Annotated in this window: 49 protein-coding genes and 1 tRNA gene (2 of these 50 only partly in view); 24 read left to right on the top strand and 26 right to left on the bottom strand. The window is 65.6% G+C overall.

The window, feature by feature from the left end; genetic code table 11:
* Nucleotides 1–988 carry the 3' portion of a transglycosylase SLT domain-containing protein gene (locus NMG10_RS00470; protein WP_232856041.1) on the top strand. 941 nt of this gene lie to the left of the window's left edge, so 988 of the gene's 1929 nt are visible here — the last part of the coding sequence; the start codon falls outside the window, past its left edge; its stop codon occupies nt 986–988.
* 59 nt (nt 989–1047) lie between these two features.
* Here the strand turns inward: NMG10_RS00470 and NMG10_RS00465 are convergent, their stop codons facing one another.
* Together NMG10_RS00465 and NMG10_RS00460 are read right to left on the bottom strand one after the other, a co-directional pair.
* The gene (locus NMG10_RS00465; protein WP_232856040.1) at nt 1048–1851 is read right to left on the bottom strand and encodes an MOSC domain-containing protein; all 804 of its coding nucleotides are present in this window, start codon (nt 1849–1851) and stop codon (nt 1048–1050) included.
* 40 nt (nt 1852–1891) lie between these two features.
* Nucleotides 1892–2821 (bottom strand): chemotaxis protein CheV, encoded by a 930-nt coding sequence (locus NMG10_RS00460; protein WP_050704823.1) that lies wholly within the window; start codon nt 2819–2821, stop codon nt 1892–1894.
* A 338-nt stretch (nt 2822–3159) separates the two neighbouring features.
* Here NMG10_RS00460 and NMG10_RS00455 point away from each other — a divergent pair, with 338 nt between their 5' ends.
* The 3 genes from NMG10_RS00455 (at nt 3160) to NMG10_RS00445 (ending at nt 5584) form a co-directional block, all read left to right on the top strand.
* A complete protein-coding gene (locus NMG10_RS00455; protein ID WP_110738562.1) occupies nt 3160–3660 on the top strand; it encodes a histidine kinase in 501 nt (166 codons plus the stop codon).
* Between the two features lie 378 nt (nt 3661–4038).
* On the top strand, nt 4039–4935 hold the full coding sequence (locus NMG10_RS00450; protein ID WP_110738535.1) for a sensor histidine kinase: 897 nt from the start codon (nt 4039–4041) through the stop codon (nt 4933–4935).
* A complete protein-coding gene (locus tag NMG10_RS00445) occupies nt 4925–5584 on the top strand; it encodes a response regulator transcription factor (protein WP_203647467.1) in 660 nt (219 codons plus the stop codon). The genes NMG10_RS00450 and NMG10_RS00445 overlap by 11 nt, the downstream gene beginning before the upstream one ends.
* Here NMG10_RS00445 and yegS read toward each other — a convergent pair.
* Nucleotides 5568–6455, bottom strand: coding sequence for a lipid kinase YegS (yegS, locus tag NMG10_RS00440; protein WP_254463440.1), 888 nt, complete (start codon nt 6453–6455; stop codon nt 5568–5570). The genes NMG10_RS00445 and yegS overlap by 17 nt on opposite strands.
* Nucleotides 6456–6721: 266 nt before the next feature.
* Here yegS and NMG10_RS00435 point away from each other — a divergent pair, with 266 nt between their 5' ends.
* Together NMG10_RS00435 and NMG10_RS00430 are read left to right on the top strand one after the other, a co-directional pair.
* Nucleotides 6722–8179, top strand: coding sequence for a mannose-1-phosphate guanylyltransferase/mannose-6-phosphate isomerase (locus tag NMG10_RS00435; protein ID WP_232856039.1), 1458 nt, complete (start codon nt 6722–6724; stop codon nt 8177–8179).
* A gap of 63 nt (nt 8180–8242) precedes the next feature.
* Nucleotides 8243–9478 carry a glycosyltransferase family 4 protein gene (locus NMG10_RS00430; RefSeq protein ID WP_110738539.1) on the top strand — a complete coding sequence of 412 codons (1236 nt, stop codon included), beginning with the start codon at nt 8243–8245 and terminating at the stop codon, nt 9476–9478.
* Here the strand turns inward: NMG10_RS00430 and glp are convergent.
* Nucleotides 9467–10687, bottom strand: coding sequence for a gephyrin-like molybdotransferase Glp (gene glp / locus NMG10_RS00425; protein ID WP_232856038.1), 1221 nt, complete (start codon nt 10685–10687; stop codon nt 9467–9469). The two genes, NMG10_RS00430 and glp, sit on opposite strands and share 12 nt — an antisense overlap.
* On the bottom strand, nt 10671–11210 hold the full coding sequence (gene moaB, locus NMG10_RS00420; protein WP_046856412.1) for a molybdenum cofactor biosynthesis protein B: 540 nt from the start codon (nt 11208–11210) through the stop codon (nt 10671–10673). The genes glp and moaB overlap by 17 nt, the downstream gene beginning before the upstream one ends.
* Before the next feature lie 170 nt (nt 11211–11380).
* Between moaB and NMG10_RS00415 the strand changes: the two genes are divergently transcribed.
* Complete coding sequence (locus NMG10_RS00415) at nt 11381–11602, top strand: YgdI/YgdR family lipoprotein (RefSeq protein WP_023632528.1); 222 nt, start codon at nt 11381–11383, stop codon at nt 11600–11602.
* 81 nt (nt 11603–11683) lie between these two features.
* Nucleotides 11684–11760 (top strand) — tRNA-Pro (locus NMG10_RS00410).
* Nucleotides 11761–11996: 236 nt separating this feature from the next.
* On the opposite strand, the gene mqo is transcribed toward NMG10_RS00410, so the two are convergent.
* The 3 genes from mqo to NMG10_RS00395 all read right to left on the bottom strand — a co-directional run bounded on the left by mqo (nt 11997) and on the right by NMG10_RS00395 (nt 17537).
* The gene (gene mqo / locus NMG10_RS00405) at nt 11997–13562 is read right to left on the bottom strand and encodes a malate dehydrogenase (quinone) (protein WP_203647470.1); all 1566 of its coding nucleotides are present in this window, start codon (nt 13560–13562) and stop codon (nt 11997–11999) included.
* Between the two features lie 396 nt (nt 13563–13958).
* Nucleotides 13959–15575 (bottom strand): methyl-accepting chemotaxis protein, encoded by a 1617-nt coding sequence (locus NMG10_RS00400; RefSeq protein ID WP_232856070.1) that lies wholly within the window; start codon nt 15573–15575, stop codon nt 13959–13961.
* A 198-nt stretch (nt 15576–15773) separates the two neighbouring features.
* Nucleotides 15774–17537 (bottom strand): ABC transporter transmembrane domain-containing protein, encoded by a 1764-nt coding sequence (locus NMG10_RS00395; RefSeq protein ID WP_254463438.1) that lies wholly within the window; start codon nt 17535–17537, stop codon nt 15774–15776.
* 248 nt (nt 17538–17785) lie between these two features.
* Between NMG10_RS00395 and NMG10_RS00390 the strand changes: the two genes are divergently transcribed.
* Nucleotides 17786–17956: a PA1571 family protein gene (locus NMG10_RS00390; protein WP_203647472.1), complete on the top strand. Its 171-nt coding sequence runs from the start codon at nt 17786–17788 to the stop codon at nt 17954–17956.
* A gap of 53 nt (nt 17957–18009) precedes the next feature.
* Here NMG10_RS00390 and pdxB read toward each other — a convergent pair whose 3' ends face one another.
* The 3 genes from pdxB to rlmM form a co-directional block, all read right to left on the bottom strand.
* Nucleotides 18010–19152 carry a 4-phosphoerythronate dehydrogenase PdxB gene (pdxB, locus tag NMG10_RS00385; RefSeq protein WP_203647473.1) on the bottom strand — a complete coding sequence of 381 codons (1143 nt, stop codon included), beginning with the start codon at nt 19150–19152 and terminating at the stop codon, nt 18010–18012.
* Between the two features lie 47 nt (nt 19153–19199).
* Entirely contained in the window at nt 19200–19442 is a 243-nt protein-coding gene (tusA, locus tag NMG10_RS00380) for a sulfurtransferase TusA (RefSeq protein WP_050704845.1), read from the bottom strand.
* 210 nt (nt 19443–19652) lie between these two features.
* Nucleotides 19653–20717 carry a 23S rRNA (cytidine(2498)-2'-O)-methyltransferase RlmM gene (gene rlmM / locus NMG10_RS00375; protein WP_232856035.1) on the bottom strand — a complete coding sequence of 355 codons (1065 nt, stop codon included), beginning with the start codon at nt 20715–20717 and terminating at the stop codon, nt 19653–19655.
* Nucleotides 20718–20936: 219 nt separating this feature from the next.
* Here rlmM and acnA point away from each other — a divergent pair, with 219 nt between their 5' ends.
* From acnA to NMG10_RS00360, 3 genes are all read left to right on the top strand, one after another.
* Nucleotides 20937–23690, top strand: a complete 2754-nt coding sequence (acnA, locus tag NMG10_RS00370; protein ID WP_232856034.1) for an aconitate hydratase AcnA — start codon at nt 20937–20939, stop codon at nt 23688–23690.
* Nucleotides 23691–23886: 196 nt separating this feature from the next.
* Nucleotides 23887–24663, top strand: coding sequence for a CPBP family intramembrane glutamic endopeptidase (locus NMG10_RS00365; RefSeq protein WP_254463436.1), 777 nt, complete (start codon nt 23887–23889; stop codon nt 24661–24663).
* A gap of 200 nt (nt 24664–24863) precedes the next feature.
* Nucleotides 24864–26429 carry a PAS domain-containing methyl-accepting chemotaxis protein gene (locus tag NMG10_RS00360; RefSeq protein WP_110738546.1) on the top strand — a complete coding sequence of 522 codons (1566 nt, stop codon included), beginning with the start codon at nt 24864–24866 and terminating at the stop codon, nt 26427–26429.
* Nucleotides 26430–26653: 224 nt separating this feature from the next.
* Here the strand turns inward: NMG10_RS00360 and NMG10_RS00355 are convergent, their stop codons facing one another.
* The 4 genes from NMG10_RS00355 to NMG10_RS00340 form a co-directional block, all read right to left on the bottom strand.
* Complete coding sequence (locus tag NMG10_RS00355; RefSeq protein ID WP_254463536.1) at nt 26654–27538, bottom strand: pseudouridine synthase; 885 nt, start codon at nt 27536–27538, stop codon at nt 26654–26656.
* A 50-nt stretch (nt 27539–27588) separates the two neighbouring features.
* Nucleotides 27589–27897: a transcriptional regulator gene (locus NMG10_RS00350; protein ID WP_203647475.1), complete on the bottom strand. Its 309-nt coding sequence runs from the start codon at nt 27895–27897 to the stop codon at nt 27589–27591.
* A 68-nt stretch (nt 27898–27965) separates the two neighbouring features.
* Nucleotides 27966–28202 carry a glutaredoxin family protein gene (locus NMG10_RS00345; protein ID WP_050704806.1) on the bottom strand — a complete coding sequence of 79 codons (237 nt, stop codon included), beginning with the start codon at nt 28200–28202 and terminating at the stop codon, nt 27966–27968.
* Between the two features lie 72 nt (nt 28203–28274).
* On the bottom strand, nt 28275–29483 hold the full coding sequence (locus tag NMG10_RS00340) for an ammonium transporter (protein ID WP_232856033.1): 1209 nt from the start codon (nt 29481–29483) through the stop codon (nt 28275–28277).
* Nucleotides 29484–29787: 304 nt separating this feature from the next.
* On the opposite strand from NMG10_RS00340, the gene NMG10_RS00335 reads away from it, so the two are divergent.
* The 6 genes from NMG10_RS00335 to NMG10_RS00310 all read left to right on the top strand — a co-directional run bounded on the left by NMG10_RS00335 (nt 29788) and on the right by NMG10_RS00310 (nt 37266).
* Nucleotides 29788–30099 (top strand): YqjD family protein, encoded by a 312-nt coding sequence (locus NMG10_RS00335; protein ID WP_186713711.1) that lies wholly within the window; start codon nt 29788–29790, stop codon nt 30097–30099.
* A 9-nt stretch (nt 30100–30108) separates the two neighbouring features.
* Complete coding sequence (locus tag NMG10_RS00330) at nt 30109–30483, top strand: phage holin family protein (RefSeq protein ID WP_203647476.1); 375 nt, start codon at nt 30109–30111, stop codon at nt 30481–30483.
* Nucleotides 30480–30809, top strand: a complete 330-nt coding sequence (locus NMG10_RS00325; protein ID WP_203647477.1) for a hypothetical protein — start codon at nt 30480–30482, stop codon at nt 30807–30809. The genes NMG10_RS00330 and NMG10_RS00325 overlap by 4 nt, the downstream gene beginning before the upstream one ends.
* A 78-nt stretch (nt 30810–30887) precedes the next feature.
* A complete protein-coding gene (locus tag NMG10_RS00320) occupies nt 30888–32219 on the top strand; it encodes a deoxyguanosinetriphosphate triphosphohydrolase (RefSeq protein WP_203647478.1) in 1332 nt (443 codons plus the stop codon).
* A gap of 792 nt (nt 32220–33011) precedes the next feature.
* Entirely contained in the window at nt 33012–33632 is a 621-nt protein-coding gene (locus tag NMG10_RS00315; protein ID WP_050704801.1) for a response regulator transcription factor, read from the top strand.
* A gap of 46 nt (nt 33633–33678) precedes the next feature.
* The gene (locus NMG10_RS00310; protein ID WP_254463535.1) at nt 33679–37266 is read left to right on the top strand and encodes a transporter substrate-binding domain-containing protein; all 3588 of its coding nucleotides are present in this window, start codon (nt 33679–33681) and stop codon (nt 37264–37266) included.
* A gap of 30 nt (nt 37267–37296) precedes the next feature.
* Here NMG10_RS00310 and NMG10_RS00305 read toward each other — a convergent pair whose 3' ends face one another.
* The gene (locus NMG10_RS00305; RefSeq protein WP_050704800.1) at nt 37297–37641 is read right to left on the bottom strand and encodes a YggL family protein; all 345 of its coding nucleotides are present in this window, start codon (nt 37639–37641) and stop codon (nt 37297–37299) included.
* A gap of 186 nt (nt 37642–37827) precedes the next feature.
* Between NMG10_RS00305 and dacB the strand changes: the two genes are divergently transcribed.
* On the top strand, nt 37828–39291 hold the full coding sequence (dacB, locus tag NMG10_RS00300; RefSeq protein WP_186713715.1) for a D-alanyl-D-alanine carboxypeptidase/D-alanyl-D-alanine-endopeptidase: 1464 nt from the start codon (nt 37828–37830) through the stop codon (nt 39289–39291).
* A gap of 891 nt (nt 39292–40182) precedes the next feature.
* On the opposite strand, the gene NMG10_RS00295 is transcribed toward dacB, so the two are convergent.
* Complete coding sequence (locus NMG10_RS00295; RefSeq protein ID WP_232856031.1) at nt 40183–42579, bottom strand: diguanylate cyclase; 2397 nt, start codon at nt 42577–42579, stop codon at nt 40183–40185.
* A 95-nt stretch (nt 42580–42674) separates the two neighbouring features.
* Nucleotides 42675–44873 carry a bifunctional 23S rRNA (guanine(2069)-N(7))-methyltransferase RlmK/23S rRNA (guanine(2445)-N(2))-methyltransferase RlmL gene (rlmKL, locus tag NMG10_RS00290; protein ID WP_203647480.1) on the bottom strand — a complete coding sequence of 733 codons (2199 nt, stop codon included), beginning with the start codon at nt 44871–44873 and terminating at the stop codon, nt 42675–42677.
* Between the two features lie 565 nt (nt 44874–45438).
* Between rlmKL and NMG10_RS00285 the strand changes: the two genes are divergently transcribed.
* Nucleotides 45439–45648, top strand: coding sequence for a ribosome modulation factor (locus tag NMG10_RS00285; protein WP_232856030.1), 210 nt, complete (start codon nt 45439–45441; stop codon nt 45646–45648).
* Nucleotides 45649–45862: 214 nt separating this feature from the next.
* On the opposite strand, the gene NMG10_RS00280 is transcribed toward NMG10_RS00285, so the two are convergent.
* A complete protein-coding gene (locus tag NMG10_RS00280; protein WP_203647482.1) occupies nt 45863–46888 on the bottom strand; it encodes a quinone-dependent dihydroorotate dehydrogenase in 1026 nt (341 codons plus the stop codon).
* Between the two features lie 126 nt (nt 46889–47014).
* Here NMG10_RS00280 and NMG10_RS00275 point away from each other — a divergent pair, with 126 nt between their 5' ends.
* The 4 genes from NMG10_RS00275 to NMG10_RS00260 all read left to right on the top strand — a co-directional run bounded on the left by NMG10_RS00275 (nt 47015) and on the right by NMG10_RS00260 (nt 51999).
* Nucleotides 47015–48229 carry a CmpA/NrtA family ABC transporter substrate-binding protein gene (locus NMG10_RS00275; RefSeq protein WP_232856029.1) on the top strand — a complete coding sequence of 405 codons (1215 nt, stop codon included), beginning with the start codon at nt 47015–47017 and terminating at the stop codon, nt 48227–48229.
* Between the two features lie 10 nt (nt 48230–48239).
* A complete protein-coding gene (locus NMG10_RS00270; RefSeq protein ID WP_203647484.1) occupies nt 48240–48815 on the top strand; it encodes an ANTAR domain-containing response regulator in 576 nt (191 codons plus the stop codon).
* A 304-nt stretch (nt 48816–49119) separates the two neighbouring features.
* Nucleotides 49120–50331 (top strand): NarK/NasA family nitrate transporter, encoded by a 1212-nt coding sequence (locus tag NMG10_RS00265; RefSeq protein ID WP_254463434.1) that lies wholly within the window; start codon nt 49120–49122, stop codon nt 50329–50331.
* A gap of 9 nt (nt 50332–50340) precedes the next feature.
* Nucleotides 50341–51999: a bifunctional protein-serine/threonine kinase/phosphatase gene (locus NMG10_RS00260; protein ID WP_254463432.1), complete on the top strand. Its 1659-nt coding sequence runs from the start codon at nt 50341–50343 to the stop codon at nt 51997–51999.
* Between the two features lie 223 nt (nt 52000–52222).
* Here NMG10_RS00260 and NMG10_RS00255 read toward each other — a convergent pair whose 3' ends face one another.
* From NMG10_RS00255 to NMG10_RS00225, 7 genes are all read right to left on the bottom strand, one after another.
* Nucleotides 52223–53263, bottom strand: coding sequence for an OmpA family protein (locus NMG10_RS00255; protein WP_203647486.1), 1041 nt, complete (start codon nt 53261–53263; stop codon nt 52223–52225).
* A gap of 110 nt (nt 53264–53373) precedes the next feature.
* Nucleotides 53374–53940 carry an RNA polymerase sigma factor SigX gene (gene sigX / locus NMG10_RS00250; RefSeq protein WP_050704759.1) on the bottom strand — a complete coding sequence of 189 codons (567 nt, stop codon included), beginning with the start codon at nt 53938–53940 and terminating at the stop codon, nt 53374–53376.
* 113 nt (nt 53941–54053) lie between these two features.
* Entirely contained in the window at nt 54054–54878 is an 825-nt protein-coding gene (locus tag NMG10_RS00245; RefSeq protein ID WP_110739094.1) for a mechanosensitive ion channel domain-containing protein, read from the bottom strand.
* A gap of 2 nt (nt 54879–54880) precedes the next feature.
* Nucleotides 54881–55144 (bottom strand): hypothetical protein, encoded by a 264-nt coding sequence (locus tag NMG10_RS00240; RefSeq protein ID WP_028692938.1) that lies wholly within the window; start codon nt 55142–55144, stop codon nt 54881–54883.
* A gap of 168 nt (nt 55145–55312) precedes the next feature.
* The gene (locus tag NMG10_RS00235) at nt 55313–56308 is read right to left on the bottom strand and encodes a zinc transporter ZntB (RefSeq protein WP_254463431.1); all 996 of its coding nucleotides are present in this window, start codon (nt 56306–56308) and stop codon (nt 55313–55315) included.
* Between the two features lie 25 nt (nt 56309–56333).
* A complete protein-coding gene (rraA, locus tag NMG10_RS00230; protein ID WP_254463429.1) occupies nt 56334–56825 on the bottom strand; it encodes a ribonuclease E activity regulator RraA in 492 nt (163 codons plus the stop codon).
* Between the two features lie 192 nt (nt 56826–57017).
* Nucleotides 57018–57055, bottom strand: partial view of an alpha/beta hydrolase gene (locus NMG10_RS00225; protein WP_254463428.1) — the end only. The gene runs 955 nt beyond the window's last position; the window shows 38 of its 993 coding nt (coding positions 956–993); the start codon falls outside the window, past its right edge; it ends in the stop codon at nt 57018–57020.

The raw sequence follows: 57055 nt of genomic DNA, 5'->3' as shown, positions 1-57055 counted from the left end.
GCGCCTGCTGCTGCGCCTGGGCCGCTGGGAGGACGCCTACGAGCTGACCAAACGCCTGCCCCAGGACCTGGCCAGCAGCAACCGCTGGAAGTACTGGCAGGCGCGCAGCCTGGAGCTGGCCCAGCCGAACAACCCGCAGGTCCCGCTGCTGTACAAGACCGTCGCCCGCGAGCGCGACTTCTATGGTTTCCTCGCCGCCGACCGGGCGCAGACGCCCTACCAGTTGAACAACAAGCCGCTGGCGCTCAGCCAGGCGGTGATCAACAAGGTCCGCAATACCCCGGGCGTGCGTCGCGCCCTGGAGTTCCATGCCCGCGGCCAGATCGTCGAGGGACGCCGCGAGTGGTACCACGTCAGCCGTCACTTCAACCGTGACGAGATGGTCGCCCAGGCCCGCCTGGCCTATGACATGCGCTGGTACTTCCCGGCCATCCGCACCATCAGCCAGGCCCAGTACTGGGACGACCTGGACATCCGCTTCCCCATGGCCCACCGCGACACCCTGGTGCGCGAAGCCAAGGTCCGCGGCCTGCATTCGAGCTGGGTATTCGCCATTACCCGCCAGGAAAGCGCCTTCATGGAGGACGCCCGCTCCAGCGTCGGCGCCAGCGGCCTGATGCAGCTGATGCCGGGCACGGCCAAGGAGACCGCACGCAAGTTCAGTATCCCGCTGGCCTCGCCGGCCCAGGTATTCAACCCGGACAAGAACATCCAGCTCGGCGCCGCCTACCTGAGCCAGGTGCACGGCCAGTTCAACGGCAACCGCGTGCTGGCCTCGGCCGCCTACAACGCCGGCCCCGGGCGCGTGCGCCAGTGGCTCAAGGGCGCCAAGCACCTGAGCTTCGATGTGTGGGTCGAGTCGATTCCGTTCGACGAGACGCGCCAGTACGTGCAGAACGTGCTGTCGTATTCGGTCATCTACGGGCAGAAGCTCAATTCACCGCAGCCGCTGGTGGATTGGCATGAGCGGTATTTCGACGATATGTGATCGGGACGCCATCAGCCCGCGCCCACGCAACGTGGGAGCGGGCATGCCCCGCGATGGCTCTATTCGAGGACCTCGACGTCCATCCCCACCTTAAGCTCCCCCTCGCCATCCACCGCCAGGTTCTGGCCAAACAGCACATCCCCTTCCTTCTCACGGAACGTCTTGAGCGTGGTCAACGGCTCACGGTCCGGGCTGCGCTCGCCCGTGGCGGGATCGAGGGTGGTGAGGATGCAGCGCACGCTCGGCTTGAGCACGCGAAAGGTCATGTCGCCGATACGGATACGCTTCCAGCGGTCCTCGGCAAAGGCTTCGGCCCCCTCGACCACCAGGTTCGGGCGAAAACGCAGCATCTCCATGGGGCGCCCGACCCGACGGCTCAGCTCATCCAGCGAGGCCTGACCGATCAGTAGCAATGGAAAACCATCGGGAAAGGCTGCCCGGTCACTGTTCAGGCCGTAGCCGCTGGGCAGGTAGCGGGCCCGCTGCTCGGGGCAGTACACCAGCCTTACTGGCTTGCCCAGCAGCTCGCTGAGCCAGGCCGCGGCGGCATCGCCGGCATCGGGCACGCGCAAGGTATCGCGCCAGATGGTGACGCCGCGCAGGGCGTCGTCGGCAGGCGGCACGGGCACCTCCAAGGGTGCCCGCCCCGGCGCCTGGAGCAGCAGTTGGCCCTGCTCGCCATAATCGGCGCCAACCTGCCCCAGCCGGGGCCAGGCCCGCTGGGTCAGGAAGCGGCCATTCTCCTCCTCCACCACCAACCAGCGGCGGTCACCGTCCAGGCCCAGATTGCCGACCGCGGACGCTTGCAGGCCCTGGGCCCGCCCCGATTTCACCGGGTATCGATACAACGCACTCAGAAACATCCCTGCTCACCTGGTTTCCATGGAAAAACCAAGCTTACACCTAGGCGTGATCCATGTTCAGACGCTGACGCACCACATCCACCAGGCGGTCGGGCTGGAACTTGGACAGGAAGTTGTCGCAGCCGACCTTCTTGACCATCGATTCGTTGAAGCTGCCCGACAGCGAGGTGTGCAGCACCACGTAGAGGCCGCGCAGGCGCGGGTCGTTGCGAATCTCGGTGGTCAGCCGGTAACCATCCATCTCGGGCATTTCGGCATCGGTGAAGATCATCAGCAGCTTCTCGCAGACATTCTCCCCGGCGTCGGCCCAGCCCTTGAGCAGGCGCAGGGCCTTGAGGCCGTCACTGGCCACGTGCAGCTTCACCCCCAGTTGCGACAGGGTGTCGCGCAACTGCGCCAGGGCCACGCTGGAGTCGTCCACCAGCAGCACTTCGCGGCCACGCGCACGGGCCAGCACCGGATCTTCCAGCTTGTCGCGGGACACCTTGGCGCTGTACGGCACGATCTCGGCCAGCACCTTCTCCACGTCGATGACCTCAACCAGCTTCTCGTCGACCTTGGTGATCGCCGTGAGGTAGTGCTGGCGACCGGCGCTGGCCGGTGGCGGCATGATGGCTTCCCAGTTCATGTTGACGATACGATCAACGCCGCCCACCAGGAATGCCTGCACCGAGCGGTTGTACTCGGTGACGATGATGGTGCTGTCCGGCCCAGGCTGCAGCGGGCGCATGCCGATCGCCTGGGACAGGTCGATCACCGGCAGCGTCTGGCCACGCAGGTTGACCACGCCGCAGACGAAGGAGTGGCGCTGTGGCATGAGGGTCAGCTTGGGCAGTTGCAGCACCTCCTGGACCTTGAACACGTTGATGGCGAACAACTGTCGGCCGGCCAGGCGGAACATGAGGATTTCCAGGCGGTTCTCACCCACCAGTTGCGTGCGTTGGTCTACCGTGTCGAGAATGCCAGCCATTGGAAAGCCCCCAGGCTTGAGTCGGGAAAAGTGGATGCATCCCCCTGTATCGGCGGATGCGCGCGCAGCTTGACCCCTGATGGAAAAAGCCGCGCCGGGTGATTGATATCACTTTACCATCATGCTTTACTGCTGCCACATCCCGCCGCGTCCGTCGCTCGCAACGAACGACCCACCTGAATCCTCATCAGGGAATCCCCTAGTAGCAATCGGGTGCAACCTGATGTTCGCAATATCCATTAGCCATTAATGTGACGCCATTCTCACTGCATGAACGGAGTCAGGCTTTTGCGAGCGATCATCTTGGTACGGCCAATCCCTGACCACGGGGCGCCATGATGGATAGCACACCACTGCACAACGCCGCCGTGGCGGCCTTTCTGCAGGACGCACAGGTCCTGCTGGCCCGATCCCAGGAATGCCTGCAGCACCTGGAACTGATCGCCAACGACCCGGACGCCTGCCACAGTCTCACCACGGCACTTGATACCCTGGCCCGCCGTGCCGACGCGCTCGGCCTGCTCGAGGTCGCCCACTATGCGTTCGCCTTGCAAAAGCTGCTCGCGCCCACCTGTGCCCAGCAGCACCTGCACGGCAGCAGCCTGCCCGCACTGGACGCCTGCCTGACCCTGCTCGACTGGCAACTGGAGCTGCTGGACCCGCAGACCGGCCAGCTAGGCATGGACACCGACGAACAACGGCTGCTGCTGGGCGAACTGGCCACCTCCCTGGGCCAGCCGTCCACGCAGCTGTGCGCGGACTGCCAGCAGACAGGGGTGTACTGCGCCCACCCTCATACGGCAAGCACCGGCATCGACTCGCCCGACCGGCAACATTAAATGCAGCCAACTGAGTCACAACTAAGGTCGGCTCAGGATGAAACTTGCAAAGTTGGACAAGTTTTTCCAAATGTTTTTGCGAAGCGGGATTATTAGTTGCCCTGCGCGCACTGGAAACATCATTTAATAATGGCACTCTGCTAGCCAAGCCCTCGACCGCCAGGCCCGCCACAGCCCGGAAAATACGAGGTTTCAAGCAGTTATCCCCCCGCGACCAAATTCAATCAAAGTGATAATATGCGCCCACTCGAACATGCGCGCCCAGGTTATCGGGCGATTGGATCCGCATTCCGCACTTGATTGCAAGCGGGGCGGTAAAACCCCTGGTCAGACGTGTGCAATGCCCCTAACCGCTATAATTCAGTGGCTTCCCTATCTATGCTCCCACGCTTGAAGTTTCTCCAGCGTTGCCGTTCCAGCGTTGCCCTGCTGCGCTGGACGACAGCACTGCTGTGCGTTGCATCGCTGGCGGCGAACCTGGTGGTATACCTGAGCACCCAGCCCCTGTCGGCCAGCCTGCTGCTGCTGCAACTGCTTGCTATGCTCGGCGTCGGCTGGCACCTGCGCCACTGGGCGCGTTCGATCAGCCTGCGCCCGGCGGAACTGGCCACGCGCATGCTCAAGGTGCAGGAGAGCGAGCGCCAGCGCCTGAGCCGCGAGCTGCACGACGATATCGGCCAGCTGCTGACCGCCGCCAAGCTGCAGGTCGACTGGCTGCAACGCCGGGTACCGGCCGAGCTGCAGGAGCACTGCAGCACCCTGCGCAGCACCCTGGACCTGACCCTGAGCAACGTGCGCGACGTTTCCACCATTCTCAACCCGCGCCAGCTGGCCAGCCTGGGCCTGGAGGCGAGCCTGCGCGCGCATCTGCTGCGCACCCTGGAAAACACCGAGGTGCACTGGAGCCTGGAATGCAAGCAGCGCCTGGGCGGCATCAGCGAAGAGGTGGCCATGGCCGCCTTCCGCATCACCCAGGAGGCGGTCACCAACATGTTGCGCCATGCCGGTGCCCGCAACCTGGTGGTTCGCCTGCAACGCACCTCGGCCGGCCTTGCCCTGTCAATCCACGACGACGGCGGCGGCTTCGTGCCGGCCCAGTCCCCCGCGGATTACGGCCAGCGCGGCATGGCCGGCATGCAGGAGCGGGTGACCGCCCTGCGAGGCAGCCTGACCATCACCAGCCAGCCCGGCCAAGGCACCCAGATCGAAGCCCTCTTTCCATGGCCACCCCGCAGCCAAGAACGCGCCAGGACCCCTGCCCCCGATGACCTGTAGATTACTGCTGGTGGACGACCACTCCCTGATTCGCGCAGGCGTCAGGGCACTGGTATCGGACATCCCCGGTTACACCGTGATCGGCGAGGCCGACGACGGCAGCCAGCTTCTGGACCACGTCCTGCGCCTGGCGCCGGACATCGTCCTGCTGGACATTTCCATGCGTTCGACCAGCGGTCTCGACGCGCTCACGCAATTGCGCGCAAACGGTTGCACCTGCAAGGTCCTGATCCTGTCGATGCACACCGACCCGGAAATGATCATGCGCGCCCTGGAAAGCGGCGCCCACGGCTACCTGCTCAAGGACACCACGGCCACCGAGCTGGAACAGGCGCTCACCGCGCTGCGCAACGACGAACGCTACCTCAGCCCGGCCATCGCCCACACCGTCATCAACCAGGCCCTGCTACGCGCGCAGAACGGCCGCCAGCCGAGCAGCGAAGGTCATAACCTGACGGGGCGTCAGCTGGAGATCCTGCGCCTGATCGTGCGCGGCAAGTCGACCCGGGAGATCGCCGCCGGCCTGGGCCTGTCGATCAAGACCGTGGAGACCCACCGCTCGCAGATCATGAAGCGCCTGCAGATCTACGACGTGGCAGGGCTGGTGCTGTTCGCCGTGCGCGAGAAGATCATCAGCCTGGACGACTGAGCAGCGGCGAGTCCGTCGGCAGGTGCACGCGCAACGCTCGTGGCATGGCCTCGAAGCGCAGGCTGGCGGCCTGCAGCGGCTCGCCGTCGAGGTTCATGTCCAGCCCCTGGGCGCCCTTGATTTCCACCCATGGCAACCGCGCACGGACGAACAGCCCGTCGCCGGCCAACAGGTCGCGCAGGGCGCCGGCCATCTCCTGTGGCGCAGGCAGGATGCCGATGTCCAACAGGCCGTCGTCCACCGTCGCCTCCGGGCACAGCACGTGCCCGCCGCCGGCCTGGCGGCCGTTGCCGATGCCCAGCGCCAGCAACTCGCCCTGCCACTGGAAACCGGGGCCCTGCAGTTCCACCGAGGCGGCCTGCAGTTCGCTGAAGCGTGACAGGCCGGTGAACAGGTAGGCCGCCGCGCCGAGCACTTTCTTCAGGTCTTCCGAGGTGTTGGCCGTGACCTGACTGCCGAAGCCGCCGGTGGCCATGTTCAGGAACAACTGGTCACCCACCCGCCCCAGGTCGATCGGCCGCGTCGGCACCTCCAGCAGGTCAAGAGCCGCCTGCGGCTCGAGGGGCACGCCGGCCGCCCTGGCGAAGTCGTTGGCGGTGCCCAGCGGCAACAGGGCCAGGCTGACCTGGGTCGCGGCCAGACCCATCGCTTCGGCCACGTCACGCAAGGTGCCGTCACCACCACCGGCCACCACCTGGCCATAGCCTGCGGCCAGGGCCTCGCCGACCAGGCGCTGGGCGTCGCCGCCCTCCCAGGTCAGCCGCACGTCCAGGGTCCAGCCCCGCTCGCGCAGCTGGCCCACCGCGGCTCGCACCTCGTCGTTGCCGGCCTGTTTGCCATGCAGGATCAACAGTGCCTTGCGCTCGCTCATGCCGTTCTCCCCGAATAGAAATGCCCTACCGCAATCTCGACCACTGCGACGAGCAGATTGCTCCCGGCGACGCCGAAAAACCGCCGCCTCACACAAATACCATTGAAAGCCGGCCGCCACAGGTGCATCATCTGACAAATATTTGGCCATCACGGACGAAGCCGACTCGAAAAGTCATTTTATTGACTTTGTGCCGCCAGACGCCTGACAGGTCGTGATTTCCTTGCATTGCGCTGCCCCCGGCGCCCTGATTCGAGGCTGTGACTATGAGCGTTCTGATTCCCTGCATCATCGCTGGCGGCGCCGGTACCCGATTGTGGCCGGTCTCCCGCGAGGCCATGCCCAAGCCCTTCATGCGCCTGCCCGATGGCATGAGCCTGCTGCAGAAGACCTTCAGCCGCGCCAGCAGCCTGCCCGGCGTCGAACGGGTGCTCACGGTGACCAACCGCGAAGTGGTGTTCCGTACCCAGGACGAGTATCGCCAGGTCAGTACCCAGCGTATCGCCCTCGACTTCATCCTCGAACCTTTCGGCCGCAACACCGCCCCCGCGATCGCCGCCGCGGCGCTGCACTGCGCCCGCCTGCATGGCGAGGACAGCCTGCTGCTGGTGCTGCCCGCCGACCACCTGATCCAGGACCAGGGCGCCTTCGAGGCGGCCGTCCAGCGGGCCATGGCCCTGGCCGGAAAAGGTTGGCTGACCACCTTCGGCCTGCTGCCGACCCGCGCCGAAACCGGCTTCGGCTACATCGAACAAGGAGAGGTACTGGGTAACGACGGCTATCGGGTGGCCCGCTTCGTCGAAAAGCCCGACGCCGACACCGCCCAGGCCTACCTGGACGGAGGCCGGCACCTGTGGAACGCCGGCATGTTCTGCCTGCGCGCGGGCACCGTGCTGCAGGAGCTGCAGGCCCATGCCCCCGAGGTGCTGCACACCGTGACCCACTGCCTGGCGCAGAGCCTGTTCAAGGAGGGGACGTGCGGCCAGCAGGTGGAACTCGACGCCGACAGTTTCGCGCAGGCCCCCGACATCTCCATCGACTACGCACTCATGGAGCCCTCCACCCAGGTGGCCGTGGTGCCCTGCGCCATCGGCTGGAGTGATATCGGCAGTTGGGAAGCGGTGCGCGAGCTGCGCCCGGCCGACAGCCAGGGCAATCATTGCAACGGCGAAACCGTGCTGCATGACGTGAGCAACTGCTACATCGACTCGCCGCGTCGGCTGGTGGGCGCGGTGGGCCTGGACAACCTGATCGTCATCGACACCCCCGACGCCCTGCTGATCGCCGATGCCGCGCGCAGCCAGGAGGTCAAGGTGATCGCCCAGCAACTCAAGCGCCAGGGCCACGACGCCTACCGCCTGCACCGCACCGTGACCCGCCCCTGGGGCCTGTACACCGTGCTCGAGGAAGGGCCACGGTTCAAGATCAAGCGCATCATGGTCCGCCCCGGCGAATCGCTGTCGCTGCAGATGCACCATCACCGCAGCGAGCACTGGATCGTGGTCAGCGGCATGGCCTGCGTGACCAACGGTGAAGAGGAGTTTCTGCTCGACACCAACGAGTCGACCTTCATCAAGCCCGGACGCAGCCACCGCCTGACCAACCCCGGCGTCATCGACCTGGTGATGATCGAGGTGCAGAGCGGCGAATACCTGGGCGAAGACGACATCGTACGCTTTACTGATATCTATGGACGCGCCCCGGCAGCAGCAGCACCTGCTTGACTGCCAGAGGGCGCGTTTTGCCATCCAGGGCCGACACCCGGCCAACCGCGAGGATTCGGGCTCATGCGCATACTCTGGACCCTGCCCTACCTGCCCTGGCCCACCACCAGCGGCAGCAAGACCCGGCAATACCACCTGCTGCGCGCCCTGGCGCAGCATGGCCACCGGATCACCTTGCTGGTGCAGTCCAAGGTCCCGTTGAGCGACGCGGCGCGCGAGGCCCTGGAGCCGCTGGTGGAGCGCCTGGTGGTGCTGCCCCGGCGCGCGCTGCACAGCCCGCTGAACCTGCTGGCCTCGCCCATCATCGACTACCCCATGCGGGCCATCATCAATGGCCTGGCGCCCTGCCTGAGGCACCGCTTCGAGCAGTTGCTGGACGAACCCTGGGACGTGATCCAGATCGAGCACAGCTACAGTTTCCAGCCGTTCGAGAAGGCCTTGCAGGCCCGTGGCCTGCCCTACATGCTCAGCGAGCACTACCTGGAATCGGTGATGGGCGCCGCCTGCCACGACCGCTTGCCCCTGTGGCTACGGCCGCTGAACGCCTTCGACCGCTGGCGCTACCGGCGCTGGGAGCAGCGAGTGCTGCGCCAGCCCACCGAGGTGGTGGCGGTCAGCGCCCATGATGCCGAGCTTATCGGCCAGATCAGCGGGCGCCCGGTGAACGTGGTGGTCAATGGCGTGGACTGCGACCACTACCAGGAGGTTCGCCCCACGCCGCACAGCCAGCGTCTGCTGTTCGTCGGCAATTTCGAGTACGGCGCCAACCTGGAGGCCATCGAATGGGCGCTGGAAGAGATCCTGCCTCAGGTGTGGATGAGCAATCCGGCGGTGCGCCTGGCCATTGCCGGCCACGCCCTGCCGGCCAGCTGGAAGCTGCACTGGAACGACCCGCGCATCGAGTGGGTGGGCTATCGCCCCGACCTGCGCGAGCTGCAACGGCGCTCGGCGCTTTTTTTCGCGCCGCTGCGCCATGCTGGCGGCTCCAAGGTGAAGATCCTCGAAGCCATGGCCGCCGGGCTGCCGGTGATCACCACCAGCAAGGGCGCCTCGGGCCTGGCCATGAACAACGGCGAGCACTACCTGGGCAGCGACGACAGCGGCCAACTGGCGCTGCTGGTCACCCAGCTGCTCAACCAGCCATGGCGCATGTGCCAGCTCAGTGAGGCCGGGCGCCAGTTCGCCCGCCAGCGTCATGACTGGAGCGTCGCCGCCCAGCAGCTGGAGAACGTGCACATGCGCCTGACCCAGCTGGCGCCGGCCGGCGCCGCAGCCGCCGGCGGCGTGCTAGCCAAGTAGCTCGCTGAACGGAATGAACGTCACCGCATCGCCCTGTTGCGGCGTCGTGCCTTCGAGCACCTCCACCACGCCATCGGCCCATGCCGCGCTGCGCAGCACGCCGGAGCTCTGGTTCTTGTAGATGCGCACGCGACCGTCCTCGATGCGTGCCCGCAGGTACTCGCGGCGCGTTCCGGCCTTGGGCCAGTCGAAACCCGCCGGCACGCTGAAGCGCAGCGGCGCGACATGGGCCACGCCCATTCGACGCAGCAGGTAGGGCCGGGTCAGCAGGCCGAAGGTGACCAGGGTCGAGGCCGGATTGCCCGGCAGGCCGATCACCGGCACCCCCTGGTAATGGCCGAAGGTCAGCGGCTTGCCCGGCTTGATCGCCAGCTTCCACAGCGCCAGCTCGCCCGCCTCGCGCAGGGCCAGGCCGAGGAAATCGGCCTCGCCCACCGACACGCCTCCGGTGGACAGGATCAGGTCGACATCGCCCAGCCCGCCCAGGCACTGGCGGGTGCGCTCGAGATCGTCCGGGAGGATGCCGGCGTCGACCACCGTGCAGCCCAGGCGTTGCAGCCAGCTGACCAGCAGGCGTCGGTTGCTGTTGTAGATCTGCCCGGGGCCCAGGGCCAGGCCCGGCTCGACCAGTTCGTCGCCGGTCGACAGCACCGCCACCCGGGGCCGACGCCGCACTTCGAGCGTGCCGAAACCCAGGGTCGCGGCCAGCCCGAGCTGGATCGGGCCCAGCCGCGTGCCGGCGCTCATCACCTGTTCGCCGACACGGGTTTCCTGGCCCTTGGGGCGAACGTTCTGCGCCAGCGCCAGCGGTTCGAGGAAACGCACCCGACCATCCTCGAGCACCTCGGTGTTTTCCTGCATCTCGACGCAATCGGCACCTTCCGGCAGCGGCGCGCCGGTGAAGATCCGTGCGCAGGTGCCAGGTTCCAGGGGCTGTGGTGCATGCCCGGCGAAGATGCGCTGGGTCACCCGCAGCGGTTCGCCCTGACAGTCGGCCAGGCGCAGCGCGTAGCCGTCCATGGCGCTGTTGGGCCACGGCGGCAGGTCGAGGCCAGCCACCAGCTCATGGGCCAGGACCCGCCCTTCGGCCTCGGCCAGCGGTACCTGTTCGGTCTCGGCGATGGGCGCCGTGTCGGCCAGCGCCAGCAGGCGCTCCAGGGCCTCTTCCACCGGCATCAAGGGCCGGGCCACCTCAGCCACGGCTGTCACAGGCCGCCGCCTGCTTCAGGTGCGGCACGAAATTGCACGGCCGATGACGGGCGTCCAGCTGCTCGGCAAGGATACCGTCCCAACCGGTGCGCACGGCGTTGGTCGAGCCCGGCAGGCAGCAGACCAGGGTGCCGTTGGCAAGCCCGGCCAGGGCGCGGGACTGCACGGTGGAGGTGCCGATATCGGCCACCGAGATCTGCCGGAACAGCTCGCCGAAGCCCTCGACCTGCTTGTCCAGCAGGCACGCCACGGCTTCCGGGGTACTGTCGCGGCCGGTGAAACCGGTGCCGCCGGTGATCAGCACCACCTGCACCTGGTCGTCGGCGATCCAAGTCGCGACCTGGGCGCGGATCTTGTACAGGTCGTCCTTGAGCAGCACCCGCTCGGCCAAGCGGTGGCCGGCGGCGCTCAGGCGATCGACGAACAGCTGGCCGGAGGTGTCGGTGTCAAAGGTGCGGGTGTCGCTGACCGTCAGCACGGCGATGTTCAGCGCAACGAAAGGGGTATCTGCCTTGGCTTTCATGGGAGTCCGTCGCAGGGTAACTGGGAATGTGCGCTGTTATATCACAGGCCGCCCGCGGCGTTGTTCTTGGTCAATGCCGCCGCGATGGCGCTATGCTGCACTGTGCAAGGAACTTGCGTGGACGCCCTGCGTCTTAATGACATCTAGCACCATCGCACTGGAGAAACACGATGATCCAACGGACCCTTCCCGCCTTCCTGCTTGCCCTGGGCCTGGGCGCCCTCGCCGGCTGCGCCTCGCCAACCGTCATCACCCTGAACGACGGCCGCGAGATCCAGGCGGTGGACACCCCATCCTATGACGACGATTCCGGTTTCTACGAATTCGAGCAGCTCGACGGCAAGCGCACGCGCATCAACAAGGACCAGATCCGCACCGTCAAGGAGCTGTGATCCAGTCCCGCTTTTTAGCGCAACTCCTTTTTGCAACAAGGGGTTGCGTTGAAAAAAGCGATGCAGTAGCATTTTGGACATCGGAGTGTAGCGCAGCCAGGTAGCGCGTCTCGTTCGGGACGAGAAGGCCGCAGGTTCGAATCCTGTCTCTCCGACCATATCCCGCAAAAAACCCGCTTCGAGCGGGTTTTTTGTTGCCTGCGAAAAGGCCAGGTGGCGCCCTGCATCAGGCAACACTGGGCCCTGTAGGAGCGGCCTTGTGCCGCGAAAGGGCTGCACAGCAGCCCCGGGATTTCAGCGTTGTTGCAAAGATCGCCAGGGCCGCTTTGCGGCCCTTTCGCGGCGCAAGGCCGCTCCTACAGGCTGGCGCCGCTCCCACGCTCAGCTCACACGGTTACTCCGGCAACACCGGCACGTACAGCAGTTGCAGGCGCGCACTGCTCCACTCACGGGTCTTGTTGGTCAGCTCGAGGTCGTTGTTCAGCTTCTGGCCGTAGGTCGGCACGATCTCCTTGAGCTTGGCTTGCCACTCGGCACTCTTGATCCGATCCTTGAAGGTCTTCTCCAGCACGCTCAGCATGATCGGCGCGGCGGTCGAGGCGCCGGGCGAAGCGCCTAGCAGCGCGGCAATGCTGCCGTCCTCGGCGGCCACCACTTCGGTACCGAACTGCAGCACGCCACCGTGCTCGGGATCCTTCTTGATCACCTGCACGCGCTGGCCGGCCTGGAGCAGTTTCCAGTCTTCGTTCTTGGCGTTGGGGAAGTACTCGCGCAGGGCCGCCATGCGGTCATCGAAACTGAGCATCAGCTGACCCATCAGGTAGGTGCTCAGGTCAATGTTGTCGATGCCGGCATGCATCATCGGGCTGATGTTGTGGGTGGTCAGCGAGCTGAACATGTCCAGCAGCGAGCCGTGCTTGAGGTACTTGGTGGAGAAGGTCGCGAACGGACCGAACAGCAGCACTTCCTTGCCATCGATCACCCGGGTGTCCAGGTGCGGCACCGACATCGGCGGCGCGCCGACCGAGGCCTTGCCGTACAGCTTGGCCTTGTGGCGGGCAACCAGGTCAGCGTTGTCGGTCATCAGGAACTGGCCACCGACCGGGAAGCCTGCATAGCCTTCAGCTTCCGCAATACCGGACTTCTGCAGCAGCTTTAGCGCGCCGCCACCGGCACCGATGAAGACGAACCTGGCCTTGACCGAAGACGCCTTGCCGCCGTTGGCCAGGTCGGCCACTACCACGTTCCAGCTGCCATCGTCGTTGCGCACGATGTCGCGCACTTCATGGCTCAGGTGCAGCTGCACATTGGGATTGCGGGTCATGGAGGCGAACAGCTGGCGGGTGATCTCGCCGAAGTTCACGTCGGTGCCGATGGCCATGCGGGTCGCGGCCACTTTCTGCCCGGGATCACGGCCTTCCATTACCAGCGGCACCCACTTGCGGATCTGCTCGTGGTCCTCGGTGATCTCCATGCCACGGAACAGCGAGCTGTGTTGCAGGGCCTCGACGCGCTTGTGCAGGAAGGCGACGTTGTCGTCACCCCAGACGAAGCTCATGTGCGGCACATTGTTGATGAACGAACGCGGGTTGCTCAGCACGCCCTGCTCGACCTGGTAGGCCCAGAACTGCTTGGACACCTCGAACTGCTCGTTGACGTTGACCGCCTTGCTGATGTCGATGCTGCCGTCCTTGCCGACGCTGGTGTAGTTCAGCTCGCAGAACGCCGAGTGGCCGGTGCCGGCGTTGTTCCAGGCGTTGGAACTTTCCTCGGCGACCTGGTCCATGCGCTCGTAGACGTCGACCTTCCAGTTCGGTTCCAGCTCGGTGAGGTAGGTCCCCAGGCTCGCACTCATGATGCCGCCGCCGATCAGCAGGACATCGACGGACTTCTGTGGCTCCGCGGGCTTGGAGCAGCCGATGACGCTCAGGCACAGGAGCGTCAGCAGGATTTTTTTCATTAGCTCAATCCAATTGAAGTGAAGGACTGGCAGTCGTTGCCCCCGGCGTGCACGCCCGGATGTTGTTGTTCTGGTCAGCAGGAGTCTTGCGAAATCGGGGCACGATCGCCTCGGGCCGTGGCCCGGAGCGCCGTAAAGCAGGGAGTGTGCCAGGTTGGCCTGGGCCAATGGCGCAGTGGGCTTGGCAGGGGCGGGTTGGCGGCAATCCGCCAAATGGATGGGTACTTTGCCTGAGGAATGGCGGTTTTCCCCCGAACGCCTGTAGGAGCGGCCTCGTGCCGCGAAAGGGTTGCGCAGCAGCCCCAGGATATCAGCGCCATGGCGAAAATAGCCGGGGCCGCTTTGCGGCCCGTTCGCGGCACAAGGCCGCTCCTACACAGGGATCGTGCAGGCTTGTCAGGCAGTGAGGCGGGAAGTGACTTCGCCCAACTGGCCCGACAACCCATGCAGGCGCTGCCCGGCTTGCTCGGTGTGCTGCACGGCCTCCTGGTTGGCGGTGGCGATGCGGGTGATCTCGACCAGGTTGCGCGAGATGTCCTCGGCGACGCTGGTCTGTTCCTCTGCGGCGGTGGCGATCTGCCGGTTCATGTCGCGGATCGCTTCAACCGCCGTGGTGATGCGCTGCAGCATCTGCCCGGCCTGCTGCACCTGCTCGGCGCCCTCCTCGCTGCGCTGCTGGCCGCTCTCGATGGCCTTGACCGCCTCCACCGCGCCCGATTGCACCGCCTCGATGATCTGGTGGATCTCGGCGATCGACGCCGCGGTGCGCTGGGCCAGGCTGCGCACCTCGTCGGCCACCACCGCAAAACCACGCCCGGCCTCGCCGGCACGGGCGGCCTCGATGGCGGCGTTGAGCGCCAGCAGGTTGGTCTGCTCGGCGATGCCGCGAATCACTTCGAGCACCTTGCCGATCCGCGTGCTGTCGTGTTCCAGGTGACGGATCACCGTCGCGGTACCGGCGATCTCGCGGTTGACCACGGCAATGGTATCGATGGTCCGCTGCATGACCTGCTCGCCGGCCTGGGCGCTGTGGTCGGCCTCGTCCGCGGCGCGGGCGGCGTCGGCGGCGTGGCGCGCCACTTCCTGGGCGGTGGCCGACATCTCGTGCATGGCCGTGGCGACCTGGTCGGTGCGCTGGAACTGGTCGTGGGTGCCATGGGCCATGTCGCCGGCGATGCTGCGCAGCCGGCCGCTGGCACTTTCCAGCTCCTCGGCGTTGTCCTTGAGGCGGCCGACGGTGTCAGCGAGGAAGTCGCGCAGGGTGTTGGCGGCCAGCGCCAGGCGCCCCAGTTCATCCTCGCGGCGGCTGTCGACGCGGGCGGCGAAACGCCCCTGGCTGAGCTGGGCGACATAGTCGATCAGCTGGCGAATCGGCTCGACCAGGCTGCGATTGACCAGCCACAGGCTGAACAGCCCGACCAGCACGGCCGAGCCCAGCATCACCAGCACGCCCAGCCACACCGTGCGCTCGGCGCTGGCGCTGATGGCGCCGGCACGCCCGTGGGCGTCGGCGCGCAACTGCTCCACCAGCGCGCTCATCTGGTCGCTGGTGGCCCGGTCCACGCCCTTGACCGCCAGGTCGCCCGCCACCGGGTCGCCGCCGGCGGCCAGGAACGCCTGGCGTCCCTGCTCATAGGCCGAGCCCAGCTGCCGGTGGCTGGCCTTGAGCTGCTCCAGGCGCGCCTTGAGCGCCGGCTCACTGCTGTCGATCAATTGCCCCAGCAACTGCTGCACCTGCTGCTCGCGGCTCTGGAACTGCTGCCAGTACTTGTCCAGCTCCGCCGGCTGGCGACCGCGCAGCAGCACGTTCTTCCACTCCTGCACCTGGATCTTGAACTGCAGGTTGGCTTCGTCGATCAGTTGCGAGGCACGCAACGGCCCGTCCACCAGCTCGGCATAGCCGCGCACGCTGGACGACAGGAACTGGAAACACACCAGGGCGATCAGCAGGATCGCCACCAGGCTGCCACCGAGCAGGGAGAGAATTTGCACTCTGAGGGATTTACGCAAGATTGCGGATCTCGGAACAAGGAAGAGGGAAAACGGCGCGCGACGGCACCGCCGACGGAGGCATCCTTGTCCTCGTTCGCTGGCCCCAAAAAAGCCGCCATCGGGCGATGGCAGCCAGGGCGAGCACCTGCGCAACCGCCGAGGCAGATAGTCTCAGGCAATTGCTACAGAATTGTTACAAAACAGCGACAACCAAGCCGCTCAGGCCGGGTTGAATTGCAGCGCGGCCAGGCGTGCGTAGAGTGGGCTTTGCTCGATCAATTGTCGATGGCTGCCGACTGCCGCCAGTCGGCCTTTGTCGATCACCGCGATGCGGTCGGCATGCTGCACCGTCGCCAGGCGGTGGGCGATGACCAGCGTGGTGCGCCCGGCCATCAACTGCGGCAACGCCTGCTGGATCAGGTGCTCGCTCTGCGCGTCCAGGGCGCTGGTGGCCTCGTCCAGCAGCAGGATCGGCGCATCCACCAGCAACGCCCGGGCGATCGCCAGGCGCTGGCGCTGGCCGCCGGACAAACCCACGCCGCCTTCACCCAGGAGCGTCTGGTAGCCCTGGGGCAACTGGGCGATGAACTCATGGGCATGGGCGCCGCGCGCCGCCGCCTCGACCTCGGCCAGACTGGCCTCGGGCCGACCGTAGCGGATGTTGGCCTCGACCGTGCCACGGAACAGCGCCGGCTGCTGGGCCACCAGGGCGAACTGGCGACGCAGCTCGGCCGGCTCCAGCCCGGTGATCGGTTGGCCGTCGAGCAGAATCGCGCCGCCCTGCGGGTCGTAGAAGCGCAGCAGCAGGTCGAACAGGGTCGACTTGCCGGCCCCCGACGGCCCGACCAGGGCCACGGTCTCGCCCGGGCGGATGTGCAGGCTCAGGCCATCGATGGCAGCGGCAGTGGGGCGTGACGGGTAGGCGAAGCGCACGTCGCACAGCTGGATGTCACCCGTGGCACGGCCCTGCGCCAGCCCCTGCGGTCGTGCCGGCGCCAGGATAGCCGTCTGCGCCGCCAGCAGCTCGGCGATGCGCTCGGCGGCACCGGCGGCACGCTGCAGTTCGCCGATCACCTCGCTCAGGGTGCCGAAGGCGCTGCCGACGATCAGGCTGTAGAACACGAAGGCGGCCAGCTCGCCGCCGGAGATGCGTCCGGCGATCACGTCCATGCCGCCGACCCAGAGCATCACCCCTACCGCCCCGAGCACCAGCACGATCACCAGGGTGATCAGCCAGGCACGCTGGGCGATGCGCCGGCGCGCCACGCCGAACGCCGCCTCCACGGTCTCGGCGAAGCGCGCCTGGTCATGCCCTTGATGGTTGTAGGCCTGCACCGTCTTGATCTGACCGAGGGTCTCGGCGACATAGCTGCCCACGTCGGCCACCCGGTCCTGGCTCTGCCGCGACAGGCTGCGCACGCGCCGCCCGAACAGCAGGATCGGCGCCAGCACCAGGGGCAAGGCCAGCACCACGATGCTGGTCAGCTTGGGGTTGGTGACGAACAGCAGGATCACCCCGCCCAGCACCATCAGCGCGTTGCGCAGGAACATCGACAGCGACGAACCGATCACCGACTGCAGCAAGGTGGTGTCGGCGGTCAGCCGCGACTGGATTTCCGAGCTGCGGTTGTCCTCGAAAAATCCCGGGTGCAGGCCGATCAGGTGGTCGAATACCGCCCGGCGGATATCGGCCACGCAGCGCTCGCCGATCCACGACACCAGGTAGAAACGGGCAAAGGTCCCCACCGCCAGCGCCATCACCAGCAGCAGGAACAGGCCGATGGTCTGGTTGAGCTGGTGCGCCGAACCGGTCATGAACCCCTGGTCGACCAACAGGCGGATGCCCTGCCCCATGGACAGGGTGATGGCGGCGGTGACCACCAGCGCCAGCAAGGCCAGTAGCGCCTGGCGGCGATAGGGGCGCACGAAATGCCAGCCCAGGTGCAGGGCGCGGCGCTGGCGGGGAGAGATTGGCTCGGGCATGGCGAAAGTCGTTCTTTGCACGGATTAGACCAAGACTACCACTCGTCGGCCCCATGCAACGCCTGGGAATCCGTCGCCGTCCCATGATCGAACAGGACAACAGTGACTATGCTCATTCGTTCTAACCTGTGTCTGGAGCTTTGTCGCGCTTTCTGTTGGACTGTTCCGGCATGACGCCGAAGAAACTGTCACAGACCAGTCACGGCGAAGCACTACCTTGAGCTTGAACCTGAAAGAGGAGACAGGATATGAGCTTGCAGCACACCGATACGCCCAAGAACCAGAACCGTCCGCAACCTCAGGTCTGCGGCTCGATCATCGATGCCCAGGGCCGCGAGGTCCCGATCACCGAGCAGATGATCCAGAAGGCCTGCAAGGACCTGGAAGACAGCCGGGTCAAGAAAGTCGGCAAGGCCTGACCCCCGAATTGCGTGCAACCCGGCGCTTGCGCCGGGTTTTTATTGGCTGGCCGTCAGGCCAGCACCGCCCCCAGTGCGCTGACCAGTTGCACCAGCTGCGGCGCCTCTCCACGGACACGTACCGCCAGCCCCTCGATCTCGCGCCTTACCGGGTAGTGCTTGCGCAGCAGGTCGAACGCTGCACGCTGTTCGGCCGGCTCTTCGCTCAGGCTGCGACGAAAATCCGCATCGTCGCGACGTGGGTCGTAGACCGCCCGGCACAGGGTGGCCAATGCCCACGCCGGATCCGCGCTCGGGTCAAACTCGATCTGCGCCAGACCCGGCGCCGGCAACAGGTCGGCCAGGCGCACCTGCTCGGGCTCCCCGCGCCAGCGGCAGAAGGCCTGGTAGATCTGCGCCGTGCCCCGCTGCTTGCCGTCCAGGCTGTAGCCGGCGATATGCGGCGTGGCCAGGGTGCACAGGTCGGCCAGTTGCAGGTCCACCTGCGGCTCGCCCTCCCACACATCAAGCACCGCGTGCAGATCCTCGCGATCCAGCAGCAGTTCGCGCAGGGCCGCGTTGTCCACCACCGGGCCGCGGCTGGCGTTGATCAGCCAGGCGCCGGCACGCAAGCGGGCCAGGCGCGGCTGGTCGAGCAGGTGCCAGGTCGGGTGATCGCCGCCGCGTTGCAGCGGCGTGTGCAGGCTGATCACGTCGCACTGCTCGAGGATCGTCTGAAGGTCGACAAAGTCGCCGCCCTCGCTGGCCTGGCGCACCGGGTCGCACACCAGCACCTTCCAGCCCAGGCCATGCAGCACCCGCACCAGGCGCCCGCCGACCTCGCCGGCGCCGACCACGCCATAGACGCGCTTGGCCAGGTCAACGCCGTCGAGTTCGGCCAGGGTCAGCAGGCTGCCCAGCACGTAGTCCACCACGCCACGGGCGTTGCAGCCCGGCGCGCTGCTCCAGTGGATACCGGCCTGGGCGAAATAGTCGAGGTCGAGGTGATCGGTGCCGATGGTGCAGGTGCCGACAAAGCGCACCCGGCTGCCTTCGAGCAGTTGCCGGTCGACGCGGGTCACCGAGCGCACCAGCAGCACGTCGGCGTCCTTGACGCAGGCGGCGTCGATGGCCCGGCCGGGGTAGCGGCGGATCTCGCCGAAACCGGCGAAGAAGGCATCGAGCAGCGGGATATTCTCGTCGGCAACTATCAGCATGGTGCTCTCCTGTCAGGGGAGCGCAGTGTAGCGCGATCGCAGCCGGCTCAGTCGGCCTTCTTGCGGATCCAGTACAGGTAGGTGCCGGCCTCTTCCTGCTGGCCGAGCAACTCGTGGCCGAGGAAGATGCAGAACTTGGGAATGTCGCGACGGGTCGACGGGTCGGTGGCGATCACCTTGAGCACGCCGCCGCCGGCCAGCTCGCGCACGTGCTTGTGCAGCATCATCACCGGCTCCGGGCAGTTCAGGCCGGTGGCGTCGAGGATCGCGTCGTGGGTGAAATCGGTCATGTAGGGCTCCGCAAAATGATCGTCATTGTGGCGCATCGGTCGAGGTGCTCCAAGGGGCTGAGAACCGAAGCCCCCTGTAGGAGCGGCCTTGTGCCGCGAAAGGGCTGCAGAGCAGCCCCGGCAATTTCTGCTTTCACGCTGAAATCCTGGGGCCGCTTTGCGGCCCTTTCGCGGCACAAGGCCGCTCCTACAGTGGCCGGGCAAACCCGTTTAACGCGGTTTCAGGTCCAACCGGCGCAGGTGGCAGGTCACTTCCTCGCGGTCGTGATACAGCTGCTTGCAGGCGATCGACACCTTCACCTTGCGCGCCTTGAACCCGGCCTCGATGCGCTCGAGCAGCTTGCGCACCTCGGCATGGCGCTGCTTCATCGGCAGCTTCAGGTTGACCACTGCCTCGCGGCACAGTCCTTCGCCCAGCCAGGTCTCGATCAGCGAGGCGGTGCGCGCCGGCTTCTCGACGATGTCGCAGACCATCCAGTCCACGGTCTGGCGGGGTTTCCAGGTGAAGCCGTCAGCCATCAGGTGGGTGACCAGGCCAGTGTCCATCAGGCTTTCGGCCATCGGCCCGTTGTCGATGGCGGTCACCAGCATGCCGCGCTTGACCAGCTGGTAGGTCCAGCCGCCGGGGGCGGCGCCCAGGTCGACGCCGGTCATGTCGTCGTTCAGGCGCTGGTCCCACTGCTCGCGGGGAATGAACTGGTGCCACGCCTCCTCGAGCTTGAGGGTCGAGCGGCTGGGGGCTTCGCGGGGGAACTTCAGGCGCGGGATGCCCATCGGCCACAGCGCCGAGTTGTCGGCCTCGGCCAGCCCCAGGAACACCCGCCGGCCACTGATGAAGGTCAGCAGCAGGCGCGGCCGCCGGGCGTCGTCCACCAGCCGTCCGGCCTTTTCCAGGGCCTTGCGCAGCGGTACTTCGAACTTGCGGCAGAAGGTCGACAGTTCCTTGCCGTCGTTGCTGTCGAGCACTTCCAGCCAAAGGCTGCCGCACACCGGCAGCGCGGCAAGGTGCTCGAGCAGCACGCTGATGCGGTCGGTCTCCGGCAGCTCGACGTAGGCGCCGCGGGCCCACTGGCGCGGGAAGATCAGCTGCGAAAAGCGCAGCGTCTGCATCATGCGTTGGGCACCGTCCGCCTCGCTGCAGACGAACTCGGCACAGGCACTCTGCGGCTTGCCCTTGGCATAGCCGGCCACGCCCAGGTGGGCGGCGTGTTCGCTGATTTCGGCGCAGACCTCGCCCTCGAAGCCGGGCCGGCAATGCATGAACAGGGTATTCATTTCTCACTCCACATCACTGGCGCAGACGGCGCCAGGGCGGCGAATGATAAAGGAAGATCGGAACCGACGACACGCCCCATCGGTCCAGAAAAGGGTCAGGGCGGACAAACCGGTCTAACCTGACTGTTCAGCCAGGTCCGTGCCGTGCGGACCGGTCCAGAGCGGTGACACCGGCGAGCGACCCGCAGTCGCCGGGCACCGGAGCACAAGGAGTTGTAAATGCCCTCGCTCGATAGCCTGAAAACCCTCAAGACCCTCCAGGTGGCCGACCGCGCCTACCACTATTTCAGCCTGCCCGACGCCGCGCGCCAGCTCGGCGACCTGCAACGCCTGCCCATGTCGCTGAAGGTGCTGCTGGAAAACCTGCTGCGCTGGGAAGACGGCAAGACCGTCACCGGCGACGACCTGCGCGCCCTGGCCCAGTGGCTGCAGGAGCGTCGCTCCGATCGCGAGATCCAGTACCGCCCGGCGCGGGTGCTGATGCAGGACTTCACCGGCGTACCGGCGGTGGTCGACCTGGCCGCCATGCGCGCTGCGATGGCCAAGGCCGGCGGCGACCCGCAGCGGATCAACCCGTTGTCGCCGGTGGACCTGGTGATCGACCACTCGGTAATGGTCGACCGCTACGCCAGCCCCAATGCCTTCGCCCAGAACGTCGACATCGAGATGCAACGCAACGGCGAGCGCTACGCCTTCCTGCGCTGGGGCCAGAGCGCCTTCGACAACTTCCGCGTGGTACCGCCGGGCACCGGCATCTGCCACCAGGTCAACCTCGAGTACCTGGGCCGCACCGTGTGGACCCGCGAAGCGGACGGCCGCACCTATGCCTTCCCCGACACCCTGGTCGGCACCGACTCGCACACCACCATGATCAACGGCCTGGGCGTGCTCGGCTGGGGCGTGGGCGGCATCGAAGCCGAGGCGGCAATGCTCGGCCAGCCGGTGTCGATGCTGATCCCCGAGGTGATCGGCTTCAAGCTCACCGGCAAGCTGCGCGAGGGCATCACCGCCACCGACCTGGTGCTGACGGTGACGCAGATGCTGCGCAAGAAGGGCGTGGTGGGCAAGTTCGTCGAGTTCTATGGTGACGGCCTGGCCGACCTGCCGCTGGCCGACCGCGCCACCATCGCCAACATGGCTCCCGAGTACGGCGCCACCTGCGGCTTCTTCCCGGTGGACCAGGTAACCCTGGACTACCTGCGCCTGTCCGGTCGCCCCGAGGAGGCCGTGCAACTGGTCGAGGCCTACAGCAAGGCCCAGGGCCTGTGGCGCCTGCCGGGCCAGGAGCCGCTGTTCAGCGATACCCTGGCGCTGGACATGAACGACGTCGAAGCCAGCCTCGCCGGGCCCAAGCGCCCGCAGGACCGGGTCGCCCTGGGCCAGGTCGCCCAGGCCTTCGACCACTTCATCGAGCTGCAGCCCAAACCACTGGCCAAGGAGGTCGGCCGCCTGGAAAGCGAGGGAGGCGGCGGTGTGGCGGTGGGCAATGCCGACCAGGCCGGCGAGATCGACTACACCCACGAAAACCAGACTCACACCCTGCGCGACGGCGCCGTGGTGATCGCCGCCATCACCTCCTGCACCAATACCTCGAACCCCAGCGTGATGATGGCGGCCGGGTTGGTGGCGAAAAAAGCCGTGGAGAAGGGCCTGACCCGCAAACCCTGGGTCAAGAGCTCACTGGCGCCAGGTTCCAAGGTGGTCACCGACTACTACAAGGCCGCGGGCCTGACACCTTACCTCGACCAGCTTGGCTTCGACCTGGTTGGCTATGGCTGCACCACCTGCATCGGCAACTCCGGCCCCCTGGACGAGGCGATCGAGAAAGCCATCGGCAGCGCCGACCTCACCGTCGCTTCGGTGCTGTCGGGCAACCGCAACTTCGAAGGCCGGGTGCACCCGCTGGTCAAGACCAACTGGCTGGCCTCGCCGCCGCTGGTAGTGGCCTATGCCCTGGCCGGCAGCGTGCGGCTGGACCTGACCAAGGACGCCCTGGGTACCGGCAAGGACGGCAAGCCCGTGTACCTGCGCGATATCTGGCCAAGCCAGCAGGAAATCGCCGAGGCCGTGCGCAAGGTCGACACGGGCATGTTCCACAAGGAGTACGCCGAAGTGTTCGCCGGCGACGCCCAGTGGCAGGCCATCGAGGTGCCCCAGGCGGCCACCTATGTCTGGCAGGACGACTCCACCTATATCCAGCACCCGCCGTTCTTCGACGACATCGGTGGTCCACTGCCGGAAATCGGCGATATCCACGGCGCGCGCATCCTCGCCCTGCTCGGCGACTCGGTGACCACCGACCATATCTCCCCGGCCGGCAACATCAAGGCCGACAGCCCGGCCGGCCGCTACCTGCGCGGCAAGGGCGTGGAACCACGGGACTTCAACTCCTACGGTTCACGGCGCGGCAACCATGAGGTGATGATGCGCGGCACCTTCGCCAACATTCGCATCCGCAACGAGATGCTCGGTGGCGAGGAAGGCGGCAACACCCTGTACGTACCCACGGGCGAAAAACTGTCGATCTACGATGCCGCCATGCGCTACCAGCAGGACGGCACGCCACTGGTGGTGATCGCCGGGCAGGAATACGGCACCGGCTCCAGCCGCGACTGGGCGGCCAAGGGCACCAACCTGCTGGGGGTCAAGGCGGTGCTGGCGGAGAGTTTCGAGCGCATCCACCGCTCAAACCTGGTGGGCATGGGCGTGCTGCCGCTGCAGTTCAAGGCCGGCGACGACCGCAAGCGCCTCGGACTGACCGGCAAGGAACGCATCGATGTGCTGGGCCTTGGCGGGGCGCAGATCCGCCCGGGCATGAGCCTGAAGGTGCGCATCACCCGCGAGGACGGGCGCCAGGAGCAGATCGAAGTGCTGTGCCGGATCGATACCCTCAATGAGGTGGAGTACTTCAAGTCAGGGGGGATCCTGCATTATGTGCTGCGGCAATTGATCGCGGAGCAAAGCAGGCGATAGTTGGCTTCGCAGCCCTTTCGCGGCACAAGGCCGCTCCTACAGGGGAACGCGATCTCTTGTAGGAGCGGCCTTGTGCCGCGAAAGGACCGCAAAGCGGTCCCGGCATTACCCGCCCAAGCGCGTAAACATCCAAGTGTCCTGAAGGCCATGGGGTAAGTCCTACCCTCCTCGGATTCACCGGCACTAAGGAAATGTCATGCCTCTTCCCCACTGGATCGCCCTGCTCCTGCTCGCCCTCGGCTATGTAATCGCCCTGACCTACGGCAGCCTCGGCCTCGCCGCCCTGCCCGCCTTGCTCGCCCTGCTGTGCAGCGCACTGCTCGCCCGCCGTCCGGTACGCTGGCAACAAAGCCTCGGCCACTTGCTGTTCATCCTGCTCGCCCTCGCCCTGGCCCTGCACTGGCTGCCCGGCTTCCACAGCGCCAAAGTGATCGACAAGGCCGTGCTCAGCGACGGCGCCGTGCCCTTCTCCCTGTACCTCAACCTGGACAAGCCTCTGATCGGTCTGTGGTTGCTGCTGGCCTGCCCGTGGCTGGTGATGCTGCGCCCACGCGGCCTGCTGCCCGGCCTGGCACTGACCCTGCCATTGACCCTGCTCGCCTGCCTGGGCGGCGCCTGGGCACTGGGCATGGTCGCCTGGGCACCGAAATGGCCCGACCAGGCCTGGCTGTGGCTGCTGAACAACCTGCTGTTGGTGAGCCTGACCGAAGAACTGTTGTTCCGTGGCTATATCCAGGGCGGCCTGCAACGTCTGTTCAGGCATGAAGGGCTGGCGTTGCTGGTGGCCGCGCTGTTGTTCGGCCTCGCCCACCTGGCCGGTGGCTGGCAATGGTTCTACCTGGCCACCCTGGCCGGGGTGGGGTATGGTCTGGCCTATCGCCATGGCGGGCTGGCGGCGGCGGTGCTGTGCCACACCTGCGTCAACCTGGCGCACTTCGCCGCTTTCAGCTACCCGATGCTGGCCCCGAATTGAACAATCGGTCATGATCAGACCTGATCGTCATCATTTATAAAGAAAACTGCAATATTGGCGGCAACGGCTGCGATCAGGTGGGCTGCATTAGCTCAGCCGCACTGATGGCACCTTGCCCCAGATCAAGCCAGTTAAATATTCATTCAATAAAACCAGAGGCTTGCCGATACCCGTCGAAAGCCTTGCGGATTGAACAGCCAATGCGTAACAACCAGCCGATTACCCAGAGAGAACGGACTTTCCCTGCCCAGCAGCGGTTGATCTCCACCACCAACGCCAAGGGCGTGATCACCTACTGCAACGATGCCTTCATCGAGATCAGCGGTTTTTCCCGCGAGGACCTGATGGGCGCGCCGCACAACCTGGTGCGCCACCCCGATGTGCCACCGGCCGTGTTCGCCCACATGTGGCAGACCCTCAAGCAAGGCCTGCCGTGGATGGGCATCGTCAAGAACCGCTGCAAGTCGGGCGACCATTACTGGGTCAACGCCTACGTCACGCCGATCTTCGACAGCAACCAGGTGGTCGGCTACGAGTCGGTACGGGTCAAGCCCACCGCCGAGCAGATCCGCCGCGCCGAAGCGCTGTACCAGCGCATCAACCAGGGCCGCTCGGCCATCCCGAAACGCGACAAGTGGCTGCCGGTGCTGCAGGACTGGCTGCCGTTCATCCTGGTCAGCCAGATCGGCTTCCTGATCGGCAACTGGCTCGGCCATTCCTGGGGCTTCGCCCTGGCCGCCGGCCTGTCGGTGCCGCTCGGCCTGCTCGGCCTGAGCTGGCAGCAGCGCGGCCTCAAGCGCCTGCTGCGCCTGGCCGAACAGACCACCTCCGACCCGCTGATCGCGCAGATGTACACCGACAGCCGCGGCGTCCAGGCGCGCCTGGAAATGGCCATGCTCAGCCAGGACGCACGGATGAAGACCTGCCTGACCCGCCTGCAGGACAGCGCCGAGCAGCTCAGCGACCAGGCCCGCCAGTCCGACGCCTTGGCCCACCAGAGCTCTTCGGGCCTGGAGCGCCAGCGGGTGGAGACCGAGCAGGTCGCCGCCGCCGTCAACCAGATGGCCGCCACCACCCAGGAAGTGGCCAACCATGTCCAGCGCACCGCCGACGCCACCCAGGAAGCCAATCGCCTGACCAGCCAGGGCCGCAACATCGCCGGCGAGACCCGTGACGCCATCGAGCGGCTGTCCGCCGCCGTGGGCGAGACCGGGCTGACCGTCACCCAGCTGGCCAAGGACAGCGACGAGATCGGCGGCGTGGTCGATGTGATCAAGGGCATTGCCGACCAGACCAACCTGCTGGCGCTCAACGCCGCCATCGAAGCGGCACGTGCCGGCGAGATGGGCCGCGGCTTTGCCGTGGTGGCCGACGAGGTCCGTCAGCTGGCCCAGCGCACCGCCGAATCCACCGGGCAGATCCACACCCTGATCGCCAAGCTGCAACAGACCGCCAACAACGCGGTGCAGACCATGGAAACCGGCCACCGCCAGGCCCAGGAAGGCGTCGAGCGGGTGATGGAGGCCGACCAGGCGCTGGTGGGCATCAGCGAGGCGGTGGCCAACATCACCGACATGGCCACCCAGATCGCCGCCGCCACCGAGGAGCAGTCCGCGGTGGCCGAGGAGATCAGCCGCAACATCAGCACCATCGCCGACCTGGCCGACCAGACCTCCGGCCAGGCCCAGCGCTCGGCGCTGCTCAGCGAAGAGCTGACCAGCACGGCGGGTACCCAGTACTCGCTGGTGGAACGCTTCAACCGCTGACCAGCGGTGACAGACTGTAGGCGCCAGCCGTGCTGGCGCCTACAGCGGCGGTGCCGGCCTCAAGCCATGCCCCATGCCTGTGGGAGCGGGTTTACCCGCGAAGCAAGCGACGCGGTGCCTGGCACCGGCTGCGCCGGTTCGCGGGCAAGCCCGCTCCCACAGGAATCGCGCCAGCTTGAGACATTTGCCCAAGACAGCGCCGGGCGAAGATGTGGGACTGGCCTTTACCAATCCAACTTCAAGCGGCTTTCGAAATAACGCACCTCACCCGTCAACGGATCCTCGAAGCGCAGGCTGTGGGCCAGCAGCTTGAGTGGCCGCGCGTAATCATCCTGTTCGTTGACCAGCTGCGGATAAAAAGGATCGTTGCAGATCCCCGCGCCCAACGCCGCCATATGCACCCGCAACTGGTGGGTCTTGCCGGTGACCGGTGACAGGCCATAGCGCCACAGCTCGCCATTCCTCTCCAGCACACAGGCGTGGGTTTCGCTGTTGTCGGCCCCTTCCACTTCATGCATGCGGAAGAACGGCTCGCCATGCACCAGACGGCTGCGGTGCACCAGCGGGTAGTCATGCTGCGGCATGGCCGCGGCGATGGCCTGGTAGTGCTTGTCGATGCGCCGCTCGGGGAACAGGCGCTGATAGGCGCCACGGCTTTGCGGGTTGGCGGAAAACAGCACCAGCCCGGCGGTGTGCCGGTCGATGCGGTGCAGCGGCACCAGGTGCGGGTTGTCCAGGCGCCGGATGAGCCGGCGCAGCAGCGTCTGTTCGACGTACTCACCGGTGGGCGTGACGGGTAGGAAGTGCGGCTTGTCCGCCACCACCAGGTGCTCGTCGACATGCAGGATCTCTTCCTGCACCGGGATCACCTTCTCGTTGGGCACTTCACGGAAATAGTGCAAGCGCATGCCCCGCCGATAGAGCGTATCCGCCGCAATGGGCTGGCCGTCGGCATTCAGCACCCGGCCCCGGGCGAAGCGGTCAAGCCACTGCTCACGCGCGATGCCCTTGAAGTGATCGCACAGGCAGTCGAGCACGTTTGCCCAGGGCCCCGGAGGCAGGCATACGGTACTGGCTTGCTGGTGGGCGGGGTCGAAAGGCGTGGTCATCATCGGGCTCGGTTCTACGTGGGCGGACATTATCTCCTACCCCCTGCCCCTCAACCAGCCTCGCTGGCCGGCTCGCAGCGCGCCTTGAGCCAGCGCAGCACCTGCACCGCGTCCCAGCGCCCCGGATCGTAGAGGGCGTAGCTCAGGCCCTGATAGCCCACCACGTCCAGCGGACGGTGAAAGCCGGCGCGCTGGAACAGCGCCTCGATCTCGGCAAAGCAGGTGTTGAAATGCACCTTGCCGAACGGCGTGCGTTCGTCGGTGACGATGCCGTCGAGGCGCAATTCCAGCACGGCCTCGCACACACGCTCGGGAGCCATGTGATTGACGCTGTACTTGAGTTGCTCGACATTGAGCATGGCTTCACCTCGGATACTGTATTTATATACAGCATACGGAGCGAGCCACCCGCTCGTCAATGCGCGACTCAGCCGAGGAAGGCCACCACCTGCTCGGCATCGAACGGCCAGCCCAGCTCGGCGCCGGTATCGCAACGGCGCAGCACCGGGATGCTCAGCCCGTAGCGTTCGAACAGCGCCTCGCTGTCGGCGATATCGACCAGCTCGACCAGCAGGCCGTGCTCGACGAACGGCATCAGCACGGCCTCGGCCACTTCACACAGGTGGCACCCCACGGTGCCGAACAACTGGGTTTCAGGGAGCATGCAGACATCCGTAATTCGCATGAATGGATGCTCATTCTAGGTCCGTCCCCGCCAACGCGCACCTGACCTGGCTCAATCCTGGCTGGTGGCGCCGATCCGGTGCACGGCCAGGTCCGCGCCCTGGAACTCCTCCTCGTGGCTCAGGCGCAGGCCATGCAGCGCCTTGATCAAGCCATACACGGCAAAACCGCCGACCAACGCCACCAGCACACCCGCCAGGCTCCCCAGCAGCTGGCTGACCAGGCTGACGCCGCCCAGGCCACCCAGGGCCGCCTGGCCGAACACGCCGCAGGCAATGCCGCCCCAGATGCCACACACGCCGTGCAAGGGCCATACCCCCAGCACGTCGTCGATCTTCCAGCGGTTCTGCGCGGCAGTGAAGCACCAGACGAACAGGCCACCGGCCACCAGCCCGGTGACCAGCGCGCCCACCGGGTGCATCAGGTCGGAGCCCGCGCACACCGCCACCAGGCCGGCCAACGGGCCGTTGTGCAGAAAGCCCGGGTCGTTACGCCCGGCCAGCAGGGCCGACAGCGTGCCGCCGACCATGGCCATCAGCGAGTTGATCGCCACCAGCCCGCTCACCCCCTGCAGGGTCTGCGCGCTCATGACGTTGAAGCCGAACCAGCCGATGATCAGGATCCACGAGCCCAGCGCCAGGAACGGAATGCTTGACGGCGCGAACGCCACCAGGCGTCCGTCGCGGTAGCGGCCACGGCGCGCGCCGAGCAGCAACACCGCCGCCAGCGCCAGCCAGCCGCCCATGGCGTGTACCACCACGGATCCGGCAAAATCATGGAACGGCGCGCCGAAACGCGCCTGCAACCAGGCCTGCAGGCCAAAGTTGCCATTCCACACCACGCCTTCGAAGAACGGGTAGATGAACGCCACGATCAACGCCGTCGCGCACAGTTGCGGCGCAAAGCGCGCGCGCTCGGCGATACCGCCGGAGATGATCGCCGGAATGGCCGCGGCGAAGGTCAGCAGGAAGAAACACTTGACCAGCGCATAGCCGTGATCGCTGGCCAGCGTCGCCGCCGGTTGCAGGAAACTCACGCCATAAGCGATCCAGTAGCCGATGAAAAAATACACCAGGGCCGAGACGGCGAAGTCACTGAGGATCTTCGACAGGGCGTTGACCTGGTTCTTGTGCCGCACCGTGCCGACCTCGAGAAAGGCGAACCCCGCGTGCATGGCCAGGACCAGGATCGCGCCCATGAGGATGAACAAGGTGTTGGAGCCATGGACCAGGGAGTCCATCGCGCTGTGCATGTTTTCCATGAAGTGGCAGACCTGCAAAAAGGCACCAGGACAGTTCAAGAACCGGCATCCATGCACCGGATCGGTGCCAGGCCCCTGCCCCGTTTCGGTGAGCCGGGCGGCGCCTGCGTGGTTTTTTCTTGGGTTTGTCGTGGATTGGGTTAAGGTTTAGCGGTATCCGCAACGCTGGCGCATGGTTTCGGCGCAAGCCGCGGCGGACACGCACCGCTTTTTAGCAAGCGCTGTACCAACACATCCCGCTGAACCTTCCGCGCCACCGATCACTCGAAATAACCAGCACACATCCACAGGGAGAGGCCCATCCATGGCCAGCAAATCGGCAAAGACTGCACAGGAAATATTGATGGCTGACTTCCAGGCTCTGGTCCGCGATACCGAGAAGCTGCTCGCCGACACCGCCAACCTGGCCGGCGACCAGGCCGACGAACTGCGCGAGCAGATCCACGAACGCCTGGTGCAGGCCCGCGAGACCCTGCAGTTGACCCAGGATTCGGTGCGCGCTCGCGGCCAGGCGGCCCTTGGCAGCGCCGAGGAATACGTGCAGGAGAACCCGTGGCAGGCCATCGGCATCGCCGCCGGCGTCGGCCTGCTGATCGGCCTGCTGGCCAAGCGCTGAGGAGCCGGCATGGACAACGACGCCATCGGCACGGGCGCCTCCGGTCGGCGCCTGGGCGCGGCCATATTGGGTCTGCTGCACAGCCATATCGAGTTGTTCGGCATCGAGTTGCAGGAGCAGAAGGCCCGCACCCTCAGTCTGCTGTTGTTCGCAGGTCTGGCCCTGGTGTTCGCCCTGCTGCTGCTGACCGCGCTGTCGGGCCTGGTGCTGGTGCTGCTGTGGGACAGTTACCGACTGGCCGGGATCATCGGCCTGTGCGTGTTCTACGGACTCGCCGCGCTGTACTGCGGCCTGCGCCTGAAAGCCGCGGTGTTCGATGAATCCTCGCCGTTCAATGCCACCCTCGAGGAGTTGGCCAAGGATCGGGAGCGCCTGCTGCCATGAGCCTGCCCGAACTGCCCAACACCCGTAACCCCCGTGAGCTGCGCAAGGCGCTGCTGCGCCTGCGCATGGAAATGCACCGCCAGGAAATCCGCCACGAGTCCGGCCAGTTGCTCGAACCGGTCCGCCGCCTGCGCGGCATGGGCGGCTCGTTCGGCGAGGGCCTGGGCGTCAAGCACGGCTCGCTGTGGGGTATCGGCGCCGTCGTCGCCCTGGGTTTTCTCACCGGCAAGGGCGTGCGCAGCGGCAACCTGGCGCGCCTGGTGCGCCTGGGCACCAGCCTGGTACCGCTGATCCGCCTGTTCCTCGGCAACAGCCGCCGCCCCTGAGGCCAAGGCGCGTCCGACGCTTGCGCGGGCGCGCCGGACGCAGGAAGCTATCCCGACTCTACGATGGGAGATCACGCCTTGGACTGGCACACCCTGCTGACCCGCGAACGACTGGGCAAGGCCCTCTACAGCCCCGAGGAACTCGGCCGCAGCCCGTTCCACAAGGACCACGACCGCATCATCTTCTCCGGCGCCTTCCGCCGCCTGGGGCGCAAGACCCAGGTGCACCCCGTATCCAGCAACGACCATATCCACACCCGCCTGACCCACTCCCTGGAGGTCAGCTGCGTCGGCCGCTCGCTGGGCATGCGCGTCGGCGAGACCCTGCGCGAGCAACTGCCGGACTGGTGCGAACCCAGCGATCTGGGAATGATCGTGCAATCGGCCTGCCTGGCCCACGACATCGGCAACCCGCCGTTCGGCCATTCCGGCGAGGACGCCATCCGTCACTGGTTCCAGCAGGCCGCCGGGCGCGGCTGGCTGGACGACATGAGCGACGATCAACGCACCGATTTCCTCAACTTCGAAGGCAATGCCCAGGGCTTTCGCGTGCTCACCCAGCTCGAATACCACCAGTTCGACGGCGGCATGCGCCTGACCTATGCCACCCTTGGCGCCTACCTCAAGTACCCATGGGCGGCACGCCACGCCGACGCCCTGGGCTACAAGAAGCACAAGTTCGGCTGCTACCAGAGCGAACTGGGGCTGCTTGAGCAGATCGCCGGCAAGCTCGGCCTGCCGCAGCTGGAGCACCAGCGTTGGGCCCGTCACCCCCTGGTGTACCTGATGGAGGCCGCGGACGACATCTGTTACGCCCTGATCGACCTCGAGGATGGGCTGGAGATGGACCTGCTGCAATACGCCGAGGTCGAGGCGCTGCTGCTGGACCTGGTGGGCGATGACCTGCCGGAAACCTATCGCCTGCTGGGGCCCGGCGAATCACGTCGGCGCAAGCTGGCGATCCTGCGCGGCAAGGCCATCGAGCACCTGACCAATGCCGCCGCCCAGGCCTTCGTCGAACAGCAGCAGGCCCTGCTCGCCGGCAGCCTGGCGGGTGACCTGGTCGAGCACATGCATGGCCCGGCGCAACGCTGCGTACTGCAGGCCAAGGACATGGCGCGCAAGAAGATCTTCCAGGACAAGCGCAAGACCCTGCACGAGATCGGCGCCTACACGACCCTGGAGATCCTGCTCAATACCTTCTGTGGCGCGGCGCTGGAACAGCATGGCGGGCGTACCCCGTCGTTCAAGAGCCGGCGGGTGCTGGACCTGATCGGCAACAACGCCCCCGACCCGCATGGTTCGCTGCACGACGCCTTCCTGCGCATGATCGACTTCATCGCCGGGATGACCGACAGCTACGCCAGTGAAATGGCTCTGGAAATGACCGGGCGGTCCAGTCCGAAGTGAGGGGATGACGGGGTGTTCGGCGCGAAGCTTTCGGCGCCTATGAGATCGAGCGCCGCCCGCGCGGCGCATCGCGACGCAAGGCCGCTCCCACATCTGTTTCGGGCCAGTCAATCCTGTGCCATTACCTGGTCCGCCTTGTTGGCCCGACGCAATTTCAGCATGGACACCAATGCCGCCCCGCAGGACTTGAGGCATGCACCAAGGCAGGCGCCGTCTCATTCACAGGATTAATTGGCCCGAAACAGATGTGGGAGCAACTGTCTTGCTCAATTTCTAGAATCTGGCGCGATCCCTGTAGGAGCGGGTTTACCCGCGAAGCAGACGACGCGGTGCCTGGCACCGGCTGCGCCGGTGTTCGCGGCTGAAGCCGCTCCCACAGCGACCGCGCGGCCCTCAAGCCACGCGCTATGCCAGTGTGAGCGGCCTTGTGCCGCGATGCGCCGCGCGGGCGGCGCTCGATCTCATAGGCGCTGCATGGATCGCGGCGGACACCTGGTGGCCCTCACCCGGTCAAGAACCTCGCGCCCAAACATCCTTGAAACGACTGACGTTTAATACGCATGAAATTTCCCACGCAATATTGATTCCCAATAAACACGCTCACTACGCAACCCCACCAAAACGATCAAACCCTGACAAATCCCTGTCAATATCTACATCACTCGTAGCAATGTTTCGCCAACACTGTAAGTAAATTCCTATATCCCGGTTTTGGCAGCCACTTCCCTGCCCGTCGACATTCAACTGAGCTAATGTGCCGGCTGCCTTCACGCGCCGCATGGAATGTTGAATATGCACTCAGTCTTTATAGTTGATGACCATCCCGTCATACGTTTGGCGATACGGATGTTGCTGGAAAACCAGGGATACAAGGTGGTCGGGGAATCGGACAACGGCGTGGACGCCATGCAGTTGATCCGCGAGACCCCGCCGGACCTGGTCATCCTCGACATCAGCATTCCCAAGCTCGACGGCCTGGAGATGCTCTCGCGCCTGCAGGCCATGGCCATCCCGCTGAAGGTCCTGGTGCTCACAGCCCAATCGCCGGCACTGTTCGCCGTGCGCTGCATGCACTCCGGCGCGGCCGGGTACGTGTGCAAGCAGGAAGACCTCAGCGAACTGCTCAGCGCGATCAAGGCCGTGCTGTCCGGGTACAACTATTTCCCCAGCCAGGCGCTCAATCCACCGCCGACGGGCAGCAACCAGGAGCTGGAACTGTTCCGCCAGGTCAATGATCGGGAACTCATGGTCCTGCAACTTTTTGCCCAGGGGCGCAGCAACAAGGAGATTGCCAAGGGCATGTTTCTCAGCAACAAGACCGTCAGCACTTACAAGAAACGTCTCATGCACAAGTTGCGCGCCAGCACTTTGGTGGAATTGATCGACGTCGCCAAACGCAACGCGCTGGTCTGAGGTCATGATGTGGAGGTGCATCGTTACATCGCTGCTGTGCCTGGGCATGCCGCTGCAAGGTGCCGGCGTGACCGTCGACACGGGGCGAACCTATACCCTGCTCAGCCGTTCAGCGCCGGCATCGGTCCAGCCCAGCCTGACACCGGCCCAGCGCGACTGGCTCGCGCAGCGCCGGGAACTGGTGCTGGGCACCTCGGCCCCTGACTACCCGCCGTTCGACATCGCCACGGGCGGGCGCGAGTACCAGGGGCTGACGGCCGACTACGCCGGACTGATCGGCAGCGCCCTGGGCCTGCCGGTGCGGGTGCAGCGCTTTCCCAGCCGGCCGGCGGCGGTCGCGGCGCTCAAGAGCGGGCATATCGACCTGCTGGGCAGCGCCAACGGCTATGAAGCGGTGACCCAGGGCCTGGCGCTGTCGCGGCCCTACGCCATCGACCAACCGGTGCTGGTGACCCGCGAGGATGAAACCCGGGCGCTGGACACGGGCCTGACGGGCATGCGCCTGAGCATGCTGTATCACTACCTGCCGCCCGGGGAGATTCACGCCAACTACCCCAAGGCCGAGCTGCTTACCTTCGAATCGTCCACCCAGGCGCTGAATGCCGTGGCCTTCGAGCAGGCCGACGTGTTCATCGGCGATACCATTTCCACCCACTACCTGATCAGCCAGGGGCACCTGCCGCACCTGCGCATGGCCAATTTCGGCAAGCACGAAGCCGTGGGCTTCAGCTTCGCCATGCGCGAGGACGCACTCACCCTCCAGTCCCTGGTGGACGCCGCCCTCGACGCCCAGCCCAACACCACCCGCAACGATATCTTCAAGCGCTGGAGTGCCAGCAGCGGTAGCCTGCTGACCGATCGCAAGCTGCAGTTGTCGGCGCGCGAGGAACAGTGGCTGAGCGAACATCCGATCATGCGCGTGGTGGTCAACGACACCGCCGCGCCCCTGACCTTCTTCGACAACAATGACCGCCTGCGTGGCATCGTCGCCGACCTGCTAGAACTCATCCGCCTGCGCACCGGCCTGCGCTTCGAGATCCGTCGCGCCAGCGGCGATGGCGACATGGTCGACCAGCTCGAGTCCGGTCGCGCCGATATCATCGCCAGCCTCTCCACCGACGCCCGTCGCGGCAGCCCGCTGCAGGTCAGCCGGCCCTACCTCGAAAGCGCCTACGTGCTGGTCAGCCACACCGGCAACGACCAGCCCAGCAACCTCAAGCAACTCAAGGGCAAGCGCGTCGCCGTGCCACGCGACAGCAGCGTGGCCGCCCTGCTCGCGGCACGTCACCCACGGATTCACCAGGTCGCCACCGAAAGCACCTACTACTCCATGGTGCTGCTCGGCAGCGGCGCGGTGGATGCGGCAATCGCCACCCTGATCGACGCCAACCACATGCTCGCCACCAGCAACAATCTGGTGATCCGCAGCACGGTGGGCACGGAACCGGCAGCCTTCACCATGGCGACCGCCGCCGGGGCCAGCGAGCTGGCGGCGATCCTCGACAAGGCTCTGTTGAGCATTTCGCCGGAGGAACTGGGGGTGATCAACAGCCGCTGGCGCGACCATGGCCTGCGTGACGACGCCTACTGGCGCAGCTACCGCCGGCTGATCCTTCAGGTGGCGGGGGGCATTGCGGTGCTGCTGGTCCTCGCACTGGTGTGGAACGCCCGGCTGCGCCGTCAGATCAAGCAGCGTCAGCGGGCCGAACGAGCGCTCAACGACCAACTGGAATTCATGGGTGCGCTGCTCAATGGCACGCCTCATCCGATGTATGTTCGCGACCGTGACGGACGCCTGCAAAGCTGCAACGACAGCTACCTGCAGGCCGTCGGCGCCAGTCTCGAGGAAGTCCTGGGCAAGAGCCTGGACGAGGCCCCCTTCAGCGACTGCGACTATACCCGCCAGGTCCAGGACGACTACCAGCGGGTGATGGCCCAGGGCAAACCCTTGATCCTCGATCGCCCCCTGCGCCTGCGGGACCGCGAGCTGACGATCTATCACTGGATCCTGCCCTACCGCGACTCGGTGGGCGAGATGCAGGGCATCATCGGTGGCTGGATCGATATCAGCGAGCGCCGCAATCTGGTCCAGGACCTGCGCCTGGCCAAGCAACAGGCCGATGACGCCAATCGGGCCAAGAGCACCTTCCTGGCCACCATCAGCCATGAGATCCGCACGCCGATGAACGCCCTCATCGGCATGCTGGAACTGGCCCTCAAGCGCGCCGACCAGGGCAAGCTGGACCGCCCTGCGCTGGAGGTCGCCCATCATTCGGCCAGTGACCTGCTGGGGCTGATCGGCGACATCCTGGATATCGCCCGGATCGAGTCCGGACAGATGTCCCTGGTCCCCGAAGCAGTCGACCTTGCGGCCCTGGTCGAGTCGGTCGGCCGCGTATTCGACGGCCTGGCCCGGCACAAGGGCCTGGTGCTGGATGTGGTGATTGCTCCCGAGGCCCGCTGCCACGTCATGCTCGATCCGCTACGGTTCAAGCAGGTGCTGTCGAACCTGGTGAGCAATGCGATCAAGTTCACCGAACAGGGGCAAGTGCGCATCACCGCCAGGTTGCGCAACGATGGCGAACCTGCCATGCCGACGCTCGACCTGGAGGTGCGCGACAGCGGTATCGGGATCCACGAGCAAGACCTGCAACGCCTGTTCTCCCCCTTCGTGCAGGCCAACCCCTACAGCGACGGCGCCAGGGCCGGCACCGGGTTAGGACTGGTCATCAGCCGCGACCTGTGCACGATGATGGGCGGCGAGCTCACCCTGCAGAGCCTGCAGGGCGTCGGTACCCGGGTCCGTCTGGTGATGCCGCTGCAATGCGTCGATCCGGTCACGCCCCAGCCCCGATCGCCCACGGAAATCCCGCAACCGGACCAGCAGCTGCGCATCCTGGTGATCGACGACCACCCAGCCAACCTGTTGCTGATGGCACAGCAACTGAACTACCTGGGCCTTGGTCAGGAAAGCGCCGAAGATGGACGCGAAGGGCTGCGCAAGTGGCGCGAGGGTTGCTTCGATATACTCATCGTCGACTGCAACATGCCGCTGATGAATGGCTTCGAACTGGCCAGGACCGTGCGCCTGGAGGAGCAACTGCGCAACCGGCCACGCTGCACCATCCTCGGCTACACCGCCAACGCCCAGCCCGAGGTGCGCCAGCAATGCCTGGATGCAGGCATGGACGATTGCCTGCTCAAGCCCATCGGCCTGCAGGTGCTGGGGCAGCGGTTGAAGGCCCTTGCACGGATTGCCTACCAGGAAGACGAGCACCATACGCCCGCCGTGCGGTTCGATCTCGATGGCCTGTCGGCGATCGTTGGCGACAACCTCGCCGACCGCGACCGCATCCTCGACACCCTGCTGCTGAGCCTGCGCCAGGACCTGCAGGCGCTGATGGCCATCGACCCGCAACGCGAGGGCGGCGAGCTGGCATTACAGGCACACAAGATCCTCAGCGCGGGACGGATGCTGGATGCTCAGGCGTTGATCGAGGCGTGCGAGGCGCTGGAGGTGACGGACTTGCCCCAGGCTGAACTGAAACGGCGCCGTCAGGCGCTGGCGCGGCACATGCGCCGCGTGGAGAAAGCCCTGGCCAGGCAACGGGAGCACCTGGCCGAGGTCGGATGAGGGCGGTACAAGGCGTACCGCCGCCATTCATCAGGAAGCCGGGTTGACCGGTTTTTCCGGGTACCAGGCGTCCAGCAGCGGGCTGACTTCGATATTGGTCAGTTCGCTGCGGCCCTTGAGCCAGGCTTCGACAGCGGCGCGCTGTTCTTCGTTGACCGAACCACGGGTGGCCTTGCAAACCAGGCCGAAGTCGTCGCCACCGACGTAGTCCAGGCCGTTGGCATCCATGGCTTCAGCCAGGAAGGCGTCGAGGAAGGCATCGATGGCTTCATCGGACAGGTCTTCCTTGAAGCCCAGGTTCAGTTCGAAACCCAGCTCCTGGAATTCGTCCACGCACAGTTTCTTGCGCAGGCGACGGGAACGGTTGGTAGCCATGAAACAATCCTCTCAATTAATTACGCGCGGCACTTTACCAGTTTCCGGCGCCTAGCGGCGCTTTTCCGTCGAATGAGGCCCATGCTCGTGCTGCTTGGGGCATAATGCGCACTACATTTTGTCCTGGGGCCATCACTTCCTACAGCCCCGTTGTCTTTTCCCCTCGCCTGCAGGGTTTGTCCATTTATGATCAAGACGCTCCGCCCACTGCTGCTCGCCGGCCTGTTCCTGCCCCTGTCGCTGTCCGTGCAGGCCGCCGCCGTCAACACCAGCCTGCCACCTAAGGTGCAGCAGGCGCTCAAGACCAACAAGCTGCAGGACTCCGCCCTGTCGCTGGTCATGCTGCCGCTGGACGGCCCGGGCACGGCGACCGTGTTCAACGCCGATGTGTCGGTCAACCCGGCCTCGACCATGAAGCTGGTCACCACCTACGCCGCGCTGGAACTGCTGGGCCCCACTTTCCAATGGAAAACCGAGTTCTACACCGACGGCACCCTGAGCAACGGCGTGCTTAACGGCAACCTGTACCTCAAGGGTGGCGGCGACCCCAAGCTGAACATGGAAAAACTCTGGCTGCTGATGCGCGACCTGCGCGCCAATGGCGTTCGTACCGTGACCGGCGACCTGGTCCTGGACCGTAGCCATTTCGTGCAGCCCAACTTGCCGCAGTTCGATGACGACGGCGGCGACGAGAACAAGCCTTTCCTGGTCAAGCCGGACTCGCTGCTGGTCAACCTCAAGGCTTTGCGCTTCGTTGCCCGCAACGACGGTGGCAAGGTCAACGTCTCGGTCGAGCCGCCGATCGCCAGCATCCGCATCGACAACCAGGTCAAGGCCGTGGCCGGCAAGCAGTGCACCGGCGAGGTGCGCTACAACCCGGTAGTCCAGCCGGACGGTGTCAGCGTCACGGTCAGTGGCCAGCTCGCCGACGGCTGCAACTCGCAGACCTATCTGTCGCTGCTGGACCACCCGACCTACGCGGCCGGTGCCGTGCGGGCGATCTGGAACGAGCTGGGCGGCAGCATCCAGGGTCGCGATCGCATCGAAAACGTGCCCAAGAGCGCCCGCCTGCTGGCCCGCGCCTTCTCGCCGGACCTGGTGGAAGTGATCCGCGACATCAACAAGTACAGCAACAACACCATGGCCCAGCAGCTGTTCCTGAGCCTTGGCGCGCAGTTCCGCACCGACGCCGACGGCGACGATGCCCGTGCCGCCCAGCGTGTGGTGCGTCAGTGGATGGCGAAGAAAGGCATCACCTCGCCGCACCTGGTGATGGAGAACGGCTCGGGGCTGTCCCGCGCCGAGCGGGTCAGCACCCGCGAGATGGCGGCGCTGTTGCAGGCGGCCTGGAAGAGCCCTTACGCGGCGGAGTTCATCAGCTCGATGCCGCTGGTGGGGATGGACGGCACCATGCGCAAGCGGCTCAAGCGCACGGCCATGACGGGCGAAGGGCACATCAAGACCGGGACCCTGAATACCGTGCGGGCGATTGCCGGGTTCAGCCGGGACAGCAACGGGCACACCTGGGCGGTGGCGGCCATTCTCAATGATCCCAAGCCTTGGGGGGCTTCCCAGGTTCTCGACCAGGTGTTGCTGGATCTTTACCGGCAGCCCAAGGCGGGGAATGGGACTGTTGGGGTGATGCCTTGATTTGAGTGGGGTTGGGGTTGGGGCTTGGCTTTAAGGTGTTGGTTTTGAAGGATGTAAGCGCATTCATTGGCGATGGTGACGCATAGTCACCTTTTCGCCCTTACGGCGACCTACTTTTGCTCTTGGGCAAAAGTAGGCAAAAACCGCTCGCTCCATTCATCCGGCCCCTACGCTTCGCTCCGGGGTCCCCTCGCTCCGTTCTTGCTCCCGGGAGGACCGCGCTGAACGCCCCATCCTGGGGCGCAGCGCTTGACGGCCATCCATGGCCGTCACCTCCCTCCGCAAGAACTCCGCTCGGCCTCCTGAAGTCGCAATTGGTGGCGCCTGGACTATCGCGCGCTTAGAAGCAAGATCAAGAGCAAGAGCAAGAAATGCGAATTTAGTTGTTTGACAGTTAGTTATGCATTGACTGTTCCATCCCTTTCGCGGGGCAAGCCCGCTCCTACAGGGTTATATATAACGGCAACTATTGCGTGGGAGCGGGCTTGCCCCGCGATGCGATCGAGAGATCAATTAAGTTTAAACTAGCGACAGCTACGCCAGTTCAGGCGCCGCCCGTAACTTCGCGACTTCAGGAGGCCGAACGCAGGTCTTGCGGAGGGAGGTGACGGGCATGGATGCCCGTCAAGCGCTGGGGCCCGGGATGGGCCCTGCAGCGCGGTCCTCCCGGGAGCAAGGCCGGAGTGAGGGAACCCGGAGCGAAGCGCAGGGCCGGATGAATGGAGCGAGGCGGCTTTGGTTACTTTGGCCAAGACCAAAGTAACCCGCCGTAAGGGCGGAAAGGTGAATAAGCGTCGACATCACAAATGAATACGCATACAACTCTCAACACCAACTAAAACAACCAAACAACCAAACAACCAAACAACCAAATAACAGACCAAACTCAACTCAAGACAACTCCCCCTCAACCCGATCCCTCCCCCCCTGCTTGGCCACATAAACCCCAGCATCCGCCCGCAACAACAACGCATCCGCCCCCTCCCCAACCCGCCACCCCGCCACCCCAAAACTCGCCGTCACCCGCCCCACCCCCTCGACCGGCACACTCCGAACCCCCTGCCACAACTCCTGCGCCAGCACCCGCGCCTGCTCGGCATTACTCCCCGGACACAACACCATGAACTCCTCCCCCCCCAACCGACAAAACACATCGGTCCGCCGCAACCGCTGCCCGATCCGCTGGCAAAGGCTGCGCAGCACATGATCCCCCACCGCATGCCCGTATTGATCGTTGATCCGCTTGAAGTGATCGATATCCAGCATGATCACCGCCAGGTCCAACCCATCCCGCTGCGCCCGATCCAGTTCGTTGCGCAGCCGCTCCTGGAAATACCGCCGGTTGTAGATCCCGGTCAGCGCATCGGTCACCGACAGCGCCCGCAGCTCCTCCTCCACCCGCTTGAGGTCCGAGATATCGGTCAGGTAACCATGCCAGAGCGTGCTGCCGTGCTCGCCGACCTCCGGCGTCGCCTCCCCCCGCACCCAGCGCAACCCCGCCCGCGGCAGGCACACCCGGTACTCCTCCCGCCACGGCGTCAGGTACTCGGCGGAGTAACGCACCGAGCGCCGCACTCGCTCCAGGTCGTCCGGGTGGATACGTTCGAACACCGCCGCGGCGTCCTCGCGCAGCACTGCCAGGTCCACCTCGTAGATGTCGTGCAGACCTTGGCTGGCGTAGGGGAAACAGGAATGACCATCGGCGTCCAGGCGATACTGATAGATCCCGCCAGGCACCTCGGCGCTGAGTTTTTCCAACAGCCGGTCGCGGGCCGCCAGGGCTTCGTGCACCCGGCGCCGCTCGGTGACATCAATGCAGATCGCCAGATAGCCCACCCATAACCCCTGCTCGTCCAGCACCGCCGTCACCAGCATGTTGGCCAGCAGGTGGCTGCCATCCTTGCGCACCAGGGTCCAGTCCGCCGGCTCCGCGCCGCCCTCCTGCACCGTCTCGGCGAACATCGCCTGGCCCGCGCCAACCTCGCGCCCGAAGCGCACGCTCAAGGCATGGGCCCGCTGGCGCAACTCCTCGGGCAAGACCAGGTCCTCAAGGCGCAGCTGGCCCAGCGCTTCGCCGGCCGAATAGCCCAGCATGCGCTCGGCGCCCGCGTTGAACGTGCCGATCACCCCGCGCAGGCTGGTGGCGATGATCGCCACCTGGGTCGCGGCATCAAGCACGCTGCGCAACTGGTTGTGGGTCTCGCGCAATGACTGCTCGCTGATACGCAGCTCGGCGGTACGCCGGGCCACCAGGCCCAGGGCACGCTGGCGCTGGCTGAACAGGCTGTACAGCAGCAGCGCCAGCAAGACACTGAGCAGGCCACCGAGCAACGCCACCACCGGCACCGCCGACGAGCGGTTGGCGGCGAGAAAGCCCTGGCTGGGACGAATGTCGAGCTGGTAGTGGTGGTCCGCCAGGTGCAGCAGGTGACTGCTGGCAAAGCCCATGCGCGCCGGCGGCATCCCTGAGTCGAACAGCACCTCGTGACCACCCTCTGTGGACAGGTCGAGGATGCGCACCACCAGGTTGTCGTCAGCCACCGTCGGCAGGCTCTCGGCGATCAGCTGATGCAGGCTCAGCAAGGCCATGACGTACCCTCGAAGGGGATCGCCCACAGACGCTTCATCGGCGAACACCGGGGCGACTATCAGCAGGCCACGGGTATAAGTCGGTTCGACGTTGATCATGTCCAGCGGCGCCGACACCGCCATGCTGCCGGGGCTGGCGGCCCGGGCCAAGGTCGCGGCGCGCAGCGGCTGCCCACCCAGGTCGAAGCCGTAGGGCTGGGCCTGGCGACTCGCCGCCTGGGTGTACAGCACCGGATAGTAGTGATCACGCGCAGGCGCGGCCTGCCAATCGCCCTGGGCGTCCAGGTCGCGGATCTGATAGGGCTGGCCCAGCCAGGCACTGGCGCGCCGCTCGAAGTCCTCGCGCTGCGCGGCCGCTACCCGCGGTGCCCAGGAGTAAGCCTGGGTGCGGTGCAGCAAGGGACGTGCGTAGCCATCGAACTCGCGGGGGGTGATTTCAGTGGAATAGGCGAAGAACCGGCGCAAGCCATCCAGGCGTTGCTCCTGCTCCTCGAAACGCTCGGCGATGCGGCTGTAGCGCTCACTGGCCAGCAGCTCGAAGCGCTGGCGCAGTTGCTGCTGGTAGAAGGTCTGGGTGGCGATCGCCAGGGCGGCCGTGAGCAACGCCCCGGCGACCAGCGCCGCCAAGGCCACGCCCCAGGCCGACAACTCGTCGCCGAGCAGGCCAAGCCGCTTTGCAGGTACGCCCGGGTTCGACATAGAGGACTCCAACCAAGGTCAGCGTCCTGCGTATTGTCCCGCCCTGTCCTGAGTTATAGCCACTGGCCAGCAGGCGTGCCACGTACCTCGTCGGCTCAGCGCAGACGCAGCTGCCAGGCGCGGTGGATACGATTGTTGCGGGCGAAGTCCGGGTCCAGGGTCTGGGCACTGATCTCCTCCACTACGTAGCGCGCGGCCAAATGCTCGTCGAGCTGGAACTTGCGGAAGTTGTTGGAGAAGTACAGCACACCCCCCGGGGCCAGGCGCGCCATGGCCAGGTCGAGCAGTTGCACATGGTCGCGCTGCACGTCGAATACCCCTTCCATGCGCTTGGAGTTGGAGAAGGTCGGCGGGTCGATGAAGATCAGGTCGTAGCTGTCCTGGGCGTTCTCCAGCCAGGCCATGACATCGCCCTGCTCCAGGCGGTTGCGCTCGGAGAAACCGTTGAGCGACAGGTTGCGCCGGGCCCAGTCCAGGTAGGTCTTCGACAGGTCCACGCTGGTGGTGCTGCGCGCGCCGCCCTTGGCTGCGTGCACGGTGGCCGTGGCGGTGTAGCAGAACAGGTTGAGGACGCGCTTGCCCGCCGCCTCGCGCTGGATGCGCATGCGCATCGGCCGGTGATCGAGGAACAGCCCGGTATCCAGGTAGTCGGTGAGGTTGACCAGCAGCTTGACGCCGCCTTCGTTGACCTCCTGGAAGCGCCCTTCGGTGGCCTGGCGCTCGTACTGGCGGGTGCCGCTCTGGCGCTCCCGGCGCTTGAGCACCACACGCTGCGGATCGACGCCCAGGGCCTGGGGAATCGCGCTCAGCGCGTCGAGCAGGCGCGCCTGGGCCTTGTCCGGATCAATCGAACGCGGCGCGGCGTACTCCTGCACGTGCACCCAGTCGTGGTACAGGTCCACTGCCAGGGCGTACTCGGGCATGTCGGCATCGTACACACGGTAGCAATCGACCTTCTCGCGGCGGGCCCACTTGCCCAGCTGCTTGAAGTTCTTCTGCAGGCGGTTGGCGAACATCTGCGCGCCTTCCGACAGGCGCGCCGGCTCGCTGGCCACCGGGGCCTGGCGACGAGGCTCGCCCTCAGCCGCCTCGGCCTGGGCCGAACGACGATCACCGGTGACGAACTGGTCGGGCTGGACCTTGAACAGCAACAGCTTGCACGGCAACGCGCCGTTCCAGAAGGCGTATTGCTTGTGGCTGCGGATGCCCATGCGCTTGCCCAGCTCCGGCGCGCCGGTGAACACCGCCGCTTCCCAGCCCATGCAGGCCTGGCGCAGGCGCTCGCCGAGGTTCTGGTAGAGGTACAGCAGGCTGGCTTCGTCGCCCAGGCGCTCGCCGTAGGGCGGGTTGCTGATCACCAGGCCTTTCTGGTTCTGGTCCGGACGCGGCTCGAAACTGGCCACCTCGCCCTGGTAGATCTTCACCCAGTCGCCCAGGCCCGCGCGCTCAACGTTGTTGCGCCCCGGCTGGATCAACCGTGGGTCGGCCTCATAGCCGCGGATCCACAGCGGCGGCTTGGCCAGGCCGGCTTGAGCACGGGCCTGGGCCTCGTCGTGGACCTTGCGCCACAGCGCCGGCACATGGCCGAGCCAGGCGCTGAAGCCCCAGCGCTCGCGCTTGAGGTTGGGAGCGATATCGGCGGCGATCATCGCCGCCTCGACCAGGAAGGTGCCCACGCCGCACATCGGGTCGGCCAGGGCGCCGCCCTCGGCCGCGATACGTGGCCAGCCGGCGCGGATCAGCACCGCCGCCGCCAGGTTCTCCTTCAGGGGCGCAGCACCCTGCTGCAAGCGATAGCCACGCTGGTGCAGGCTGTGGCCGGACAGGTCGAGGGAAAGGATCGCCTCGCCACGGTCCAGGCGCAGGTGCACGCGCACATCCGGGTCGACCTTCTCCACCGACGGGCGCAGGCCTTCGCGGTTGCGCAGCTTGTCGACGATCGCATCCTTGACCTTGAGCGCGCCGAAGTGGGTGTTGTCGATGCCTGAGCCATGGCCGCTGAACTCCACCGCCAAGGTGCCATCAGCCGCCAGGTGGTCGGCCCAGTCGACGGCATTCACGCCGTCGTACAGGTCGTCGGCGTTCTTCATCGAGAAGCGCTTGAGCACCAGCAGCACGCGGTTAGCCAGGCGCGACCAGAGGCACAGGCGATAGGCGGTTTCCATGTCGGCGTCGCCGCGAATGGCCGAGGTGTGCTCACGCACCTCGTTCAGGCCCAGTTGACGGGCTTCCTCGGCGAGCAGGCCTTCAAGACCCTTGGGGCAGGTAAGGTAAAGTTCGAAACGGTCCGACATGTGCAATCCAGAGCCTTTGGCTAGGTAGATGGCGAGCCGACGCATCGGCTGCCGCTGTTAGCCCGCACGCCTTTCCAGCAGGCGTCCGGGTGGCCCGACGAAACGCTCGCCAGGCCTGGCCGCCCGGTCGATCATGCCTTTGCCGGGAGGCGAAAGAGGCTTTGATCGTCGGGCAGTATGAAAATTGCGTGGACGTCGGGCTCAGATGTGACCCTTCGTCGCATTACCAAATATTACTGTCATCATCCAGCAACGCTGGCCAATTGACGTCAAGGTTGGGTAAACCCTGATCATAGCGGGCTCAACGGCAAACAAGGTTGAGTCGCATTTATTTACTTATCCCCTCACCTTCGGAAAGGTTACGTCCTTATGACAAATCGATCATTCACACTGTGACCTGCATTCGTTAGAACTGATCTCAGGTCGCACCGCAACGGGGCGGCACTTTCAACCCGCCACGCCAGCAGCGGGTGCACTTCGGCAGAACGATTCTGCCCGGCCTCGGAGAGGCCGACGGGACATTTCAGTCAACAAGTGAGGGCAATACCTTATGAGTGGAAAAAGAATGAAACGTAGTTCCGAGGAGAAAGAAAAAGCACGCGGTTTTCTTTACGGCATACAAGGTAAATCCCGAGAACTGTGCCCAAAACAGGAAGGTACAGCTGGCCATCAAAACTGGATGAACGGTTGGCGCAACGGCCGTGAAGCATACTGGAATGCAGAGACCGGCATCGCTGGCATTTCTACCCGAAACGAGAACCACGCACTTGGCTGAACGAGGACACTGAATTCGAGTCACCATGCGCGCCCTATCCGGGCGGCGGGCTGCGGCCCAGGGGCCCCTTTGAAGGGGCCCTTTTTTATGCCCTTTTTTTCATCCTATCCGGCGGGCAACGTGGGAGCGGGCTTGCCCCGCGATGGCGTCCGCCCAGGCAACTTGTCCTGGCGCCATCGCGGGACAAGCCCGCCCCCACGGCTACCGGTTCATTTCATGCTTTCGGCATCGCGGCAATGGCATCCACTGCTTCACGAATCAGCGACGGGCCTTTATAGATGAAGCCCGAATAGATCTGCACCAGGCTCGCCCCTGCGGCGATCTTCTCGGCCGCATGACGCCCCTCGGTGATCCCGCCCGCCGCAATGATCGGCAGCTTGCCACCCAGCTCACCAGCGAGCACTTTCACCGTGTGAGTGCTCTTTTCCAGCACCGGCGCACCCGACAAACCACCAGCCTCGCCACCGAACGGCAGGCCTTCGACGCCCTCGCGCCCCAGGGTGGTGTTGGTGGCGATCACCGCATCCATCCCCGATTCGACCAACGCCGCCGCCACCAGGGCGGTCTCCTCGTCACTCATGTCCGGCGCGATCTTGATCGCCAGCGGTACGCGCTTGCCGTTTGCCTGCGCCAATTGCTCACGGCGCTCGGCCAGGGCATCGAGCAGTTGCTTGAGCGAATCGCCGAACTGCAGCGAACGCAGGCCGGGGGTATTCGGCGAGCTGACGTTGACGGTGATGTAGCTGGCGTCGTTGTAGACCTTCTCCAGGCAGATCAGGTAGTCGTCCTGGGCCCGCTCGACCGGGGTGTCGAAGTTTTTGCCGATGTTGATACCCAACACGCCGGTGTACTTCGCGGCACGCACCCGCGCCAGCAGGTGGTCGACGCCCAGGTTGTTGAAGCCCATGCGGTTGATGATGGCCGTGGCCTCCGGCAAGCGAAACAGCCGCGGCTTGGGGTTGCCCGGCTGCGGGCGCGGCGTCACGGTGCCGATCTCGACAAAGCCGAAGCCCAGTTGGGCAAAGCCATCGATGGCCGCGCCGTTCTTGTCCAGGCCGGCGGCCAGGCCGACCGGGTTGGCGAAGTTCAAGCCCATCACTGTCACTGGCAACGCCGCCGGCTGCTTGCACAGCAGGCCGTTGAGCCCGAGACGGCCACCGGCGCCGATCAGGTCCAGCGAGAGGTCGTGGGAGGTTTCCGGGGAGAGCTTGAACAGCAACTGGCGGGCCAGGGTATACATGGGTGGGCGGACTCGCGGTGTGTGAGGGGGCGATTATAGCCAGCGAGCCGCCGGGGCGACAGGGCAATGGCACATGGGTTGCTAAGTCCGTTGCATGCAGTCAATCGCGAACGCCTGAGGATTCTCGTGAACACAGCCCTCCCGACAACGCCCCTGGCCTGGGTCAACGGCAGCGACGCGCCGGAAAAGCCCAGCCTGGACATCGGTTTCATGGCCCTGACCGACTGCGCCTCGGTGGTGGTCGCCGCCACCCAGGGCTTCGCCCAGCAGTTCGGCCTGACCCTCAACCTGCGCCGCCAGGCGTCCTGGGCCGGGCTGCGCGACAAGCTGGTCAGCGGCGAGCTGGACGCCGCCCACTGCCTCTATGGCCTGGTGTACGCGGTGCACCTGGGCATCGGCGGCGTGCCCGCCAGCCCCTTGGCCGTGCTCATGGGCCTTAACCAGAACGCCCAGGCCATCAATCTCTCCCCCGCGCTGCAGCGCAAGGGCGTGACCAGCCCCGAGGCACTGGCGCGGCTGGTGCACCAACAGGGCGCACAACTGACGTTCGCCCAGACCTTTCCGACTGGCACCCATGCCCTCTGGCTTTACTACTGGCTGGCCAGCCAGGGCATCCACCCGCTGCGCGACGTGACCAGCGTGGTGGTGCCCCCTGCGCAGATGGCCGCCCACCTGCAGGCCGGGCGCATCGACGGCTTCTGTGTCGGCGAACCCTGGTCGGCGGACGCCGTCGCCAAGGGGCAGGGCTTCACCCTGGCCACCAGCCAGTCGATCTGGCCCGACCATCCGGAAAAGGTCCTGGCCAGTGCCCGCGGCTTCGTCGAACAGTACCCCAACAGCACCCGGGCGCTAATCAAGTCGGTACTCGCCGCCGCACGCTTCATCGAGCAGAGCCAGGAGAATCGCCGTGGCACGGCGCAACTGCTCAGCGGCAGCGCCTACCTGGGCTCCCCGGTCGGCAGCATCGAGCCGCGCCTGATCGGCGACTACCAGGATGGCCTGGGCCATCGCTGGCACGATCCCCACGGCCTGCGCCTGTTCGACCAGGGTCGGGCCAACCTGCCGTACCTGTCCGATGGCATGTGGTTCATGACCCAGTTCCGCCGCTGGGGCCTGCTGCGTGACGACCCGGACTACCTGGCGGTCGCCAGCCAGGTGCAGCAGCTGACGCTGTACCGCGAAGCCGCCACGGCGTTGGGCGTACCTTGTGCCGACCCGCCCATGCGCAGCAGCCTGCTGATCGACGGCAGCCGCTGGGACGGCAGCGACCCCCATGGCTATGCGCGCAGCTTCGCACTGCACGCCCTGGACGCGGCGCCTGACGCCCGCGCCCATCGCTGAGGGTCCAGCCATGTTGCGTATCCTGCTGATCGACGACACGGAAAAAAAAGTCGGCCGCCTCAAGGCCGCCCTGATCGAGGCCGGCTTCGAGGTGATCGAGGCCAGCAGCCTGAGCATCGACCTGCCCGCGTGTGTCGAAACGGTGCACCCGGACGTGGTGCTGATCGATACCGAGTCACCAGGCCGGGACGTGATGGAACAGGTGGTGCTGGTCAGCCGCGACCGCCCGCGTCCCATCGTGCTGTTCACCGACGAGCATGACCCCGGTGTGATGCGCCAGGCGATCCAGGCCGGGGTCAGCGCCTACATCGTCGAGGGTATCCAGACCACGCGCCTGCAACCGATCCTTGATGTGGCCATGGCCCGCTTCGAAAGCGACCAGGCGCTCAAGGCTCAACTGCTGGCCCGCGACCAGCAGTTGGCCGAGCGCAAGCTCATCGAGCAGGCCAAGGGCCTGCTGATGAAGATGAAGGACTGCAACGAGGAACAGGCCTACACCCTGATGCGCCGCCAGGCCATGAGCCGCCAGCAGAAGCTGATCCAGGTGGCGGAACAGATCATTGCCATGTCGCAGATGCTGGGGTAGCGCCATCCGTACCGACGTTACGCCCCTCTGTAGGAGCGGCCTTGTGCCGCGAAAGGGGCGCGCAGCGGCCCCAAGATTTCAGGGTTTACATAAAGATCGCTGGGGCCGCTTTGCGGCCCTTTCGCGACACAAGGCCACTCCTACAGGGTTCGCGCGAGACTGGATATTGGCCCGCCTCTTGCTCTGAAAACCCCGGTAGCCAACGGCGGTTGCCCCCATACCCTGACAAAGACGTCGCTCGCCCCTCCACAGCCATGGACCGGGCAGCGGCGTCTTTTCGTTTCCGCGCCCAACGAGGTGTTCGATGAATACGAGCTTCTGGAAATCCGGGCATGTGCCCACGCTGTTCGCCGCCTTCCTGTATTTCGACCTGAGCTTCATGGTCTGGTACCTGCTCGGCCCCCTGGCGGTGCAGATCGCCGCCGACCTGCAACTGAGCGCACAACAACGGGGCCTGATGGTGGCCACGCCGATCCTGGCCGGCGCGGTACTGCGCTTCGCCATGGGCCTGCTGGTCGATCGCCTGTCACCCAAGACCGCCGGGCTGATCGGCCAGGTCATCGTGATCGTCGCCCTGGCCTGCGCCTGGCACCTGGGGGTGCGCAGCTATGAGCAGGCGTTGCTGCTGGGTGTGTTCCTCGGCTTCGCTGGGGCCTCGTTCGCCGTGTCCCTGCCCCTGGCCTCGCAGTGGTATCCACCCCAGCACCAGGGCAAGGCCATGGGCATCGCCGGCGCCGGCAACTCCGGCACGGTGTTCGCCGCGCTGCTGGCCCCGGCGCTGGCCGCGGGCTTCGGCTGGAACAATGTGTTCGGCTTCGCCGTGCTGCCCTTGCTGCTGACCCTTGTGCTGTTCGCCCTGCTGGCGCGCAATGCCCCGCAACGGCCCAGGCCCAAGGCCATGGCCGACTACCTGAAGGCCCTGGGAGATCGCGACAGCTGGTGGTTCATGTTCTTCTACAGCGTGACCTTCGGCGGCTTCATCGGCCTGGCCAGTGCCCTGCCCGGCTACTTCAGCGACCAGTACGGGCTGAGCCCGGTGACCGCCGGCTACTACACCGCCGCCTGCGTGTTCGCTGGCAGCCTGATGCGCCCACTCGGCGGTGCTCTGGCCGATCGCTTCGGCGGGATCCGCACCCTGCTGGCGATGTACGGCGTGGCCGCCGTATGCATCGCCGCAGTGGGCTTCAACCTGCCCAGCGCGGCGGCGGCCCTGGCGCTGTTCGTCAGCGCCATGCTCGGATTGGGCGCCGGCAATGGCGCAGTGTTCCAGCTGGTGCCACAGCGTTTTCGCCAGGAGATCGGTGTGATGACCGGGCTGATCGGCATGGCCGGTGGCATCGGCGGCTTCCTGCTTGCCGCAGGCCTGGGCACCATCAAGCAGCATACCGGCGACTACCAGCTCGGCCTGTGGCTGTTCGCCAGCCTCGGCCTGCTGGCCTGGTTCGGTCTGCACGGGGTCAAGCAACGCTGGCGCACCACCTGGGGCTCCGCGGCAGTGACGGCGGCGCGGGTCTGAGGCCGCGCCATGAGCCTGCAACTGAGCTTTGCCCAGGCCAGCGCCACCGGGCCGCGTCCGGAAAACCAGGACGCCCTGCGCCTGGTAACACCCGTGCCGGAGCTGGCCGCCAGCAAGGGTTACCTGTGCGCGCTGGCAGACGGCGTCAGCCAGTGCGCCGATGGCGGCCTGGCGGCGCGCGCCAGCCTGCAGGCCCTGGCCCTGGACTATTACGCCACGCCCGCCACCTGGAGCGCTGCCCAGGCCCTGGACCGCCTGCTCACGGCACAGAATCGCTGGCTGCGCGCCCAAGGCAATGGCCAGCCGCTGCTGACCACCCTCAGCGCCCTGGTGCTGCGTGGGCGACGTTTCACCCTGGCCCATGTCGGCGATTGTCGGGTGTACCGCTGGCAGGCCGACCAGCTGCACTGCCTGAGCGAAGACCATGTCTGGGACCAGCCCGGCATGCAGCATGTGCTCAAGCGCGCGCTGGGGCTGGACCAGCAACTGCTGGTGGACTACCTGGAGGGCGACCTGCGCGAGGGCGAGTGCTTCGTGCTGCTCAGCGACGGCATATGGGCCAGCCTGAGCGATGCGCATATCCAGTCGATCCTGCGCGAACAACCCGACCTGCAGGTGGCCGCCGACACCCTGGTGGCCAGCGCCCACCATCGCGGCAGCCAGGACAACGCCAGCGCCTTGCTGGTGCGAGTGGATCAACTGGGCGCCAGCAACCTGGGCGACACCCTGGCGCAACTCCAGCAGTGGCCGCTGCCAGTCGCGCTGCGTGACGGTCAGTCGATCGATGGCTGGCAGGTCGACGGCTTGCTGACCCAGAGCCGGCAATCGCTGCTGTACCGGGTCCGCGACCCGCACGGCCAGCCCTGGCTGCTAAAGACCCTGCCGCAGTCTCGCGACCAGGAGCCCGGGGCCGCCCAGGCCCTGCTGCTGGAGGAGTGGTTCCTGCGCCGGGTCGCCGGCCGCCACTTCCCTGAAGTGCACCCGGCCAGCCAACGCCAGCACCTGTACTACCTGATGCGCGAGTACCCGGGCACGACCCTGGCCGGACAACCCCCACTACCGCTGGCGCAATGGCTGGAGGTCGCCCGCCAGCTGTTGCAAGCGGTGGGCGTACTGCATCGGCGCAACCTGCTGCACCGCGACATCAAGCCGGACAACCTGCACCATGGCAGCGATGGCCAACTGCGTCTGCTGGACTTCGGGCTGGCGTACTGCCCGGGGCTTTCCGAGGACCCGCCCCATGCCCTGCCGGGCACGCCTTCGTTCCTCGCCCCTGAAGCCTTCGACGGCCTGCCCCCCGCACCGCGCCAGGACCTCTATGCCGTGGGCGTGACGCTTTATCATCTGCTCACCGGGCACTACCCCTACGGCGAGGTCGAAGCGTTCCAGCGCCCACGCTTCGGCACGCCAGTGAACCCGGCGCGTTATCGGCCGGATTTGCCGGAGTGGTTGCAGCGCAACCTGTTACAGGCGGTGGCGGCAGACCCGGCGCAGCGCTTCGAGACCGCCGAGCAGTGGTTGCTGTTGCTGGAACGGGGAGATCGCCAGGAGCTGGCCGAGCGGCCACGGCCGCTGCTGGAGCGCGAGCCGTTGAAGGTGTGGCGCACGATTGGGTTGCTGTCGCTGCTGTTGAACCTGGTGTTGTTGCTGGTGTTGCTCAAACGCTAAGCGCGCAGGCGCACCACAGTTCGTGTAGGAGCGGCCTTGTGCCGCGAAAGGGCTGCGTAGCAGCCCCGGCAATCCGCGTGATGCTGAAATCCTGGGGGCGCTGCGCACCCCTTTCGCGGCACGAGGCCGCTCCTACAAAGGGGGGGGACCAGGTGTATCTCGAAAAATCTCGGGCAAAGAAAAACCCGGCCGAGGCCGGGTTTTTCGTGAAGCGTCAAACCAATTACTTGGCCTGGGCTTCTACCTGAGCTTCTACGCGACGGTTGACGGCGCGGCCAGCATCGGTGGCGTTGTCGGCGACCGGACGGGTCTCACCGTAGCCAACCGAGTCAACACGGCTCGATTCGATGCCGTACTGCTGGGTCAGGACTTGCTTGACAGCGCTGGCGCGACGCTCGGACAGCTTCTGGTTGTAAGCGTCTGGACCGACGGAGTCAGTGTGACCTTCCACGGTGGTGGTGGTCTGTGGGTACTGCTTCATGAAGTCAGCCAGGTTCTTGATGTCGCCGTAGCTGTTAGGCTTGACGACCGACTTGTCGAAGTCGAACTTGACGTCCAGCTCAACGCGAACGACTTCGGCAACAGCCGGGCAGCCATCAGCATCAACGGTAACGTTGGCTGGGGTGTCAGGGCACTTGTCGACGTTGTCGCAGACGCCATCGTTGTCGCTGTCGGAGCAGACTTCGGCAACTGGAGCTGGCGCAGGAGCGGCTTTCTGGCCACCGCTGCCACCGAAGTTCAGACCCAGACCAACGGTCGGACCCCACTCGGTGTTGCCGTTGTCGATGTTGTACATGGCTTCGACGCCGGCACGGGCGAAGAACATGTCGGTGATGTACCACTTGGCGCCAGCGCCAACGTTGGCGAAGGTGGAGTGGTCACGGCCGCCACGAGTGGCCTGGCCCAGGCTTTCGTGAGCGAAACCAGCGGAAACGTACGGACGCAGGGCGTCACCGACGGTACCGAAGTGGTAGGTGGCGTCCAGCTTGGTCTTGGAGCCTTTGATGTCTTTGTTGAAGACTTCACCACGAGCGTTGTGGGTCTCGTTGTAGCCCAGGTCCAGGGACACGTCGTCGGTCAGGAAGTAACCGAGGCGGACACCAGGGTTGGTGCCGGTGTTCTTGAAGTTACGCTCGCTGTCGTAGTACTGCTTGGTGACGTTGCCTTCGATTTCGACAGCGCCTTGGCCTTGAGCCAGAACGCCGAACGAAGTAGCGGCCACGAGCGAGCCAATGGCCAAGCCCAAGGTGTTTTTCAATTTCATCCGTTAAATCCCCATCTGGTGATAGTTAAGCAGTCCCACCAACATCCGGGGGACAACTCGACGGCAAGTCTAGCAGAACTTGCCGGTTGGTTAGAGGTATTTGCTGGCCACTAAGTTTCAGCCAGGCCTGCAAATTTCTCTCTAAGCTTGTCGAGCGCACGCTTGTAGCGCATTTTCGTGGCGCTCAGGCCCATGTGCATGATGTCCGCGATCTCCTGGAATTCCAGCTCTGCGACAAATCGCAGCACCAGGATTTCCCGGTCGATCGGGTTCACATGCACCAGCCATTTGTCCAGCCCGCCCTTCTCCTCCGGCTTCGGTGCCTTGTCCTCGGACGCCTCTTCGACAGGGTCCAGGCTCAGGGCATCCATCAACCGGCGCTTGCGACGCTCCTTGCGGTACTGGGTGATGCATTCGTTGTAGGTGATGCTGTAGAGCCAGGTCTTGAACTTGGACTTGCCCTCGAAGTTCTTCAACCCGTACAGCACCTTGAGCATCACCTCCTGACAGACATCGTCGGCATCCCGATCGTTCCCCAGGTAGCGCGCGCAGACGTTGAACAGCGTGCGCTGGTAGCGGCGCATCAGTTCCTCGTAGGCGCGGGTGACGTGAAACAGCTCCTCATGCGAACGCGCCACCAACTCCTCGTCGGTGAGCTCGCGGGGGTCATAGCGCATGGGCGGCGAATGAACTTTATTCAAAACGGATCTGGCCGACAGTCAGGTCAATGTCGCCGCTCGGCCCTGTGGGCCGATTTTTGCGGCGGCATACATTAACAGCTTTTGTGCGGTTAGCGGCTATTCACGCGCTGCTCGAGCAGCTCGCGATTAGACAACGACACCAGTTCGCCATCATCGGTCAGCAGGGTCGTCTTGACCGTGCCGATTTCCTCGATGTGCCCCTCGACCTCGCCAATACGCACCTGCTGGCCGACTTGATACAACTCGCGCACATAGATGCCGGCCAGGATCTGCCCGGCGATTTCCCGGCTGCCCAGGCCCATCGCCAGTGCAACGGCCAGACCAACGGTAATCAGCCCGATGACGATCACATGGTTCAGCAGGTCGGTCTTGACCTCGAGCTGGCTGATGGCCACCGAGATGCTGATGATGATCACCAGGCCCTGGGCGATGCGCCCGACGCCGGCGGCGTACTCCAGGCCGATACCCTCGGCGGCGCCGCGCACCAGACCGTTGACCAGTTGCGCCAGGAGCACGCCGGCCAGCAGCACCAGGGCCGCGCCGAACACCTTGGGCAGGTACAGGGCGAGCATGTCGAGGGTCGCCGAGACCCGCTCGAGCCCCAGGGATTCCGCGGCCGAGACCAGGAAGATCAGCAGCACGAACCAGTAGACGATCTTGCCGATCAAGGTCGAGATCGGCACCTGGATGCCGACCCGGGCGAGCATCTTGGTCAGCCCGGTGCCACTCATCAGGCGATCCAGGCCGAACTTGGCCAGCACCTTGGACAGCAGGGTGTCGAGCAGCTTGGCCACGACGAAACCGAGCAGCACCACGACCAGCGCGCCGAACAGGTTGGGGATGAAGTTCGCCACCTTGGTCCAAAGGGCAGTCATGGCGGTGACCAGGCTCTGGGTCCAGAGATCGAGTTCCATATTCAATCGGCCTTATCTGCGTTGCTGCCGGCGGCAGGTTTGCGGGTAGAGTTGCGACGGACCGGCGCGACATGCGCCGAGCCATTGTTCACGGCGATCAGCAGCGCCTGGCTCCAGCGGCCAAGCAGGCTGAACAGATCGCCCGCGCCGACCTGGCGGTTGGCGGTCTTGAGCACGCGACCCAGGCAGGCGGCGTCGTCGCGGTCCTGGCCGGACGGCGACGCCTTGAGCAGGTCGCGCAGGGATTCTTCAAACGGATCGTGCATGGGCACCTCGCGCAATGTCAGTCAAAGACGAGGGCGCCGAGCAATGGGTCACACAGGGATGTGGGACGAGTGTTTCAAAATGAGTGTGCGAGCCCATCGCGGGGCAAGCCCGCTCCCACGGAACCACGCTGAGAGCGTGGGAGCGGGCTTGCCCCGCGACAAGATACATCACACCCACCGCAACCGCCGGAACAACCACCACTGCCCTGCTGCCAGCCCCAGCACGACCATGCAGGCGAACAGGAAGCCATAGGGGTTTTCCGCGCCCGGAATACCGCCGACATTGATGCCCAGCAGCCCGGTGATGAAGCTCATGGGCAGGAAAATGCAGGTGATGATGCCGAACCGGTACATGGTCCGGTTCATCCGCTCGCTGCGCCGCCGGTCCTCGCTTTCCAGCACCAGCGCGGCGCGCTCGCGGGCCAGTTCGAGCTCTTCGAGGTAGCGGATCAGGCTGTTGTTCAACTCGTTCCAGTAGTCGGCGTCGGCATCGGCGAACCAGCTGTATTTGCTGCGCGACAGCTGGGCATAGATGTCGCGCTGGGGGGCGAGGAAACGCCGCAGGCCGGCGGCGCGGCGCCGGATCTGCTGCAGGCTGCCCTGGGCCGGAGAATACCGTTCGTCGGATTCTACCTTTTCTTCTTCCAGATCGACCGCTTCGGACAGGTCGCTGACCAGCGCCTGGACCTTTTCGGTCAACAGTTCACCCATCAGCAACAGCAGTTCGGAGGCGGTCTTCGGCCCCCTGCCCTCGTCCAGTTTCTGCAGGACCTCGTCGCTCGCCCGAAGGGGCCGCAGACGCAGGGAAATGACCCGACGCGCCTCGGCGAAGATACGCACCGAGACCATGTCCTCAGGCTCGGCGCCCGGGTTGAGGTTGACCCCGCGCAGGAACAGCAGCATCTGCTCGTCGGCCAATGGCAGCAGGCGCGGGCGGGTGTTCTCCTCCAGCAGCAATTCGCAGGCGAACTCGCTCAGGCCACTGTCGTGGAGCAACCAGGTGCGGGTCTGCGGGTGACTGCGGTCCCAGTGCAGCCACAGGCTCTCCTGGGGCTGCAGCTGCAGGTCGTCCAGCTCGGTGCGGGCGATCGAGCGCGCGCCACCCTTGCCATCGAGCACCAGGGCATGCACCAGGCCCCACTGCGCGTTGTCTTCCTCGAACATCAAAGCTCCATCGGTGTACGGCGCGTCACTCGGGCATCTTCAGCGGGCTCGGCGAGACCAGCACGCCGTTGTTGTCGGCATACACATACTCGCCCGGGCGGAAGGTCACGCCAGCGAAGGTCACCGCGACATTGAGGTCGCCGATGCCACGCTTGTCGGTCTTCATCGGGTGACTGGCCAGGGCCTGGATGCCGACATCGGTCTGCGCCAGCACGTCCACGTCACGCACGCAGCCGTAGATCAGCAGGCCTTCCCAGCCATTTTTCGCCGCTTTCTCGGCGAGCATGTCGCCCAGCAGCGCGCGGCGCAGCGAGCCGCCGCCGTCGACCACCAGAACCTTGCCCTTGCCGTCGAGCTCGACCTGCTCCTTGACCAGCGAATTGTCCTCGAAGCACTTGATGGTGACGATCTGGCCACCGAACGAGTCGTGGCCGCCGAAGTTGCTGAACATGGGTTCGAGCACCTGGACCAGGTCCGGGTAAACGTCGCACAGGTCGGGCGTTACGTAATGCTGCATGGGAAACTCCTGTCAGTCACAACGAAAGCGGATGTGGAGCAAGGCTACACCGCAGGAGGCCGGCAGTCATCCGGGACCGAGCAGTCAGTTTGCTTTTGTCTGCTCCGGCCTCTTCGCGGGTAAACCCGCTCCCACAGGGTTTCGCACCTCACCTGTGGGAGCGGGTTTACCCGCGAAGAACCCCACGCGGAATCAACTGGCGGGCACCGGCTCCATCACCACCGTCGAGG

The sequence above is a fragment of the Pseudomonas sp. DVZ6 genome (assembly GCF_024259445.1).
GTDB classification, from domain to species: Bacteria; Pseudomonadota; Gammaproteobacteria; order Pseudomonadales; family Pseudomonadaceae; genus Aquipseudomonas; species Aquipseudomonas peradeniyensis.
Note: the sequence above shows the minus strand (reverse complement) of the source record. Positions and strands in the feature narration are given on the sequence as shown.

What these genes read in the sequence shown, in the direction of transcription:
- NMG10_RS00465 (WP_232856040.1), bottom strand. Translation starts at nt 1,851, where the DNA reads ATGTTTCTGAGTGCGTTGTATCGATACCCGGTGAAATCGGGGCGGGCC.
- NMG10_RS00460 (WP_050704823.1), bottom strand. Translation starts at nt 2,821, where the DNA reads ATGGCTGGCATTCTCGACACGGTAGACCAACGCACGCAACTGGTGGGT.
- NMG10_RS00455 (WP_110738562.1), top strand. Translation starts at nt 3,160, where the DNA reads ATGGATAGCACACCACTGCACAACGCCGCCGTGGCGGCCTTTCTGCAG.
- NMG10_RS00450 (WP_110738535.1), top strand. Translation starts at nt 4,039, where the DNA reads ATGCTCCCACGCTTGAAGTTTCTCCAGCGTTGCCGTTCCAGCGTTGCC.
- NMG10_RS00445 (WP_203647467.1), top strand. Translation starts at nt 4,925, where the DNA reads ATGACCTGTAGATTACTGCTGGTGGACGACCACTCCCTGATTCGCGCA.
- yegS (WP_254463440.1), bottom strand. Translation starts at nt 6,455, where the DNA reads ATGAGCGAGCGCAAGGCACTGTTGATCCTGCATGGCAAACAGGCCGGC.
- NMG10_RS00435 (WP_232856039.1), top strand. Translation starts at nt 6,722, where the DNA reads ATGAGCGTTCTGATTCCCTGCATCATCGCTGGCGGCGCCGGTACCCGA.
- NMG10_RS00430 (WP_110738539.1), top strand. Translation starts at nt 8,243, where the DNA reads ATGCGCATACTCTGGACCCTGCCCTACCTGCCCTGGCCCACCACCAGC.
- moaB (WP_046856412.1), bottom strand. Translation starts at nt 11,210, where the DNA reads ATGAAAGCCAAGGCAGATACCCCTTTCGTTGCGCTGAACATCGCCGTG.
- NMG10_RS00415 (WP_023632528.1), top strand. Translation starts at nt 11,381, where the DNA reads ATGATCCAACGGACCCTTCCCGCCTTCCTGCTTGCCCTGGGCCTGGGC.
- mqo (WP_203647470.1), bottom strand. Translation starts at nt 13,562, where the DNA reads ATGAAAAAAATCCTGCTGACGCTCCTGTGCCTGAGCGTCATCGGCTGC.
- NMG10_RS00395 (WP_254463438.1), bottom strand. Translation starts at nt 17,537, where the DNA reads ATGCCCGAGCCAATCTCTCCCCGCCAGCGCCGCGCCCTGCACCTGGGC.
- NMG10_RS00390 (WP_203647472.1), top strand. Translation starts at nt 17,786, where the DNA reads ATGAGCTTGCAGCACACCGATACGCCCAAGAACCAGAACCGTCCGCAA.
- pdxB (WP_203647473.1), bottom strand. Translation starts at nt 19,152, where the DNA reads ATGCTGATAGTTGCCGACGAGAATATCCCGCTGCTCGATGCCTTCTTC.
- tusA (WP_050704845.1), bottom strand. Translation starts at nt 19,442, where the DNA reads ATGACCGATTTCACCCACGACGCGATCCTCGACGCCACCGGCCTGAAC.
- rlmM (WP_232856035.1), bottom strand. Translation starts at nt 20,717, where the DNA reads ATGAATACCCTGTTCATGCATTGCCGGCCCGGCTTCGAGGGCGAGGTC.
- acnA (WP_232856034.1), top strand. Translation starts at nt 20,937, where the DNA reads ATGCCCTCGCTCGATAGCCTGAAAACCCTCAAGACCCTCCAGGTGGCC.
- NMG10_RS00365 (WP_254463436.1), top strand. Translation starts at nt 23,887, where the DNA reads ATGCCTCTTCCCCACTGGATCGCCCTGCTCCTGCTCGCCCTCGGCTAT.
- NMG10_RS00360 (WP_110738546.1), top strand. Translation starts at nt 24,864, where the DNA reads ATGCGTAACAACCAGCCGATTACCCAGAGAGAACGGACTTTCCCTGCC.
- NMG10_RS00355 (WP_254463536.1), bottom strand. Translation starts at nt 27,538, where the DNA reads ATGACCACGCCTTTCGACCCCGCCCACCAGCAAGCCAGTACCGTATGC.
- NMG10_RS00350 (WP_203647475.1), bottom strand. Translation starts at nt 27,897, where the DNA reads ATGCTCAATGTCGAGCAACTCAAGTACAGCGTCAATCACATGGCTCCC.
- NMG10_RS00345 (WP_050704806.1), bottom strand. Translation starts at nt 28,202, where the DNA reads ATGCTCCCTGAAACCCAGTTGTTCGGCACCGTGGGGTGCCACCTGTGT.
- NMG10_RS00340 (WP_232856033.1), bottom strand. Translation starts at nt 29,483, where the DNA reads ATGGAAAACATGCACAGCGCGATGGACTCCCTGGTCCATGGCTCCAAC.
- NMG10_RS00335 (WP_186713711.1), top strand. Translation starts at nt 29,788, where the DNA reads ATGGCCAGCAAATCGGCAAAGACTGCACAGGAAATATTGATGGCTGAC.
- NMG10_RS00330 (WP_203647476.1), top strand. Translation starts at nt 30,109, where the DNA reads ATGGACAACGACGCCATCGGCACGGGCGCCTCCGGTCGGCGCCTGGGC.
- NMG10_RS00325 (WP_203647477.1), top strand. Translation starts at nt 30,480, where the DNA reads ATGAGCCTGCCCGAACTGCCCAACACCCGTAACCCCCGTGAGCTGCGC.
- NMG10_RS00315 (WP_050704801.1), top strand. Translation starts at nt 33,012, where the DNA reads ATGCACTCAGTCTTTATAGTTGATGACCATCCCGTCATACGTTTGGCG.
- NMG10_RS00310 (WP_254463535.1), top strand. Translation starts at nt 33,679, where the DNA reads ATGCCGCTGCAAGGTGCCGGCGTGACCGTCGACACGGGGCGAACCTAT.
- NMG10_RS00305 (WP_050704800.1), bottom strand. Translation starts at nt 37,641, where the DNA reads ATGGCTACCAACCGTTCCCGTCGCCTGCGCAAGAAACTGTGCGTGGAC.
- dacB (WP_186713715.1), top strand. Translation starts at nt 37,828, where the DNA reads ATGATCAAGACGCTCCGCCCACTGCTGCTCGCCGGCCTGTTCCTGCCC.
- NMG10_RS00295 (WP_232856031.1), bottom strand. Translation starts at nt 42,579, where the DNA reads ATGTCGAACCCGGGCGTACCTGCAAAGCGGCTTGGCCTGCTCGGCGAC.
- rlmKL (WP_203647480.1), bottom strand. Translation starts at nt 44,873, where the DNA reads ATGTCGGACCGTTTCGAACTTTACCTTACCTGCCCCAAGGGTCTTGAA.
- NMG10_RS00285 (WP_232856030.1), top strand. Translation starts at nt 45,439, where the DNA reads ATGAAACGTAGTTCCGAGGAGAAAGAAAAAGCACGCGGTTTTCTTTAC.
- NMG10_RS00280 (WP_203647482.1), bottom strand. Translation starts at nt 46,888, where the DNA reads ATGTATACCCTGGCCCGCCAGTTGCTGTTCAAGCTCTCCCCGGAAACC.
- NMG10_RS00270 (WP_203647484.1), top strand. Translation starts at nt 48,240, where the DNA reads ATGTTGCGTATCCTGCTGATCGACGACACGGAAAAAAAAGTCGGCCGC.
- NMG10_RS00265 (WP_254463434.1), top strand. Translation starts at nt 49,120, where the DNA reads ATGAATACGAGCTTCTGGAAATCCGGGCATGTGCCCACGCTGTTCGCC.
- NMG10_RS00260 (WP_254463432.1), top strand. Translation starts at nt 50,341, where the DNA reads ATGAGCCTGCAACTGAGCTTTGCCCAGGCCAGCGCCACCGGGCCGCGT.
- NMG10_RS00255 (WP_203647486.1), bottom strand. Translation starts at nt 53,263, where the DNA reads ATGAAATTGAAAAACACCTTGGGCTTGGCCATTGGCTCGCTCGTGGCC.
- sigX (WP_050704759.1), bottom strand. Translation starts at nt 53,940, where the DNA reads ATGCGCTATGACCCCCGCGAGCTCACCGACGAGGAGTTGGTGGCGCGT.
- NMG10_RS00245 (WP_110739094.1), bottom strand. Translation starts at nt 54,878, where the DNA reads ATGGAACTCGATCTCTGGACCCAGAGCCTGGTCACCGCCATGACTGCC.
- NMG10_RS00240 (WP_028692938.1), bottom strand. Translation starts at nt 55,144, where the DNA reads ATGCACGATCCGTTTGAAGAATCCCTGCGCGACCTGCTCAAGGCGTCG.
- NMG10_RS00235 (WP_254463431.1), bottom strand. Translation starts at nt 56,308, where the DNA reads ATGTTCGAGGAAGACAACGCGCAGTGGGGCCTGGTGCATGCCCTGGTG.
- rraA (WP_254463429.1), bottom strand. Translation starts at nt 56,825, where the DNA reads ATGCAGCATTACGTAACGCCCGACCTGTGCGACGTTTACCCGGACCTG.